General features: G+C 73.0%; 52 protein-coding genes and 3 pseudogenes (2 of these 55 only partly in view). 19 read left to right on the plus strand and 36 right to left on the minus strand.

Features of this window, described 5'->3' with window-relative positions:
* Positions 1 to 705, minus strand: the 5' portion of a protein-coding gene (locus ABD981_RS33455; protein WP_046911566.1) for an MFS transporter. 633 nt of this gene lie to the left of the window's left edge; the window shows 705 of its 1,338 coding nt (coding positions 1–705); its start codon is at positions 703 to 705; the stop codon falls past the left edge of the window.
* The gene (locus tag ABD981_RS33460) at positions 702 to 1,796 is read right to left on the minus strand and encodes a DUF8017 domain-containing protein (protein ID WP_046911567.1); all 1,095 of its coding nucleotides are present in this window, start codon (positions 1,794 to 1,796) and stop codon (positions 702 to 704) included. The genes ABD981_RS33455 and ABD981_RS33460 overlap by 4 nt, the downstream gene beginning before the upstream one ends.
* Before the next feature lie 109 nt (positions 1,797 to 1,905).
* Between ABD981_RS33460 and ABD981_RS33465 the strand changes: the two genes are divergently transcribed.
* On the plus strand, positions 1,906 to 2,352 hold the full coding sequence (locus ABD981_RS33465) for a DUF4442 domain-containing protein (RefSeq protein WP_046911568.1): 447 nt from the start codon (positions 1,906 to 1,908) through the stop codon (positions 2,350 to 2,352).
* A 42-nt stretch (positions 2,353 to 2,394) separates the two neighbouring features.
* On the opposite strand, the gene ABD981_RS33470 is transcribed toward ABD981_RS33465, so the two are convergent.
* The 3 genes from ABD981_RS33470 to ABD981_RS38965 are packed head-to-tail and all read right to left on the minus strand — an operon-like array spanning position 2,395 to position 3,927.
* Positions 2,395 to 2,982 carry a site-specific integrase gene (locus ABD981_RS33470; RefSeq protein WP_123955150.1) on the minus strand — a complete coding sequence of 196 codons (588 nt, stop codon included), beginning with the start codon at positions 2,980 to 2,982 and terminating at the stop codon, positions 2,395 to 2,397.
* Position 2,983: 1 nt separating this feature from the next.
* Positions 2,984 to 3,697: a tyrosine-type recombinase/integrase gene (locus ABD981_RS33475; RefSeq protein ID WP_123955151.1), complete on the minus strand. Its 714-nt coding sequence runs from the start codon at positions 3,695 to 3,697 to the stop codon at positions 2,984 to 2,986.
* The gene (locus ABD981_RS38965; protein WP_123955152.1) at positions 3,697 to 3,927 is read right to left on the minus strand and encodes a helix-turn-helix domain-containing protein; all 231 of its coding nucleotides are present in this window, start codon (positions 3,925 to 3,927) and stop codon (positions 3,697 to 3,699) included. Before ABD981_RS38965 ends, ABD981_RS33475 begins: the two co-directional genes overlap by 1 nt.
* A gap of 562 nt (positions 3,928 to 4,489) precedes the next feature.
* Here ABD981_RS38965 and ABD981_RS33480 point away from each other — a divergent pair.
* Positions 4,490 to 5,647, plus strand: a complete 1,158-nt coding sequence (locus tag ABD981_RS33480; protein ID WP_046911569.1) for a hypothetical protein — start codon at positions 4,490 to 4,492, stop codon at positions 5,645 to 5,647.
* Between the two features lie 350 nt (positions 5,648 to 5,997).
* Here ABD981_RS33480 and ABD981_RS33485 read toward each other — a convergent pair whose 3' ends face one another.
* Positions 5,998 to 6,414, minus strand: a complete 417-nt coding sequence (locus tag ABD981_RS33485) for a hypothetical protein (protein WP_046911570.1) — start codon at positions 6,412 to 6,414, stop codon at positions 5,998 to 6,000.
* 139 nt (positions 6,415 to 6,553) lie between these two features.
* Positions 6,554 to 6,859, minus strand: a complete 306-nt coding sequence (locus ABD981_RS33490; RefSeq protein ID WP_046911571.1) for a hypothetical protein — start codon at positions 6,857 to 6,859, stop codon at positions 6,554 to 6,556.
* Positions 6,860 to 6,973: 114 nt separating this feature from the next.
* On the opposite strand from ABD981_RS33490, the gene ABD981_RS33495 reads away from it, so the two are divergent.
* Positions 6,974 to 7,738 carry a DUF5677 domain-containing protein gene (locus ABD981_RS33495; protein WP_240495464.1) on the plus strand — a complete coding sequence of 255 codons (765 nt, stop codon included), beginning with the start codon at positions 6,974 to 6,976 and terminating at the stop codon, positions 7,736 to 7,738.
* 1 nt (position 7,739) lies between these two features.
* Here ABD981_RS33495 and ABD981_RS33500 read toward each other — a convergent pair whose 3' ends face one another.
* Genes ABD981_RS33500 through ABD981_RS33510 form a run of 3 tightly spaced genes read right to left on the minus strand, consistent with a single transcriptional unit; the run spans position 7,740 to position 8,937 of the window.
* Positions 7,740 to 8,069, minus strand: coding sequence for a hypothetical protein (locus tag ABD981_RS33500; protein ID WP_131723939.1), 330 nt, complete (start codon positions 8,067 to 8,069; stop codon positions 7,740 to 7,742).
* 44 nt (positions 8,070 to 8,113) lie between these two features.
* Positions 8,114 to 8,500: an HNH endonuclease family protein gene (locus ABD981_RS33505; protein WP_240495465.1), complete on the minus strand. Its 387-nt coding sequence runs from the start codon at positions 8,498 to 8,500 to the stop codon at positions 8,114 to 8,116.
* Positions 8,501 to 8,511: 11 nt separating this feature from the next.
* Positions 8,512 to 8,937 carry a hypothetical protein gene (locus ABD981_RS33510; RefSeq protein ID WP_046911575.1) on the minus strand — a complete coding sequence of 142 codons (426 nt, stop codon included), beginning with the start codon at positions 8,935 to 8,937 and terminating at the stop codon, positions 8,512 to 8,514.
* 163 nt (positions 8,938 to 9,100) lie between these two features.
* On the opposite strand from ABD981_RS33510, the gene ABD981_RS33515 reads away from it, so the two are divergent.
* Positions 9,101 to 9,937, plus strand: a complete 837-nt coding sequence (locus ABD981_RS33515; protein ID WP_046911576.1) for a hypothetical protein — start codon at positions 9,101 to 9,103, stop codon at positions 9,935 to 9,937.
* Between the two features lie 42 nt (positions 9,938 to 9,979).
* Here ABD981_RS33515 and ABD981_RS33520 read toward each other — a convergent pair whose 3' ends face one another.
* The 6 genes and pseudogenes from ABD981_RS33520 to ABD981_RS38970 all read right to left on the minus strand — a co-directional run.
* Positions 9,980 to 10,213, minus strand: coding sequence for a hypothetical protein (locus ABD981_RS33520; RefSeq protein ID WP_131723940.1), 234 nt, complete (start codon positions 10,211 to 10,213; stop codon positions 9,980 to 9,982).
* A gap of 247 nt (positions 10,214 to 10,460) precedes the next feature.
* On the minus strand, positions 10,461 to 11,711 hold the full coding sequence (locus tag ABD981_RS33525) for a DNA sulfur modification protein DndB (RefSeq protein WP_046911578.1): 1,251 nt from the start codon (positions 11,709 to 11,711) through the stop codon (positions 10,461 to 10,463).
* Between the two features lie 269 nt (positions 11,712 to 11,980).
* Entirely contained in the window at positions 11,981 to 13,183 is a 1,203-nt protein-coding gene (locus tag ABD981_RS33530; protein WP_131723941.1) for a hypothetical protein, read from the minus strand.
* Between the two features lie 44 nt (positions 13,184 to 13,227).
* Positions 13,228 to 14,322 carry a restriction endonuclease gene (locus ABD981_RS33535; RefSeq protein ID WP_165591029.1) on the minus strand — a complete coding sequence of 365 codons (1,095 nt, stop codon included), beginning with the start codon at positions 14,320 to 14,322 and terminating at the stop codon, positions 13,228 to 13,230.
* A gap of 272 nt (positions 14,323 to 14,594) precedes the next feature.
* Positions 14,595 to 14,798, minus strand: coding sequence for a hypothetical protein (locus ABD981_RS33540; protein ID WP_046911579.1), 204 nt, complete (start codon positions 14,796 to 14,798; stop codon positions 14,595 to 14,597).
* Between the two features lie 114 nt (positions 14,799 to 14,912).
* Positions 14,913 to 15,188 (minus strand): annotated as a pseudogene (locus ABD981_RS38970) (hypothetical protein); the annotation flags it as partial.
* A gap of 61 nt (positions 15,189 to 15,249) precedes the next feature.
* On the opposite strand from ABD981_RS38970, the gene ABD981_RS33550 reads away from it, so the two are divergent.
* Positions 15,250 to 15,453 carry a hypothetical protein gene (locus ABD981_RS33550; RefSeq protein ID WP_046911580.1) on the plus strand — a complete coding sequence of 68 codons (204 nt, stop codon included), beginning with the start codon at positions 15,250 to 15,252 and terminating at the stop codon, positions 15,451 to 15,453.
* 379 nt (positions 15,454 to 15,832) lie between these two features.
* Here the strand turns inward: ABD981_RS33550 and ABD981_RS33555 are convergent, their stop codons facing one another.
* Together ABD981_RS33555 and ABD981_RS33560 are read right to left on the minus strand one after the other, a co-directional pair.
* Positions 15,833 to 16,486 (minus strand): hypothetical protein, encoded by a 654-nt coding sequence (locus ABD981_RS33555; RefSeq protein WP_046911581.1) that lies wholly within the window; start codon positions 16,484 to 16,486, stop codon positions 15,833 to 15,835.
* Positions 16,486 to 17,013: pseudogene (locus tag ABD981_RS33560) on the minus strand (IS5 family transposase); the annotation flags it as partial. The gene ABD981_RS33555 and the pseudogene ABD981_RS33560, both read right to left, overlap by 1 nt.
* A gap of 822 nt (positions 17,014 to 17,835) precedes the next feature.
* Here ABD981_RS33560 and ABD981_RS33565 point away from each other — a divergent pair.
* The 3 genes from ABD981_RS33565 (at position 17,836) to ABD981_RS33575 (ending at position 21,947) form a co-directional block, all read left to right on the plus strand.
* The gene (locus ABD981_RS33565) at positions 17,836 to 20,379 is read left to right on the plus strand and encodes a glycoside hydrolase family 3 C-terminal domain-containing protein (protein WP_046911582.1); all 2,544 of its coding nucleotides are present in this window, start codon (positions 17,836 to 17,838) and stop codon (positions 20,377 to 20,379) included.
* Between the two features lie 48 nt (positions 20,380 to 20,427).
* Entirely contained in the window at positions 20,428 to 21,093 is a 666-nt protein-coding gene (locus tag ABD981_RS33570; protein ID WP_046911583.1) for a DedA family protein, read from the plus strand.
* Positions 21,094 to 21,200: 107 nt separating this feature from the next.
* Entirely contained in the window at positions 21,201 to 21,947 is a 747-nt protein-coding gene (locus ABD981_RS33575; protein WP_046911584.1) for a hypothetical protein, read from the plus strand.
* Between the two features lie 234 nt (positions 21,948 to 22,181).
* Here the strand turns inward: ABD981_RS33575 and ABD981_RS33580 are convergent, their stop codons facing one another.
* Positions 22,182 to 22,709 carry a gamma carbonic anhydrase family protein gene (locus ABD981_RS33580; RefSeq protein ID WP_046911585.1) on the minus strand — a complete coding sequence of 176 codons (528 nt, stop codon included), beginning with the start codon at positions 22,707 to 22,709 and terminating at the stop codon, positions 22,182 to 22,184.
* Between the two features lie 122 nt (positions 22,710 to 22,831).
* Here ABD981_RS33580 and ABD981_RS33585 point away from each other — a divergent pair, with 122 nt between their 5' ends.
* On the plus strand, positions 22,832 to 23,599 hold the full coding sequence (locus tag ABD981_RS33585; protein WP_046911586.1) for an acyltransferase: 768 nt from the start codon (positions 22,832 to 22,834) through the stop codon (positions 23,597 to 23,599).
* A 106-nt stretch (positions 23,600 to 23,705) separates the two neighbouring features.
* On the opposite strand, the gene ABD981_RS33590 is transcribed toward ABD981_RS33585, so the two are convergent.
* Positions 23,706 to 24,575, minus strand: a complete 870-nt coding sequence (locus tag ABD981_RS33590) for a DMT family transporter (RefSeq protein ID WP_046911595.1) — start codon at positions 24,573 to 24,575, stop codon at positions 23,706 to 23,708.
* A 104-nt stretch (positions 24,576 to 24,679) separates the two neighbouring features.
* Here ABD981_RS33590 and ABD981_RS33595 point away from each other — a divergent pair, with 104 nt between their 5' ends.
* Positions 24,680 to 25,252, plus strand: a complete 573-nt coding sequence (locus tag ABD981_RS33595) for a helix-turn-helix domain-containing protein (protein WP_046911587.1) — start codon at positions 24,680 to 24,682, stop codon at positions 25,250 to 25,252.
* 44 nt (positions 25,253 to 25,296) lie between these two features.
* Complete coding sequence (locus ABD981_RS33600) at positions 25,297 to 25,860, plus strand: YbaK/EbsC family protein (RefSeq protein WP_046911596.1); 564 nt, start codon at positions 25,297 to 25,299, stop codon at positions 25,858 to 25,860.
* A 178-nt stretch (positions 25,861 to 26,038) separates the two neighbouring features.
* On the opposite strand, the gene ABD981_RS33605 is transcribed toward ABD981_RS33600, so the two are convergent.
* Complete coding sequence (locus ABD981_RS33605) at positions 26,039 to 26,446, minus strand: CoA-binding protein (RefSeq protein WP_046911588.1); 408 nt, start codon at positions 26,444 to 26,446, stop codon at positions 26,039 to 26,041.
* 103 nt (positions 26,447 to 26,549) lie between these two features.
* Here ABD981_RS33605 and ABD981_RS33610 point away from each other — a divergent pair, with 103 nt between their 5' ends.
* The 3 genes from ABD981_RS33610 (at position 26,550) to ABD981_RS33620 (ending at position 31,513) form a co-directional block, all read left to right on the plus strand.
* Positions 26,550 to 27,176 carry a YigZ family protein gene (locus ABD981_RS33610; RefSeq protein ID WP_046911589.1) on the plus strand — a complete coding sequence of 209 codons (627 nt, stop codon included), beginning with the start codon at positions 26,550 to 26,552 and terminating at the stop codon, positions 27,174 to 27,176.
* A gap of 102 nt (positions 27,177 to 27,278) precedes the next feature.
* Positions 27,279 to 28,451, plus strand: coding sequence for an exonuclease SbcCD subunit D (locus ABD981_RS33615; RefSeq protein WP_046911590.1), 1,173 nt, complete (start codon positions 27,279 to 27,281; stop codon positions 28,449 to 28,451).
* Positions 28,448 to 31,513 carry an AAA family ATPase gene (locus tag ABD981_RS33620; protein WP_345530482.1) on the plus strand — a complete coding sequence of 1,022 codons (3,066 nt, stop codon included), beginning with the start codon at positions 28,448 to 28,450 and terminating at the stop codon, positions 31,511 to 31,513. The genes ABD981_RS33615 and ABD981_RS33620 overlap by 4 nt, the downstream gene beginning before the upstream one ends.
* Here the strand turns inward: ABD981_RS33620 and ABD981_RS33625 are convergent.
* The 8 genes from ABD981_RS33625 to pdxR form a co-directional block, all read right to left on the minus strand.
* Positions 31,503 to 31,952: an Lrp/AsnC family transcriptional regulator gene (locus ABD981_RS33625; RefSeq protein WP_046912376.1), complete on the minus strand. Its 450-nt coding sequence runs from the start codon at positions 31,950 to 31,952 to the stop codon at positions 31,503 to 31,505. The two genes, ABD981_RS33620 and ABD981_RS33625, sit on opposite strands and share 11 nt — an antisense overlap.
* A gap of 89 nt (positions 31,953 to 32,041) precedes the next feature.
* Positions 32,042 to 33,760 carry a DUF885 domain-containing protein gene (locus tag ABD981_RS33630; protein ID WP_205628333.1) on the minus strand — a complete coding sequence of 573 codons (1,719 nt, stop codon included), beginning with the start codon at positions 33,758 to 33,760 and terminating at the stop codon, positions 32,042 to 32,044.
* A gap of 544 nt (positions 33,761 to 34,304) precedes the next feature.
* Complete coding sequence (locus ABD981_RS33635) at positions 34,305 to 35,711, minus strand: GNAT family N-acetyltransferase (protein ID WP_046912374.1); 1,407 nt, start codon at positions 35,709 to 35,711, stop codon at positions 34,305 to 34,307.
* Positions 35,712 to 35,817: 106 nt separating this feature from the next.
* The gene (locus ABD981_RS33640) at positions 35,818 to 38,571 is read right to left on the minus strand and encodes a DUF7824 domain-containing protein (protein ID WP_240495496.1); all 2,754 of its coding nucleotides are present in this window, start codon (positions 38,569 to 38,571) and stop codon (positions 35,818 to 35,820) included.
* Complete coding sequence (locus ABD981_RS33645; RefSeq protein ID WP_046912373.1) at positions 38,568 to 39,959, minus strand: SWIM zinc finger family protein; 1,392 nt, start codon at positions 39,957 to 39,959, stop codon at positions 38,568 to 38,570. Before ABD981_RS33645 ends, ABD981_RS33640 begins: the two co-directional genes overlap by 4 nt.
* A 69-nt stretch (positions 39,960 to 40,028) precedes the next feature.
* Positions 40,029 to 41,612: an alkaline phosphatase D family protein gene (locus ABD981_RS33650; protein ID WP_046912372.1), complete on the minus strand. Its 1,584-nt coding sequence runs from the start codon at positions 41,610 to 41,612 to the stop codon at positions 40,029 to 40,031.
* A gap of 115 nt (positions 41,613 to 41,727) precedes the next feature.
* Positions 41,728 to 41,865 carry a hypothetical protein gene (locus ABD981_RS33655; protein WP_345530483.1) on the minus strand — a complete coding sequence of 46 codons (138 nt, stop codon included), beginning with the start codon at positions 41,863 to 41,865 and terminating at the stop codon, positions 41,728 to 41,730.
* Between the two features lie 144 nt (positions 41,866 to 42,009).
* On the minus strand, positions 42,010 to 43,485 hold the full coding sequence (pdxR, locus tag ABD981_RS33660) for a MocR-like pyridoxine biosynthesis transcription factor PdxR (RefSeq protein WP_046907729.1): 1,476 nt from the start codon (positions 43,483 to 43,485) through the stop codon (positions 42,010 to 42,012).
* Positions 43,486 to 43,769: 284 nt separating this feature from the next.
* Here pdxR and ABD981_RS33665 point away from each other — a divergent pair.
* Positions 43,770 to 44,369, plus strand: a pseudogene (locus ABD981_RS33665) (EamA family transporter); the annotation flags it as partial.
* Between the two features lie 39 nt (positions 44,370 to 44,408).
* On the opposite strand, the gene ABD981_RS33670 reads toward ABD981_RS33665, so the two are convergent.
* The gene (locus ABD981_RS33670) at positions 44,409 to 45,248 is read right to left on the minus strand and encodes an alpha/beta fold hydrolase (protein ID WP_123954454.1); all 840 of its coding nucleotides are present in this window, start codon (positions 45,246 to 45,248) and stop codon (positions 44,409 to 44,411) included.
* Between the two features lie 116 nt (positions 45,249 to 45,364).
* Here ABD981_RS33670 and ABD981_RS33675 point away from each other — a divergent pair, with 116 nt between their 5' ends.
* Complete coding sequence (locus ABD981_RS33675; protein ID WP_382747817.1) at positions 45,365 to 46,276, plus strand: RNA polymerase sigma-70 factor; 912 nt, start codon at positions 45,365 to 45,367, stop codon at positions 46,274 to 46,276.
* A gap of 271 nt (positions 46,277 to 46,547) precedes the next feature.
* Positions 46,548 to 47,288 (plus strand): GntR family transcriptional regulator, encoded by a 741-nt coding sequence (locus tag ABD981_RS33680; RefSeq protein ID WP_046907727.1) that lies wholly within the window; start codon positions 46,548 to 46,550, stop codon positions 47,286 to 47,288.
* A gap of 130 nt (positions 47,289 to 47,418) precedes the next feature.
* Here ABD981_RS33680 and ABD981_RS33685 read toward each other — a convergent pair whose 3' ends face one another.
* Positions 47,419 to 48,576 (minus strand): ROK family transcriptional regulator, encoded by a 1,158-nt coding sequence (locus ABD981_RS33685; RefSeq protein ID WP_046907726.1) that lies wholly within the window; start codon positions 48,574 to 48,576, stop codon positions 47,419 to 47,421.
* 163 nt (positions 48,577 to 48,739) lie between these two features.
* Here ABD981_RS33685 and ABD981_RS33690 point away from each other — a divergent pair, with 163 nt between their 5' ends.
* Positions 48,740 to 49,123: a hypothetical protein gene (locus tag ABD981_RS33690; protein ID WP_046907725.1), complete on the plus strand. Its 384-nt coding sequence runs from the start codon at positions 48,740 to 48,742 to the stop codon at positions 49,121 to 49,123.
* 92 nt (positions 49,124 to 49,215) lie between these two features.
* Here the strand turns inward: ABD981_RS33690 and mug are convergent, their stop codons facing one another.
* From mug to ABD981_RS33705, 3 genes are all read right to left on the minus strand, one after another.
* Positions 49,216 to 49,788 (minus strand): G/U mismatch-specific DNA glycosylase, encoded by a 573-nt coding sequence (gene mug / locus ABD981_RS33695; protein WP_123954456.1) that lies wholly within the window; start codon positions 49,786 to 49,788, stop codon positions 49,216 to 49,218.
* Positions 49,785 to 51,227, minus strand: coding sequence for an adenylosuccinate lyase (purB, locus tag ABD981_RS33700; protein ID WP_046907724.1), 1,443 nt, complete (start codon positions 51,225 to 51,227; stop codon positions 49,785 to 49,787). The genes mug and purB overlap by 4 nt, the downstream gene beginning before the upstream one ends.
* Before the next feature lie 91 nt (positions 51,228 to 51,318).
* Positions 51,319 to 52,101 (minus strand): SGNH/GDSL hydrolase family protein, encoded by a 783-nt coding sequence (locus ABD981_RS33705; RefSeq protein ID WP_046907723.1) that lies wholly within the window; start codon positions 52,099 to 52,101, stop codon positions 51,319 to 51,321.
* Positions 52,102 to 52,165: 64 nt separating this feature from the next.
* Between ABD981_RS33705 and ABD981_RS33710 the strand changes: the two genes are divergently transcribed.
* Entirely contained in the window at positions 52,166 to 53,158 is a 993-nt protein-coding gene (locus tag ABD981_RS33710) for a maleylpyruvate isomerase N-terminal domain-containing protein (protein ID WP_123954453.1), read from the plus strand.
* Between the two features lie 282 nt (positions 53,159 to 53,440).
* Here the strand turns inward: ABD981_RS33710 and ABD981_RS33715 are convergent, their stop codons facing one another.
* Both ABD981_RS33715 and ABD981_RS33720 read right to left on the minus strand, forming a co-directional pair.
* On the minus strand, positions 53,441 to 54,460 hold the full coding sequence (locus ABD981_RS33715; RefSeq protein ID WP_046907722.1) for a hemolysin family protein: 1,020 nt from the start codon (positions 54,458 to 54,460) through the stop codon (positions 53,441 to 53,443).
* Positions 54,457 to 55,770, minus strand: the 3' portion of a protein-coding gene (locus ABD981_RS33720; RefSeq protein ID WP_046907721.1) for a hemolysin family protein. The gene runs 30 nt beyond the window's last position; only the last 1,314 of its 1,344 coding nucleotides appear in the window; its start codon lies beyond the right edge, outside the window — the gene reads right to left on this strand; it ends in the stop codon at positions 54,457 to 54,459. The genes ABD981_RS33715 and ABD981_RS33720 overlap by 4 nt, the downstream gene beginning before the upstream one ends.

Raw genomic sequence — 55,770 nt, forward strand, 5'->3', positions numbered from 1 at the left:
CAGGGCCACCACGATGGAGAACTGGGCGACGATCGCCCAGAGCCAGGGGCGGCTCGCGAACTCGTCCCAGCCCTCCCGTAGGTCGGACAGCAGGCCGCCGCCCTCCCCGCGCTCGGGGATGTGCCGTACGTCGAGGAAGGCGCGCAGCGCGCCCGCGAGGGCGAAGGCGACCGCGTCGACGGCGAGCACCCAGCCGGGGCCCACGGCGGCGATCAGCGCGCCGCCGAGCGCGGCCCCGCCGATGCCGGCGCCGTGCATCGCCATCCGGAAGAGGGCGAAGGCGCGGCTGACCTGCTCGCCGCTGACGCTGGACATCAGCATGCCCTCGGCGGCCGGGTTGAAGAAGGCCTGTCCGGTGCCGCACAGGGCGGTCAGCAGCATCATGTGCCAGAGCCGCGCCTCGCCGGTGAGGACGAGCACGGCGAACACGGCCTGGGAGACGCAGTTGAGGGCGTTGGCGGCGACCATCACCCGGTGCCGGGGGACCCGGTCGGCGACGGCGCCCCCGATGAGGAGGAAGAGGACCAGGGGGAGGGTGCGGGCCATCGCCACCAGGCCGACGTCGCCGCCGTCGCCACCGGACTGGATCACGGCGAACGCCGCCGCGATCAGGGCACCGTGGGTGCCCAGGTTGGTGATGATCGCGGCGGCGGTCAGCAGCAGGTAGTTCCGCCCGGCCCAGCCGGGTATGCGTGCGCGGTTCAGGACGACTCCGGGGACTCCGGGGCGAGGCGGACGGTGGTGAGGATCTGCTGCACGGTGGCGTCCGGCAGCTCCTCCTTCACGCCGGCGGCGGCGTACAGGACGAAGGAGGAGAAGTCACCCTTCGCGTTCTTGAAGGAGAAGGCGATCGACTTGCCGTCGGACTCGCACTTGTTGCGCTTCTTGATCCCGGGCGCGGTGGCCGTGGACATGCTGCCCTTGAGGCCGGACTTGGTGGTGTACGGCACGGCCTTGGTGATCTTGATGGTGCCCTTGGGCATGTGCTGGGCGTAGCCGGCCCAGACCCAGTTGCCGGCCTCGTTGTACGCGGCCTCGTCGGTGTTCTTGGCGCCCTGGCCGCCCTTGGTGCCGGCGGTGCTCAGGCCCCAGGTCTCCTGGGTGCCGTTCTTGTCGGTGTCGTAGGCGCACCAGTTGCTCTTGAAGTGCGCGGGCGAGGACATGGTGACGACGGGGGAGCCGTCGCCCTTCTTCTCGTCCTCGAAGTACGTGATCATGCCCTGCTTCGACACCTCCCACGAGGGGGGTACGTCGAAGAGCGTGCCGTACTTGGGGTTGTAGACGACCTTCCAGCCGGGGATCACCGGCTGGTGCCCGGCGCCGTCGCGCGGGTTGTCGAGCGGCGGGGCCGAGGAGGTGGCGGGCGCCGAGGTGACCTTGTCGCTCGGCTTCGGGTCGTCGGCCTGGTCCTTCTTCCCGTCGTCCTTGCCGAGCACGAGGTAGCCGGCCACTCCGGCCGCGGCGAGCACGGCCACGGCGGCGACGATCGCCACGAGGGTGGTCTGCTTCTTCTTGCCGCCGTCCCCGCCGGCCGGCTGCACCGGTCCCGGCACGGTGTACTGCGGCACGGTCGGCTGCTGGTACGGGTTGGCCTGCGGCGGCTGCCCGTACGGCGGGTTCTGCGGGCCGTAGCCGGGCTGTGCCGGCTGCTGCTGGTACGGGTTGGGCTGCTGGTACCCCGGCTGGGCGTAGGGGTTCGGCTGCCCGTAGCCGGGCTGGCCCGGCTGCGCGTACGGGTTCTGACTCTGGTCCTGCGGGTTCTGCTCGCCCCCGGGCGGCTGCTGTCCTGGCCACATGGCGAGTAACGATAGAGGTGTGGCGGTGGCCCGGCTACGGCCGCCCCCGTGCGGGGATGGCGAAGACTGCTACCCGTGGGTAACATAACCGGTCATGAGCGCAGACCAGATGACCGTCGGCGAGATGCTCGCCGCCACGGTGCCCATGGCCAGGACCCTCAAGCTGGAGTTCCTGGAGACCACCGCCGAGCGCGCCGTCGTGCGCCTGCCGGACCAGGCCGACTACCACAACCACGTGGGCGGCCCGCATGCCGGCGCCATGTTCACCCTGGCCGAGTCCGCCAGCGGCGCGATCGTCCTCGCCGCCTTCGGTGACCAGCTCGGCCGCGCCGTGCCGCTCGCCGTCAAGGCGGAGATCGGCTACAAGAAGCTCGCCATGGGCGTCGTCACCGCCACCGCCACCCTCGGCCGCCCGGCCGCCGAGGTCGTCGCCGAACTCGACGCCGGACAGCGCCCCGAGTTCCCCGTGCGCATCGACATCACCCGCGAGGACGGCGCCGTCACCGGCGAGATGACGGTTCTGTGGACGCTCCGGCCTAACGACCTGGGGAAATGAGCCGAACGGCGGGCGCAGGTCCCGCACCGGTCCCATCTCCTCTCAGTGACTCAACGTTGCTCTGCGCAGCGTAGCGGAGAGGAAGGCGTCCACGGCACGGGAACCGAGATCACCCGCTCCGTTCTGGCCGTGGACGTACCGCTCGAACGTGATGAGCGGGTTCTCGTGCCCCAGCCAGTCCGCCACGTCCACCGGTGATTCGCCCGACTTGATCCACCGCGTCGCGCCGATGTGCCGCAGCATCCTGACCCCGTTCTCCGGGGACGCCATGTACTTGGTGTCTCCGGGCCCCGGCGTGTCGGGGATCACCCCTGCCTCGACCAGCGCGGGCTTCCAGATGTCCGCATTGAAAACCTTCGAGCTGACCACCTTGAGCTGCGGCGTGTAGAACATCAACCGCACCACGCGGTCCTTGAACTCCTTGCCCGGCTTCGCGAACGGGTTGTAGAACGGCAGCATCACCTCGACCGGCGGGAACTGCCCCATGTGCAGCCGCAGGACGTCAGCCAGGACCCAAGACATCGGCGCACGGCGCACCTTCTGGTGCTTGGGGAGCTTGAAGCACCAGCCGTGCCCCGGCACCCACTGCACCTGCCGCACGACGTCGATCCAGCCGTTCTCGAAGTCCACGTCATCCGGGGAAAAACCGATCAGCTCCGTCGGCCGCAGTGCCGCCCCCCGCCCCCAACAGCCCCTTCGCCCGATACCGCTCGGGAAGCGCCCTGACCACCGCCGACGTCACCGGGTCCGCCCACACCTTCACGGGCCCCACCTTGGCCTTCCGCTGGCGGTTCCTGGGACGCAGTGGCGCGAGCGACTCCGCCTTGCAGGGATTCGCGGCAAGCAGCTTGTCGTCCACCGCGGCCGTGAGCAGCGTCGAGAAGATCGACTCCCCGTGCGAAGAACTCGCATCCAGACACTTCGCCCATTCACGAATATGCCGGGGTGTGAGCGACGAGACCACGTGGTCGCCCAGGATCGGATACGCGTGCAGCCGCAAATGCCGCCGGTAGACATCCAGCGTGCCGATATCGCCCTTGCGGCCGGTGAGCCACTGCGTGCCGTACTCCTCCAGCGTCAGCCCCTTCGACTCCGGCCGCAGATACGTCCCCGACCTGAGGCGATGCGCTACCGCGTCCCGGTGCTCGTCGGCTTCGCCCTTGGTCTCGAACGCGGGGCGTCGCTGCTCGCCGTCCGGATCGCGGTATCGGACCTGCCATCGCCGCCCCTTGCCGTGGTCGGCAGAGGGGACGAGCCGCCTGCCCTTCTCCTGGTGCGTGCACGTCGTCTCACCCGGCGCCGGCCGGGCCTTGTGCCATCGGTCGAAGACCGACACCGCCACCATCAGATCGTCCTCCTTGCGGCACTCAGCCGCGCCTCAGGGTCGATGACCCAGGTGTTGTCCTTCTGCCACCGCCGCACCACCGCCGGGCGGTAGAACACGCCCCTGCGCCCGGCGTGCCTCTCGTAGGCCGGCCCACGCCCCATGGATCGCCAATTCCGCAGCGTCTTGGGGGAGATCCGCAGGAAGGCGGCGGCCTCGGCGGTAGTCCACAGAAGATGAGTACGAGCCACCCATGGCTCCAAATCCAGCCAACTCAACCGAGGAGCGAGGGCACCTTGGGAGGCTCCGGGGCATCCGGGGCTGGATCAGTACGACGCAAGCTGCCAGGCCAGTTCAAGGATCGAACTTAGTTCGATATCAACTTGCCTGGGCTGCTGTTCCCCCACCCCGACGAGCCCTTTAAAAAGGACCTTGAAAGTCGTTGGTTGAAATCCACCAGACGGCTCAATCGGTCAGTGGGTCCAGCGCATCACGACAGAGTCTTACGCCTGGTCAGGCGCACTGCCTCCACCAGTAAGCATCACACTTTCGGCGTAGCGAAGGCTCCTTGCTCGGCGGTTACAGGGCTGCTCTTGCCGACTGCTTCGCCTATCCCGGTCGGGCGCTCGAAGGCTGCCTCCATGAGGCTGCCGGCAGGAGGACGGGACCCGGAAGCTGTTCGGGCGCGGCAGGCGGACCGGTGCTCGACGCTCTCGACGCAGGAAGCGCCGACGGCGTTCCCGGAGCCATGCGCGTCACAACCTTCGCCCGCACTCATCCCGGAGTGTCAGAGTCCCTCGGTAGCCTTGGGTCATGAAGGCCAATGACTTCTTCCGGCGCGTCACCACTGGTGTCCACGGGTGGGGAGGGCCGTTGGAGACCGCCGAGTTCGAGACTGAGCTCGTTGAGCGCCTGCGGAAAGGGCCGCTGGAGGGCACTCCGGACCGTGACGCGGCTGAGGGGCTCTCCACGCTGGTGCACTCGGAGCTGGAGCACTGCGGCACCGACAGCGGACAAAGGCTGGATGACGAGGAGATCGCCGCCGCGATCAGGTGCTTGAAAGCAATGCTCCGCCGACTCGGCATCCCGTTTAGCCCGCCTTTCCGGGACTTCCGAGGGTTTCACGGCTACTGGAGCGCCCAGGGCATGAGCGGAGGGGGCGGCTGGGCAGCACGTCGCGGCTACCTCAACACGCTGTTCTCGCCAGTGTGGCTCGCTCTGGACGAGCTCGACGTTGCCGAGGCAGAGGCGCACGGATTCCACGGAGTCAATGGGGAGCCGCGCAATATCATCTTCGCCTCCACCGGCCTCAAGCCCGAGATCGTGATGAGCCAGGTCATCGACGGCGCGATCGAAATTGTGGAGCACGAAGACACCTGTCTGATCTACGACCGGCCCCTGACGGAGGCCGGACTGACGTGGGGGCAACTCGTCGACTGGTGGCGCGAACGGAATCGCATGGGCGAGGCGGACGACCGCACGGTTGCACGGTCGCTGTACGAGCAACTGAAGGCGTCCTTGGCCTCGGACGCTGAGCGGTACGTCTTCCACGCCTTCGGCAGTCGCTACGCCGGGCCCAACGCCATGCAGGAGCCGGCTCTGCTGCCGCAGGTGTATCTCCACTTCGATCCGCTCACCGAGCGGCAGCGGCGGGCCCTCAACAAGCCTCGCCGGCTCGCCCGCGAGCGCATGGACTTCCTGCTTCTGCTGCCCGGCGGCGTACGCATCGTGATCGAGGTCGACGGCAAGCACCACTACGCCCGGGAGGTCCCCCCTGGATCAGGAGATTGGGAGGCGGCAGCGGACCTCTACTCCGAGATGGTCGCAGAGGACCGTGCGCTACGACTCAAGGGGTACGAGGTCTTCCGCTTCGGAGGAAGAGAAATACTGGAAGCGAAGAACGACCTCGCCTTCATCCGTCGCTTCTTCTCCGACCTCGAAGCACGGTTCTGGCCCCCGACGGCCGGTTGAGCGGCGGCGGTTCATCACCAGCTCCTCGATCGGCAGGAGTGTTCCGTGCCGTGCACGCGGCCGGCGAGGGTGTCGGTGCCGATGATGGACGGCTGGGGCTGGGGGCCTGCGGCGGGTTCGGTGTGGTCACCTGCCTCCTCCCGGATCAGGTGCTACGACACGGCGGTACGACCCGATAGGACCGTGATAGAAGTAGCGATCCGGGAGCTCGAAGGGTCGTCCGTCCTCCTCGGGCATCGGGTAGTGCTCCGGCGCCGTGCAGTTCCGCCGCGCAGACTCCTGGCGCTCGGCGAGCCGGTCGAGCTCGCGGTCCGCCGCGGCCTCACCCTCACGGCTCCCGTATCGCCCGGTCACCGACGGCCTCCCTGGGAGGAACGGACCTCGGCCTCGAACCCGTCATCGACACCCTGATGCTTCGGGATCGGAGCAACGTTCCGAGCTGGCCACGTGTCCGACGGAAATTCGGGCGCGGGGGCGTGCTGAAAGTCCGTGCCCAGACGGTAGCCCGGAACGAGCCCGTTGTCCTCGTCGTTGACCACACCGCCGTCTGGGCGGCACGGCTCATCCGGGGTCTTGCTCCAGTGCCGCATGGTCCGCATCCGCGCGTGGCCCACGGGCGCGGCCGGGGAGTCGCTATAAACGCGGCGCATCCCGTGCCCGAACTGATCTGCGTTGACGAGCCGGCCGGACGGGTTCGGACCGTCGAATCCGCCGGTCTCATGCAGGTCCGGATCAGGCGCGAGGGGAGAGTTCTCCGCGGGGTCCACCTGGACCTCCTCAGCCGTCGCTGCTGGGTCACGCGAGTGTGCAACAGGTCGGCGTCCGAGCAAGTCACGAGGCTGAGACAGTTGATCGTCCAAGAACAGCTTAGGCATGACCCCAGGTCAGGGCGATATTCGCCCGCGGTCAGATCACTCCCATCGCGGGCTGTTCGGTGGCGGAGTAACCGGACTGCCGGCCGCTGTAGTCGATGCGGGAGCCGGGGTAGATGGCGTCGAGGCGCACGATGTCGTCGATGCCGATGACGTACGGGGTGCCGCCGGGCTTGGTGGTGTTGCGGACGGCGGGGCGCCCGACGTTGGGGACCGGCGGGGGCAGGCGCCGGATGTAGTCGGCGGGCATGTCGGTCCACTCGCGCAGGTAGTCGGTGACCTGCTGCTCGCGGCTGTTGGACCAGGGGCGGCGGGCGTAGAAGGAGTCCTGTTCGAGCATGGTGTTCTCCCGAGAGTCGTACGATTCCCCCAGTCTCCGCAGTGCCAGATATCCCGCGATATTGCTGCGGAAACAGCATGTGCGATCCTCCTCCGCCCCGGGATCATGTGCGGCATGAACGAGGACGTCGAACAGGACAACCGGCTCGCGTACGCCGGACTCACCGCGCTCGCCGAGCTTATGGAGACCGTGGGGAGCAAGCTCAACCCCGACGAGGACAACCGCCCCTACTACGTCGCATGGGGCCTCCTCGCGGCCATGCACCGCCAAGCCGCTGCTGTCGTATTGCTGCACGGGAAGGGCTTCGGCCACGAGGCCGCCCCCAACCGCCGCGCGCTCATAGAACACATGGCACAGATCCGTTGGCTCGCCGAAGACGGCGCGGACGCGGTCGACACCATGAACCTGGCCCTGAAGCACAGCCAGAAAAAGCTCCGGGACGCCGCCGACCTCGCCGGCCTGCCGTACGACCCCACTATCCCCGACCTCGTCCAGGCCGCCGAGATCCCCTCCAACCCGGCCAACCAGTTCATCAACCGGAACCCGCTCCTCAAGCGGCTCGGCGCCCCGCTGCTCGCCGCGTGGACCGGCGAGACCCAGCTCGCCCACCCGACGCTCACCGCCGCGCAGTGCTTCTTCGACGACACCGCCGACGACAAGGTGGTGCTCCACGGCGAACCGACCCTCCGCCACGGCGCGGCCAATCCCGCCGACCGCTCGCCCTACATCGCCTTCGTCCTCATGTGGTCGGCGATGGACGCCTTCAACCACCTCATGAAGGGTCAGCCCTGGAGTGAGGAGCTCCGGCGCATCGCGACCGAGGGCGGGCTCGACGGGTCCCAGCCCCGGATCGACGCCGCCGAGGAAGCCACCGGGTAGGTCAACCCACCGGCTCGATCCACCCCGTCACCGTCGTGAACGGTGCCGAGGCCGGCAGCTCGATCACCTCACCGTGCAGAAAATCGGGGCGGATCGCGTCCGCCACCATGCGGCACAGCCCCAGGTCCGGCGACACGAGCGTCTTGCGGCCCTCGCCGCCCTTCTCCTGCATCAGCAGCAGTCCGTGGCTGCCGGGCACCGGCTCGACGCCGTACGCCGCGCACAACGCCGGGTAGCCCGGCCCCGGGTGTATCTCGCGCACGGACACGACCGCATACAGCACCATCACGCCGAATGCAACGAGCTCGCGCGGCGTCGGTTTCTTCGGCACGGGGCAGCCCCGCTCCGATCGAGCGGGGCGCGTTCTCCGACGTGTCAGGCAGCCGGCTCGTACGACAGCGTCACGTCGGGGCAGTCCGCGGCGTAGCGGAACAGGGCGGCCCGCTCAGCCTCGTCGACGCTGAGACCCCACCTCTTCTTCGTGACGACCCAACCGCCGAGGTACCGGCAGTGCACGGCCTCCATCGGCATACAGGTCGCGGGGTCCTGATCGGCCTTCTGGCGGTTCGAGCGTGCGCTGACTCCGACCAGCGTCACCTCGGATCCGAGGTCGTTGGCGTACCTGCGGCGGCGCTCGGTGCTCCAGCCGTAGCTGCCCGAGTCGTGCACCTCGGTCAGGGGCATCATGTGGTCGATGTCGACCCCGCTCGGGCCGTACACGAGGACGTCGTCGTAGTAGCTGTGCCACACGCCGCCGGTCACCGGGAAAACGATCAGCCCAATGGTAGCGGCCAGATGATGGCGCCGGTTTCGGCGTTCGTCACTCGTACCCATTCCGTGCTTGGAATCCGCCGCTCGACTACGTACCAGCGGTGGCTCTCCTGGTTCGTCTGCGTCAAGTACGCAGGATCCTCGGGTGTCCAGACGGGGATTCCCAGAGATCGGAACGACTCAGGGGGGAGACACCTGTTCCCCCACGTGTGCCACCGATGGGCTTGCTGCTCCGGAAGCAGTAGCTCGAACCGGATCGTTCGCCCCACTTCGTGGTGCTGGGGAAGCGTGGAGGGATCCGGGGAGTCGGTGGTGTGCACGATCGCTGGCACGGTCCCGCCGTAATCCCAGGACGGATCGAGGTGACCATCCTTGAGGATCTGCTCCCAGTGCTCGGGCTTCGTGAAGTGGTACAGGGTTATCGCCATGGTGGGACTCTACGGTTCGCTCGCGGGGATCGTGCGTGCTGCTGCTTGACGATCTGTTCCCTTGCAGGCTCGTGCAGACGTGGACGGCGTGAGCGGGCTGATGCCCCTCGACTGTCAGCACCCCTCGGTATGTTGATCCGAAGAGCAAGCGTTGGGAGGGGCAGTGGCGGAGCAGCCGATCAGGTCCGGCGCGTGGGTGCCAGCGGTACGCACGTATGACGAGATCATCAACGACAGCCAAGCGTCGGAGGAAGAGCGGCGGCGAGCAAAGGCGGATTCGCTGCTGGGGCACATGGCTGCTCTGCTCTTCCAGCGAGGGGAGCTGCCTCACGTCGAGCTGCTGCGGCAGGTCCGCAGTGCGGAGATCGAAGACGACTACGAGAACAGGAGCACCGATCTCTGGTTGGAGTTCGATCCGGGCGACTACGCCAGCCTTGCCGAGGATGCTCAGGAGGCGTTGCGCCAGGTGTTCGGCCGGGTCTCCGCGCGCCTTGATTACGGCGTGGACTGGATTGGCTTTCGCGAGACGATGCCACGTGTCGGGCCTGACTGGCGCGAGCGGTTGGAAGCGATGATGAGCGGCGATCGACCGACAAATCAGGCACGGCGGATGATGCCAGAGAAGCCTAAGTTCGTCGAGGATCGCCTGGCCTTCACGAACGCCGGCGAGCTGCGCGTGTACCGCGCGTTGAAGCGCATCCAGGAGAGCGAACTGCCTGCCGAGGAGACCATCTCCATCTTCCCATTGCCGTACGGAAGGATCTCCGGACACACGTGGGAGCCGGACCTGGTGGTCACGTACAGAGGCCGTGCAGGCGTTCTGGAGATTGATGGACCTCACCATCGCGTCCGCAGAGCTGTCGACACCTCGCGCGACCACCTTTTGAGGGACGCCGGCTTCGCCTTTGTAGACCGACTGCCGGTCGAGGTGGTCGATAACCCGAAGGAGCTGCTGGCGTCCCTCATGCGCTTCCTGAGGCGCCTGCGCGAATCAAGCTGACGGAGCGCGTTGATGACCGGTTCCGGCGATCCGAAGTGCCGGTCATCGGCTCCCGTCGGCTCGCAACCGGTCCCACAGATCGATCAACTGCTCCTGGCCCTCCGCGAGGAGTAGTGCCTCGCGGTCAAGGAGCTCCCTGGCCACCTCGATGTCGGTTGCCGCCCGCGCCACCACCATCCCGGCCGCCAGCAGCGCAAGTCCCTGCGTCAGGTGCTCCGGGTCCCCGGGCTCCTCCAGCGCCTCGACGAGGAGCTCGTCAGGGTCGCCTGCGTTCACGCATGTGTCGCAGAACTCGCCGTCGGCTCCGCACCGGCACAGCATCCGCCGAGTCCTCGCCCGCACCACCGCCAGCCCCCAGTGCTCACCGCGGAAACTCAGGTCCCGCTCATGCGCTGCTCGCCGAGCGATCATCGGCTTCGGCTACCGCGCGGTTACTATCCCCGCGCTTCACCGCCCCGCGCGGTCCTTGGAAAGCGCGAAGCCCCCTCTGGAGAGGGGGCTCGGTGAGACATAGGCGGGAAACTTAGGCGGTCTCCTCCTTGAGAATCGCGTCGTAGGCGGCGATGCGGTGCTGGCCGTCGGTGACGACGTGCTGGGCGGGGACCGTGGCGTCGCTGCCGATGACCTCCACGATCTTCGTCAGCAGCACGTCCGCGGCGCCCTCCCATGCGGTACGGCCAGCCTCCAGCTTCCCCGTCTTGGGACTGATGAGAGTGCCCGCGAAGACCGTGTCCTCGTTCTCGATGTCCGCCGTCTTCTGGGTGCGGTCGAAGCTGACGATGTCGACGGCGCGGACAGCATCGGCGATGGCGACCTTGTGTTTCCCGTGCGCCTGGTACACCGCGAAGGCGATCGCGTACAGGACACCCGCGGAGGTCAGGTAGGTCGCCTCGCGCAGCTCCGGCACCGTCACGTCCCCCGAGACCACGTCCGCGTACCGGGTCAGCTCGCCGAGCGCCGTCCAGAACTCGCGGAGCTCGCCCCGCGCGGCCTCGGCGCCGTCGCCCTCGAAGCGGCTGTTGACGGCCTTGTCCATCGTCGCCGGCGACCGGTAGCCGTTGCCGACCAGCAGCAGCCCGGAGACGTAGCGGATCGTCTTGAAGCTGAGCAGGTTCGGCGAGAGCTTGCCGGGGTTGTCCTTGGCGTACTCGACACGGCCGGTCAGCAGCGGGATCGTGTCGAAGAGGTCGGACAGTTCGCGGTTGATCGGCTGGCGCCGGTCCATCGACTGCCCCAGCGATGCCGTCGGGGCCTTGACGTTGCGCTGGAGGTCGGCGAAGTCCTGCGCGCGGCCCTTCGGGTCGTCCTCGATGACGATGATCATCGGCTGCCCGGAGTTCTTGAGGCGCTGGATCAGCGGGTGGTCGTCGTCGCCGTCGTGGTCGTTGATCGTCTTGTCGTAGGCGCCGATGCGGTGCTGGCCGTCGCCGACGTCGAACTTCGCGCCGATGTCCACGCTCAGCACGCCGATCCGGGCGGCGTCGTGCTCCCCGCTGACGCCCGGTACGTCGAGGGCCTTGAACTCCGCTTCCTTCGAGGTCAGGTACAGCACGACCGAGCCGAGGACGTACTTGTCGACCGTCTCCAGGTAGTGCGCGATCCCGTCGAGGTGCTTCTGGTCGCGCACGCGGTTGCCGTGCTCGGTGGTCGCCGCCGGGTTCCACGGCTTGGGCTTGGTCACCATCGACACGAGGTCCGGCGCGGACATCGCGGTCACCATCATCTGCCGGCCGCCCTGCTGGTACCCGATGACAGGGATCTGGATCTTGGGCATGGATGTTTCCTCCCCTAAGCACGCTGACGCTGACCCCCTTGCAGGAGTCGACAGGTCGTCAGGAGCTGAGAGGGACGGTACTACGCAAGGCTTGATGTCGCAATCGAGTAAGTGGGCGCCAAATGGTGCCAGTTCACGCGCAGCGTTCATCAAATCCTGCGTAGAAGAGTGGAGTTCTCGCGTTGCGACGCTTCGATCTCGCGTAGAGGTGCGCCGCGTGCTGCGTAGCGCCCGACTGCGCAGAAGGCCCCCGAAGGGGCCACTGCCGCCTACAGCTCGAACGTCAACTGCTCGGCCACCCGCGGGCTCTCGGTGTGAGCCGGCGGCCTCGGCGCCGGAATATCCGGCTGTTCGGCCTCCACGTCGTCGCGCGCGGCCTCCGCCTGCACCAGCTCCCACACCTCACTCGCCGAGATGAGCGACAGGGAGAACGTCTCGGTGGCCCCGTTCTGCGGAAGGTCGCCCTGAGCGAGGAACTGCGGCACGCTCCGATCCTCCCGCAGGATGTCCTCCACCCGCTGCTCGATCCGGTGCGCGTCGACCCCGGTGGGGAACGGCAGCGAGTACGCCATCGCCCAGCCCCGAGGGCGCATCACCGAGAACCGGCTCCGCTTCGCGCTCAGCGATGCGATCCCGTACTTCCCAGCCCCGAGCTTCTCGTTGACCATGACGTACACCATCGCCGGGCCCGACCAGTCGAAGCCCTGCTTGTCGCAGAACTTACAGCCGTGACCCCGCATGACAGCCTTGTACTGCCGTCTCGAATCCCGGCCGCACTTGTGACACCGCATCAGCCACTGCGATTTGCGGTCCTGGAAGTCCTCCAGCGGCGTCGCCCCGCGCTCCTCCATCCGCTGCACCGCCACCTCCGGCGTGATCCGGGCGAGACCGGAGCAGTACGGGCAGCCGTTCCGGTCCGGGCGCTGACGCAGGTTTACGAGGATCGGCGTCACGTTCTCGCCGCACCGCAGGCACGTGCACTCCCAGCTCATGCTTACCCGGGCCGGCGGGGGCGTGCGGGGCTCGAACCCGAACCGGCGGATCTCTTCGCAGAGCTCCTCCGGCGACCGCCGGCCCGAGCACCAGATGCAGCCTCCCCCTTTGGTGATGTTGTGGACCAGGACGTCGACCTCGTTGCCGCACGTGCCGCAGCGGCACCTCCACGGCGTCGCGGCGAGCCGGTGCGGCGGCTCCGTCGGCGTGAATCCTGCGTCCCGGACGATCTTCTCCCGCTTCACCGGATCAGCGAGGAAGAACGTGCACGACCAGCAGCCGTAGCCTTCAAGGACTCGCCTTAGGGGGCGCCTGCGGACCTGACCACACGTCATGCACCGCATCTTCCATAGCACGTTCTTGGCGCCGGGGAACTCCTCCTCGGGCTCCCATCGGTGCTCTCGCGCCGCGGCGACGGCTTGTTCTGCGGTGAAGAGTGGTCTGGGCATGGGCGCGAGGATAGGCGGCACCACTGACACTGCCGCGAGTCGATGCCGCCAGCACGGGTTCGAGTGACGCCCCGCTACGACACGTCGCGCAGGACCGCGCTCAGCGGCTCCCCGTCCTCACACCAGCGCTTGAGCGCCTCGCGGTCGATCAGCCGGGCTCTGTCGTCCTCCTTGGCCCACACCTTCGCCCCGCCGGTGATCCGGCCGTTGGTGACGACGACGGCCAGCGTTGAGCGGTGCATCGCCACTGCCCCGCCGTACACGTGCTGCACCACCGGCTGCCCCACGCTGCCGTTGCCGTTCTGGAAGTGCTTGCACTGCACGATCACGCGCCTGCCGAGCTCATCCTCGGCGACGACGTCCGCGCCCATGTCGCCGGAGCCCCCACCCGAGCGGACGATCCGATATCCGTCGCGGTCCAGGAGCTCGGCGACGAGCTGCTCGAACTCGGAGTGGTGGAGCGCGTCGACCTGGTGCATGAACATGGAGGCGACCGGGGCGAGGAATGCGCTCCCGCTAGCCGGGAGCAGTGCTCCCGTCTTCTCCAGAAGATCGGCGGCGTCGACCATCAGGCCGATGCAGAGGGAATTGAGTCGTTCGGCCTCCTTACGGTAGGCGTCCAGGAGCTTCTTCGTCGCCCCGAAGTAGCCGTTCGACTCGGTCAGCACAGGAGAGTTCGCATAGGTGAGCACCTTCCCCGCCTCGTCGAGCATGGCATGTACGGCTGAATGCCCGGTCCGGTCGTTCTCGAAGATCTCGTCCAGGCCCTCTATGGCCTCGCGGCGGCGGCGCGACCTCGGATCGACCGCGAGCACGGCATCGACGGTCTCACGGAGGGCGCTTACGCACCCGCGCAGATCGGTGTCAGCCTTGCGCAGCGCACCGACCGCGTCCAGGAAGGTACGGGCCTCGGTGAGGGGCGGCGAGATGGCGGGGGTGAACGGTGGAAAGCCAAGGGACACCTCTTCGAGATCCTCCTGAACGCACAGGACGGCGTACCGGACATCTCCGAGCGCGCCGACCAGCGTGGCCAGCCGATCTTCCCTCGCGGCGTCGGGCCGGGAGTCGATCCGCGTCTGCCCCGGGATGTGCCCTGCCGTGCGTACAGGACGCTCGAACCGTCGTCCCGGACGTCCGACGATCCGAGCCGGCGATTCGATGTCGAACATGCTTGGAGAAGGCTCGAATGCGCCCTCTGTCATGAATCCCTCCCGGGGTCGTGCCGCACCGGGACGAGCGTAGGCGATCACACGGACAGCGCGGCCACAAGGCGGAGTTGGTGACGTAGGGAGCCCGGAACCGGGGGAGCCCGAAGGTCTGACTGCCCCGGGTGCAGAGAAGGAGAGAGCCTCGCCGGCCCGCTGGTGCCGGTGGCAGGAAGAAGGCGCCCGCGGTCCTCTCCGAGGAGAGGCTGAACACCGCAAGCGCCTGTGGCGTGTACTCAGTGCGCGCAGGTGCCGCACTGCGTCAGGCCGTCAGCTAGAGCCTCGTCCTCGCTGCGGAACTCGACCTCGTCGCACGTCTCGGGCCGGCTGTGCAGCATCGGGCACTGGAGGTCGGTGTGGAGGCTGGTCCGGCGGGTGCCCACCCGGACGAGCGTCCAACGGGAGCGGGTGCTGGACTTCGGCAGGGCTATCGGCTTCATGTCCGTTCCTCTCGTGTCGAATTGAGGGATCAACCTACTCGCGCGTCGGTCAGTCGCAGGCGACGCCGTCCTTGTCGCGGTCCAGGCACCTCTGTATCCCGGCTCGCCCGCATAGAGCGGGGCGGCGCCGGCGGCGCGAGCAGAGGCGCAGTTCCTGTAATAGGCGCTGCCACCGCCGCCGGTCGACGAGTCGTCACTGTCCCAGGTGGGAAGCGGCTCGGGGGTCTTCTTCGGGTCGCCGATCTTCTTCGGGCACCGGTCGTTGTATCCGGCGTGATACAGGGTGACCTTCTGGCCGAGAGTGAGCTTCGTCCCCGCGGCGGGCTTCTGAAAGCAGATCTTCCTCACACCGATCACGATGACGTCGCCGAACGCGCTCTCCCCCTGCATGTCGTAGTAGTCGAATAATCCGTCGGGAATGTCGCTTTACCGCTTCTCGACGAGATCGGGCATGACGAGGACCGGCGTCGAGGACGGACTGGGCTCGGGGATCGGCGACGGGCTGTACGTGGACCAGGAGGGCGTCGTGGTCGAGGCGGCGACGCTCGGGGTGACCGAGGGCCTGGAGTCCGCGGGCTCCTTCTCGGGGCCGGTGCACGCTTTGAACAGCCAGAGGAACGGCAGGACGATCAACGCCAGTCAGAACAGCGGGTAGAAGATGGCCATGCCGCAGCCAGCCGCACAGCCGTCCTTGTCGGCGGCCTTCTCGACCTCCTTGACGTAGTCGTCCCAGATCCGTTCGGCCAACGGCCTTTGCTGCTTGCCCACGAGCCCCCCCCTGACGTCCGAAACGGGGGCCAGGGTAGCCCTGTTCAACATGCTGTTGAACGCGTGCCCGGGGAGTGGGCCGCGCCGGCGCCGGAAACCGCGGGGGCCCGAAGGGCTGAGCACTCCCGGTATGAGTACAGGCACCGCAGTCCTGCCGCAGGAGCGCCGGCAGCGGACATGAAAATGGCGCCCGTACACCTCTCCGAGGAGAGTTCGACACTACGGGCGCCAGGCGTCCAAGACGAGGACCTTGGAGTGGCCAGAGGTCAGCCCCGAGGGAATCGCTCGAACACGTCGTACTCGGCATCCCCGGGATGCCAGACGGCCTCGATCCGGTCCCCAGGGACATCCGCTTCGAAGTCGATCTGGCAGCCGACCCTCTCCAAGCCCAGGTAGCTGCCCACGAAGGGGTAGATCAGCTCGGTGGTCAGGACCGCGACCTTCGGGTCCGAGGCATCGAGCAGCGCCACGACGAGCGCCGGCTGCCCGAGTCTTTTGACGCGGTCGCTTCCCGAGTTCTTCCAGACCCCGCTGCTGTACTGGGCCTCGCCGCCCCAGAAGCTGAACTGATCACCGATCGGGCGGTCGTACAGAGGCTGACGGTTCCCGACAACGCACACCTTGCCCAGGCGGAGGGTCACATTCGGATCGGTCATGAAGGCGTCGGACTCACAGAGGGCGCGGTGCTCCTCCTCGGTGATCACCCCGGAGGCGAGAGCCTTGTCCCGGCGGCCCTGGAGGAGTTGCGGGGTAAGGCGAAGCAGACCCCTGCTTCTGATGTCGTCCACCTCGTAGTCGAGGAGGCGCGTCGCGTGGAAGGTGCGCAGCAGCCGGCCCGCGAGCAGTTCTCGCAGGCGGGGGACAGCGTCACCGAGATCGCCGTCTTGCCGCAGATTCTCGTACGTCTCGATTCCTCGCACTAGGACCTGTCTGACAAACGATCTTGGGTGGGTTCGCGGAGCCAGAGGACGAGTGAGGCGAGGTGGATCCCGGCTTTGTAGCGGGTGGCCAGTTTGTCGAAGCGGGTGGCGATCGCGCGGAACTGCTTGAGGCGGTTGAAGCAGCGTTCGACCACGTTGCGGGCTTTGTAGAGCTCGCGGTTGAAGGCCGGAGGTCTGGCGCCGGTCTGTCCGCGCCGCACACGGTTGGCCTTCTGGTCCGACCGCTCCGGGATGACCGCCCGGATGCCCCGCCGCCGCAGGGCCTGGCGGATCGCCCGGGACAAATATGCCTTGTCCGCGATGACCGCGTCGGGCTTGCGGCGGGGCCGTCCGGCCCCGGCCCGGGGCACCCTCAAGGCGTCCATGACCTCGTCGAAGACGGTGGAATCGTTGACGTTGCCGGGCGTGACGACGACGGCCAGGGGCAGGCCCCGGCCGTCGCAGGCGAGATGGACCTTGGTGGTCAGGCCGCCGCGGGACCGGCCGAGCGCCTGGCCAACCGCACCAGGTGCCGGATCTTGTTCGTTCTCACGCTCGGAGAGTTCGGGGCGCAGAAGGATGCGACCGCGCTGCACGAGAAAGCGGGTGCGGGAGTGCTCACGGGTGTCGGCCTCGACGGCGACGAGGGCGTCAGTGCGACGCGCCGCAGGTAGGTCGATTGGGTCACGAAGCGTCCCGGAGTATCCCGGCGTGTCCCCGCAGGTGGCGCCGGTGGTGCCGGTGGTGCCGCCCCGCGAGGGGGGCGAGGCGTGTGTGAGATCGGCTGGAAATTGACCCCTGGGCTGCGGTGGCGCAGCGGGGTGTGCAAAAATCGGCACTGGTTCGGGACCTGCAATCGGTTCGAAACCGATGCGTGCGACGGACTCGCCAAAATAGGCGCACGTATCGGAGCTTCGATTAGGGGGCCTGAAACAGGACCCGGTGCCGGACCAACCAGAGAGCCCCTGCGCTAAGGCGTGGGGGCTTTGTGGTGTCTGCGGTCGGACACGCGAGCCCTGGCTGGCTTTATCACGGAGGCATGGCATGGCCCCCCGAACGCCCGGGAGTCCTCAGGTCCCGTCGCCCCGGGATTCCCCGGGACGCATTGGGACGTCCGAGGACGCAAACTCGCAGGTCAGAAGCCGTGCGGCTGCTCAACTCCCCAGGTCCCGTATTCCCGGAGTCAGAACGACCGTGGTCTGGACGCTCCGGCCCAACGCCTGAGGTCCCCCGGGGAGCCGCTCGTCCGGTGGGTCCCCGGCACGGCGGCGCGGAATCGGACGAACCGTCACGCATAGTGCGATCAACGCATGATCGCAGGAATCGTGCCGGTCCGAAGGAGCGCCGCCGTGCCCCACGCCCCCCGTCGCGAACAGGACGAGACCGACCCCACCCCGGCGCCCCGCTCCCTGTCCCGGCGCCGGCTCCTGCTCTCCCTCGCCGGCGCCGCGGCCCTCTCCGCCGTCACCGCCGGCACGGCGCACGCCCTCGCCGCGCCGCCCCCGCCGGGCGGCCGCACCGGACGCCCGGTGCCCGCGCGGCCGAGCGAACGCGTCCGCACCCTCGTCGAACGGCTCACCCTCGACGAGAAGACCGCCCTGCTGCACGGCGCCACCGACCCCGCCGCACTCGGCCAGGCCGGATACGTGCCCGGCGTCCCCCGCCTCGGCATCCCGCCGCTCCGCCTCGCCGACGGCCCCGCCGGCGTCCGGGTCGCCCGCCGGGCCACCGCGCTGCCCGCGCCCGTGATGCTCGCCGCCGCCTTCGACCCCGCGCTCGCCCGCGCCTACGGGCAGGTCATCGGCCACGAGGGCCGCGCGCTCGGCCAGGACGTCCTCCTCTCGCCGATGGTCAACCTCATCCGCACCCCCTACGCGGGCCGCAACTTCGAGACCTTCTCCGAGGACCCGCTGCTCTCCGCCGACCTGGTCGCCGAGGAGATCCGCGGCATCCAGGCCGAGGGGCTCGTCGCCACCGTCAAGCACCTCGCCCTCAACAACCAGGAACGCGACCGGATGTCCGTCGACGTCCGGGCCGCCGAACAGACCCTCCACGAGACCGAACTCCGCGGCTTCGAGGCCGCCGTCGCCGCCGGGGCCGGCTCCGTCATGGCCGCGTACAACAAGGTCGACGGCGTCCACGCCACCGAGAGCAGCACCCTGCTCACCGAGATCCTGCGCGAGCTCTGGGGCTTCGACGGCTGGGTCATGAGCGACTGGGGAGCCGTCCACTCCACCGCCGCCGCCCTCACCGCCGGCTGCGACATGGAGATGCCCGGCGGCGCCTACTACGGCGCCGCGCTGAGCCGGGCCGTCGACGAGGGACGCGTCGGACAGGACGTCGTCGACACCGCCGTCGCCCGCATCCTCGCCGTACGCGAACGGTTCGGCCTCCTCGACGAGGACGCCGCCCGCCCCACCCGCGACGCCGCCGCCGGAGCCCGCCTCGCGCTCCGGGTCGCGACCGCCGGGGCCACCCTGCTGCGCAACGAGGCCGGGGCGCTGCCCCTGACCGGCCCGGCCGCCCGCTCGATCGCCGTCATCGGCCCCACCGGCGCCGTGCCCTTCGTGAGCGGCGGCGGCAGCGCCCACGTCGTCCCCGACGCCGCCGACAGCCCGCTCGACGCCCTGCGCGCCCGGGCCGGCGACCGCGCCACCGTCACGTACGCCCTCGGCGAGGACATCTCCGGCAAGCCGCTGCCCGCCACCGTGCCCGCCCGGGACCTGGACGCCGTCGGCCTCGCCGCCGGGGAGACCTGGAGCTACGAGGGGACCCTCACCACCACCGCGGACGACGACTGGAGCTTCTTCGTCCACTACGGCGGCCAGCGCCCCGTCGTCACCCTCGACGGCGCCGAGCTCTTCCCCGTGAAGGCGGGCGTCGCCGAGTTCTTCGCCGGCGGACTCGGCGGCCGGGCCGCCGACGGACTGAGCCTGCGCCGCGCCGACCGCCGCCTCGCCGCCGGCGCCCACACGCTCACCGTCACCGCCCGCGGCGGCGCCAAGGGCCAGCTGTTCCGGCTGCGCGCCACGAGCGGCGCCACCCGGGCCGCCGACGTCGCCGAGGCGGTCTCCGCCGCCCGGGCCGCGCACAGCGTCGTGCTCTTCGCCTACGAGGACGCCAGCGAGGGCCGCGACCGCACCGGGCTCGCCCTGCCCGGCCGCCAGGAGGACCTGATCACCGCGGTGACCGCGGTCAACCCCCGTACCACCGTGGTCCTCAACACCTCCTCCGCCGTCACCATGCCGTGGCTGGCGGACACGGCGGCCGTGCTCCAGATGTACTACCCGGGTCAGGAGGGCGCGGCCGCCACCGCCGCGGTGCTCTTCGGGGACGCCGACCCCGGCGGCCGGCTCACCCAGACCTTCCCGGCCGCCGAGGACCGCCACCCCACCGCGGGCGACCCCGTGAGCTACCCGGGGAAGGACGGGATCGAGGAGTACCGGGAGGGCGTCCACGTCGGCCACCGCTGGTACGACGCCCACGACGTCACCCCGCTCTTCCCCTTCGGCCACGGCCTGTCGTACACCCGCTTCGGCTACGCCGACCTGCGGGTCGTCCCCTTCGGTGAGGGCCTCGACGTCGGCTTCACCGTGATCAACACCGGCACCCGCACGGGCGTCGAGGTCGCCCAGGTCTACGTGGGCCCCTCCCCGGACCTCGCGTCCCTCGGCGTCGACCAGCCGCACCGCCTCCTCGCCGGATACCGGCGGCTCGAACTCGCGCCCGGCGAGCGCCGCCGCGTCACCGTCCGCGTCGCCGACCGCACCCTCTCCTCCTGGGACCCGGCCCGGCGCGACTGGGTCCTCGGCACCGGGCGGCGCGAGCTGCGGGTCGGATCGTCCTCCCGGACCTTCCGGCTGTGGACCGAGACCCGGGTCGGCACCCGGTGACCGGGTAGGCTGCCGGGGTTCGGTCGCCGATACGGGAGAGGTACCCGCGTGCACGTCCAGGAGTGGCTGGAGACGATCCCCGCGGTCGCCGTCTACGCGCTGGTCGGGGTGGTGATCGGCCTGGAGAGCCTGGGCATCCCGCTGCCCGGCGAGATCGTCCTCGTCAGCTCGGCCCTGCTCGCCTCGCAGCACGGCGAGATCAACCCGTACGTCCTCGGCGCCTGCGCCACCGGCGGCGCGATCATCGGCGACTCGATCGGCTACGCGATCGGCCGCAAGGGCGGCCGGCCGCTGCTCGCCAAGCTCGGCAGGAAGTTCCCCAAGCACTTCAGCGAGGCCAACATCGGCCTCGCGGAGCGCTCCTTCGAGAAGTGGGGCATGTGGGCGGTCTTCTTCGGCCGCTTCGTCGCCCTGCTGCGGATCTTCGCCGGACCGCTCGCGGGCGTCCTGCGCATGCCGTACTGGAAGTTCCTCATCGCCAACGTCTTCGGCGGCATCCTCTGGGCCGGCGGCACCACCGCCGTCATCTACTCGGTGGGCGTCGTCGCCGAGGCCTGGCTCAAGCGCTTCTCCTGGCTCGGCCTGGTCCTCGCGGTCCTCATCGGGATCGCCTCCATGCTCATCCTGAAGAACCGGGCCAAGAAGGCCGCGGCCGAGGCCACCGCCCGGGCCGAGGCCGGCGCCGCGGCCGAGGCCGCCGCCGTCGCCGACTAGCCGGCGGGGAGCGGTCGGCGGGGGAGGGCTTCCGGGAAAACCCCTGCCCGTACGTATCCGGGTCGTTACCCTTCGTCACGAAGGTCCGCCCGAAGGAAAGGAGCGTCGTGCTCGACAACCTCGGCAGGTACGACGGTGCCCACGGCGACTACTGCCGGACGCACCTGTGCTGCCGCTGCCAGCAGCGCTCCTGGTCCACCCGGATCGGCGACGAGCGCCTGTGCGGCATGTGCGCCGCGTGCTGCGTGGAGTGCGGCCGGGCGCCCGCGCCGCACCTCGACGGGCTCGACAACGGGCTGTGCGCCGACTGCCGCGGCCTGTGCGGCCGCTGCGGCGCCCCCGTCCCGGCGGAGGGCACCTGCCGCTGCCGGACCTGGAAGCGCGGCCCGGGCAACGACCCGATCGGCTTCGTCATGCAGGGCTTCCCCCAGCCGTTGCTCCAGGCGCTCGGCCACCGCCTGCCGCGGAACCTGCCCGACATCCTCTCCGACGAGCTCGCCCACCGAACCCCGGCCCAGCTCCTCGACCGGGTGGAGCGGCGCTGGCACGGCCGCTGGTCGCACGCCATCCACGAGCGCGACGAGGACAACCGGCGCCGCTGGGCCCCGCAGGAGATCGCCGAGTTCCTCGTCGGCCGCGGTCCGTGCGGGAACCCGGCCTGCGAGGACGGGCGGCTCATCCACGACGGCGGCCCCTGCCCGTACTGCAAGCAGCCGGAGCACCGCTTCGTCCCCGCCACCGCGGAGACCACCGCCACGAGCGACCACGCGCGGCGGACGGCCGCCGAGATCCGCCGGGCGCTCGTCGCCGGGCGGACCGACCGGAAGAAGAAGCCCGGCCGGCCGACGCGGTGAGCGACGGGGGCCGGGACCGGGTCCGCTCGGCTCTCCGGCTCCCGGACCCCGGACCCCGGACCCCGGACTCCGGCTCCCGGACTCCGGACCTCCGGCTCCCGGACTCCGGACCTCGGACCTCCGGCTCCCGGACCCCGGACCTCCGTCTCCCGGACTCCGTCCCCCGGACTCCGGCTCCCCGACTCCGGACCTCGGCCCGGCCGCGCCGGGCCGGGGCCCGTCAAGCCCGCCGGGTCAGTCCTGGAAGGCCTCGGCATGGCCCTTGGCGAGGTGCAGGTACATCTCGGCGTTGAGCCGGATGCCCGCCAGCTCCTCCTCGGTCAGCGGCCGCCGCACCTTCGCCGGGACGCCCGCCACGAGCGAGCCGGGCGGCACCTCCATGCCCTGCGGGACCAGCGCCTGCGCGGCGACCAGCGAACCGGCGCCGATCCGGGCGCCGTTGAGGATCGTGGCGCCCATCCCGACCAGCACGTCGTCCTCGATCACGCAGCCGTGGACGGTCGCGTTGTGCCCGATCGTCACCCGCGCGCCGACCGACACCGGGTAGCCCGGGTCGACGTGCACCGTGCAGTTGTCCTGCACGTTCGCGTCCTCGCCGATCTCGATGGGCCCGCAGTCCGCCCGCAGCACCGCGTGGTACCAGACGCTGGCCCGGGGCCCGAGGGTGACCTCGCCGAGGACCACCGAGGTCGGCGCGGTGAACGCCGTCGGGTCCACCTGCGGCTCCTTGCCGCCCACGGCCCTGATCAACGCCTCTGTCATGACTCGCTCCTGCTCGCTCGCTCCGTCGGTCGCGCCTTGCGGCGAAGCGTAGTCGCGGCCCATGACGGACATCACAGCGCACCGCACCGATCAGCCACGACGCCGCCGACTACGGTGTCCGGGTGCCCCGGAACAGAAACACGTTCTCCTCGCTCAGCGCCTGGCGGCGCCGGGTCGTCGCCCGCGCCCTGCAGGGCGGCTGGCGCCGGATCCAGCAGGCGGGCGCCGTCACCGCCGAGCACCCCGGACGGCTGCGCTTCCGCCGTATCGGCGAGGGCACCCGGCTCGCCTTCCCCCAGGGCACGGTCTTCGGCGAGCGCTGGATCGAGATCGGGGCCTGCTGCATCATCGCCGAGCAGGTCACGCTGACCGCCGGCATGCTGCCGGACCTGGACCTCGGTGAGGACACCGTGCTGACCCTCGGCGACGGCGTCGTCCTCGGCCGCGGCAGCCACGTGATCGCCGACGCGCCGATCACCATCGGCTCCGACACCTACTGCGGCCCGTACGTCTACATCACGTCCACGAACCACAGTTACGACGACCCGGACGTGCCCGTCGGGCGCCAGTGGCCCCGTTCCGAGCCGGTCGTCATAGGGTCCGGCTGCTGGCTGGGCACGGGCGCGGTGATCCTGCCCGGCGCGCGGATCGGCCGCAACGTCGTGGTGGCCGCCGGAGCGGTCGTACGGGGCGAGGTGCCCGACCACGCGGTGGTGGCGGGGGCGCCCGCGAAGGTCGTCCGCTCCTACGACCCGGAGAAGGGCTGGCAGCCGCCGCTGCGCACGCCCGCCCCGCGCGCGATACCGGCCGGCATGACGGCGGACCAGCTCGCGGCCCTCGCGGCGCTCGACCCCGACCAGCTGAACGACCTGGCGGACCTGGAGAGCTGACGGGGCCGGGGCGGGCCGAACACGGACCTCCGGGCCCGGACGGTTCGGGCGCCGCCTCCGGACGTACCCCGGGCGGCCCAGGCCGTGTCTTTCGGACCAGGCCGGATCAGCCCGTCGCGAGCAGGACCGTGCCCACCAGGGCGAGGCCCGCGCCCGCGGCCTGCACCGCCCGCAGCCGCTCCTTGAGCACCCCGCGCGCCGCCACGGCCGTCACCACCGGGTAGAGGCTGGCGAGGACCGCGGCCACCGTCACCGGGCCGCGCTGCGCCGCCAGCGCGTACGTGCCGTTGGCGGCGACGTCGGCGAGGCCCACGAAGGCCAGCGCCGGGAGCACCGCGAGGACCGCGCGCAGCCCGCCGCCGCCCTCCGGCAGCGCCCGCCCGCCGCGCCGGACGGAGAGCCACAGGGCGCCGCCCCCGACCGCCACGTTGGTGACGCGCTGGACGAACAGGGCGAGGAACAGGCCGGTCAGGGTGGTGGACGCCTCGGCGATCAGGGCCATCACCGCGCCGAAGCCGAAGGCGGCGACGAGGGTGAGCAGCACCGCCTGCCGCTGGACCGGCGCCCCGCGCAGCTCGGGGCCGCCCGCGAGGACCACGCCGAACACGGCCACCCCGATCCCGGCGAACTGCGCGAGTCCCGGCCGGTCGCCGAGGAGCAGGCCGACGGAGACGGGGACGACGACGCCGAGCGAGCCGAGCGGCGAGACCACGCCCATCGGGCCGAGGGCGAGGGCCTTGTAGAAGGCGAGCATGGCGGCGGGGCCGACCACGCCGGCGGCGACCGCGTACCAGAGCAGGGGGCCGGCCTCGTGCCAGGCGCCGGTGGCGAGGACGACCGTGCCGAGCACCAGGACGGCGAGGGCCTGGGAGACCACCACGACCGTCAGCGCGGGGAAGCGCCGGGTGAGCAGTCCGCCGCCGAAGTCGGCGAGACCCCAGAGCAGGCTGGTGGCCAGGGCGAACAGCGCCGTCAGGGCGGTCATGCGGGGTTCCTCGCAGTACAGTGCAGTGAACAATCGGGTGCACCACACGGTAGTACAGCGAATTGAACTCTGTCATTCAAAATATTGGACGGAATGTGTCGGACCTCGATCAGCTCACGCAGTCGCTCGCCCGGAACCTGAAGCGCTGGCGCAACGAACGCGGCTTCACCCTGGACGCGCTCGCCGCCCGGGCGGGGGTCAGCAGGGGCATGATCATCCAGATCGAGCAGGCCCGCACCAACCCCAGCGTCGGCACCACCGTGAAGCTGGCCGACGCCCTCGGCGTCTCCATCACGACGCTCCTGGACTACGAGCAGGGGCCCCAGGTCCGGCTCGTCCCGCCCGGCCAGGCCGTCCGCATGTGGTCGACCTCCACCGGCAGCCAGACCACCCTGCTGGTCGGCACCGAGGCCCGCGGGCCCCTGGAGCTGTGGTCCTACACCCTGATGCCGGGCGACGGCACCGCCTCCGACCCGCACCCCGACGGCACCACCGAACTCCTCCACGTGACGGCCGGGACGCTCACCCTGGTCGTCGAGGGCGAGGAGCACGCCCTCCCGGCCGGCACCTCCGCCGTCTTCGAGGGCAACGTGCCGCACGCCTACCGCAACGACGGCGAGCAGACGGTCGAGATGACGCTGGCGGTGTCCATCCCGCCCGTACGCTGAGACGAACGGCCGCCGGGACGCGCCGACTTGTTAGCGTGACCGGCATGCGCGCACCCCTCGGAGACTTCGACGACGTCCGGCCCGCCCCCGACTGCCTGGAGCTGCTGACCGAACCGGTCGCCGCCGCCGTCCGCGCCTGGCGGGGCGGCGTCCCCGCGGGCGAGATCCTCTACGTCGACACCGACCCGGCCATCGCCGACACCGCGGTCTTCGTCGAGCACCACGGACCGGAGCTCCTCGACGCCTCCGCCAACTGCGTGATCGTCGCCGGCAAGCGCGGCGAGACCACGACCCTGGCCGCGTGCGTCGTGCGCTCGGCGACCCGGGTCGACGTCAACGGCGTCGTCCGCAGGGAGCTCGGCTCCCGCAAGGTGCGCTTCGCGCCGATGGACACCGCGACCGGCGACACCGGCATGGAGTACGGCGGGATCACCCCGCTCGGCCTGCCCGACGGCTGGCCGGTCCTGGTGGACGCCACCGTCGTCGACCTCCCCTGGGTGCTGGTCGGCAGCGGACGGCGGCGCGGCAAGCTCCTCGTGCCGGGCAAGGCCTTCGCGGAGCTGCCGGGCGCGGTCGTCCTGGAGGGGCTGGGTCTGGAGGCCGGCTGAGGCCTCCCGGGTCAGGCCCGGCCTTCCGGGTGCCTTGCGGCCTTCCGGGTCCCTTGCGGCCGGGCGGGGGCCGGCCGGGTCGCCCGAGTCCGGCCGGGCCGCCCGAGTCCGGCCGGATCGCCCGGGTCCGGCCCGGCGCCCGGGTCCGGCCCGGCGTCCGGGTCCGGCCCGGCCGAGGTCAGCCGAGGCGCGGGATCTCGATGGCGGGGCAGCGGTCCATGACCATCTCCAGGCCCGCCTCGCGGGTCCGGGCGTACGCCTCCACGTCGACCACGTCGAGCTGGAACCACACCGCCTTGGCGCCGACCGCGACCGCCTGGTCCGCGACGGCGCCCGCCAGCTCGCTGTTCACGAAGACGTCGACCACGTCCACCGGGAACGGGATGTCGGCCAGCGACGCGTACCCCTGCTCCCCGTGCACCGTCTCCGCCTTGGGGTGGACCGGCACGACCCGCTTCCCGAAGCGCTGCAGCACGGCCGCCACCCCGTAGGCGGCCCGCCGCTCGTTGTTGGACAGGCCGACGACCGCCCAGGTGTCGCCGCTCTCGGTGAGGATCCTGCGGATGGTCTCCGGGCTGCCGTACATGCTCCGCCTCCTGGGGGGCCGTGACGCTGTCATGGGGTCTTCCGGAGCGTGCAACCGTCACGGCCGGGACGGTGTTCCCGAGCCGGGCGCTTAGGCTGGCGGGATGCAGGAGCAGTACCGCACGCTCGCCGGCGAGGGCGTCCACGAGTCCGAGATCAACCGATCGCGCTTCATCTGCGCGCTCGCGCCCGTCGCCACCGAGGAGGAGGCGCAGGAGTTCGTCGCGCGCATCCGCCGCGAGCACCCCACCGCCACCCACAACTGCTTCGCGTACGTCGTCGGCGCCGACGCCTCCGTCCAGAAGGCGTCCGACGACGGCGAACCCGGCGGCACCGCGGGCGTCCCCATGCTGCAGATGCTGCTGCGCCGCGAGATGCGGTACGTCGCCGCCGTCGTCACCCGCTACTACGGGGGCGTGAAACTCGGCGCGGGCGGCCTCATCCGCGCGTACGGAGGGGTCGTCGGCGAGGCCCTCGACGCGCTCGGCACCGTCACCCGGCACCGCTACCGGATCGCCACCGTCACCGTCGACCACCAGCGCGCGGGCAAGCTCCAGAACGATCTCCGCGCCACCGGGCGCTCCGTCCGCGAGGTGAGCTACGGGGCCGCCGTCAGCATCGAGATCGGGCTGCCGGACGCCGACGTGACGCAGTTCACGGCCTGGCTCGCCGACGTGACGGCGGGCACCGCCGGCCTCGAACTCGGGGGAGAGGCGTACGGCGATGCGTGACCCCTCAGGCCGCCGCCCCGGGCCGCCCGCCCGCCCGGGCCCCCGCAGCGGCCCGCGCGAAGCGGCCGCCGCTGTCGTACCCCACCGATACGCTCAGGGATCATGAGGCTTCTGCACACGTCGGACTGGCACCTGGGCCGCTCGTTCCACCGGGTCGCCCTGCTCGACGCCCAGGCCGCGTTCCTCGACCACCTGGTGGCCACGGTGCGCGAGCACGCCGTGGACGCCGTCCTCGTCGCGGGCGACGTGTACGACCGGGCCGTGCCGCCGCTCGCCGCCGTCGAGCTCTTCGACACCGCCCTGCACCGGCTCGCCGACGCCGGCGTGCCGACGGTCATGATCTCCGGCAACCACGACTCGGCCCGCCGCCTCGGCGTCGCGGCCGGGCTCATCGAGCGCGCGGGCATCCACCTGCGCACCGACCCGGCCGGGGCCGGCACCCCCGTCGTCCTGGCCGACGCCCACGGAGACGTCGCCCTCTACGGCCTGCCCTACCTCGAACCGGCCCTGGTCCGCGAGCAGTTCGGCGCCGAGAAGGCCGGCCACGAGGCGGTGCTCTCCGCCGCCATGGACCGGGTCCGGGCCGACCTCGCGACCCGCCCCGAGGGCACCCGCTCGGTCGTCCTCGCCCACGCCTTCGTCGCCGGCGGCGAGGCCAGCGACAGCGAGCGCGACATCACCGTCGGCGGTGTCGACTCCGTCCCCGCCGGCGTCTTCGACGGCGTGGACTACGTGGCGCTCGGGCACCTCCACGGCAGCCAGACCCTCACCCCCCGGATCCGCTACTCCGGCTCGCCGCTCGCCTACTCCTTCTCCGAGACCGACCACCGCAAGACCATGTGGCTGATCGACCTCGGCGCCGACGGCACCGTCGCGGCCGCCGAGCGCGTGGACTGCCCCGTACCCCGGCCGCTCGCCCGGATCCGGGGCCGCCTCGACGACCTGCTCGCCGACCCCGGACTCGCCCGCCACGAGGAGTCCTGGGTCGAGGCGACCCTCACCGACCCGGTGCGCCCCGCCGAGCCCATGGCCCGGCTCGCCGAGCGCTTCCCGCACACCCTCAACCTGGTCTTCGACCCCGAGCGCACCGAGGGCGACCCGCTGGTCTCCTACGCCCGGCGGCTCCAGGGCCGCGACGACCGTCAGATCGCGGAGGACTTCGTGGCCCACGTGCGCGGCGGCACCGGCCCCGACGGCGCCGAACGGGCGGTCCTGTACGGCGCCTTCGACGACGTCCGGGTGGACGCGGCCGAGCGGGAGGTGAGCGGCCGGTGAGACTGCACCGCCTCGCGATCACCGCCTTCGGCCCCTTCGGCACCACCCAGGAGATCGACTTCGACGCCCTGTCGACGGCCGGGCTCTTCCTGCTCCACGGACCCACCGGCGCGGGCAAGACCTCCGTCCTCGACGCCGTCTGCTTCGCCCTGTACGGGGCCGTCCCCGGCGCCCGCCAGGCCCCCGGCACCAGCCTGCGCAGCGACCACGCCCCCCTCGGCACGTCCACCGAGGTCGTCCTCGAACTCACCGTGGGCGAGCGGCGCCTGGAGATCACCCGCAGCCCCGCCCAGCAGCGCCCCAAGAAGCGCGGCGGCGGCTTCACCACCGAGAAGGCCCAGAGCCGGCTGCGCCACTACGACCCCGAGACCGGCGAGTGGCAGGGCCTCAGCAAGTCCCACCAGGAGATCGGCGAGGAGATCACCCAGCTCCTCGGCATGAGCCGGGAGCAGTTCTGCCAGGTCGTGCTCCTGCCCCAGGGGGACTTCGCCCGCTTCCTGCGCTCCGACGCCGAGGCCCGCGGCCGGCTCCTCGGGCGGCTCTTCGACACCCGCCGCTTCGCGGCCGTCGAGGACCGTCTCGCCGAGCTCCGCCGCTCCGCCGAGCACCAGGTGCGCGAAGGCGACGAGCGGCTGCTCGCCCTCTCCCACCGGATGGCCCAGGCCGCCGGCGACGGGGGCGCGGCCGTCGCGGAGCGCCCCGGCGAGCCGGGCCTCGCCGAGGCCGTCCGGACCCGGGCCGCCCTCGCCCGCAGCGAGGCCCGCGAGCAGCTGGACATCGCGAGCCTGCGCCTGACCGCCGCCGAGCGGCGGGAGTCCGCCGCCCGCGCGGCCCTCGACGCCGCCCGCGAGCTCGCCGAGCGCCAGAGCCGGTACGCCGACGCGGTCCGCCGCCGCGAGGAGCTGGCCGCCCACCGCCCCCGGCGCGACGAGGGGCAGCGGGCCCTGGACCGCTCCCTCAAGGCGGACCGGGTCGCCCCCGCCCTCGATCTGCGCGAGGAGGCCGAGCGCGCGCACCGCGCGGCGAGCGCCGCCCTCGGCCGCGCCCGCTCCGGCCTCCCGGCGGAGCTCGCCGACGCCGGCACCGAGCAGCTCTCCGCCCTGGAGCGGCGGCTCCGCGAGGAGCTCGGCGGCCTGGAGTCCGCCCGCCGGGCCGAGCGGCGCAGTGCCGAACTGGCCGCCGAGCGCGCCACCCTGGACCGGGAGGCCCGCGCCGACGAGGAGTTCCTCCAGGACGCCGCCGCCTGGCTGGCCGGCTGGGAGCCGCACCGCGCCGGGCTCCAGCGGCGCGTGGAGGCCGCCCAGGACGCCACGGCGCGCGCCGAACACCTCGCGGGCCGCCTCGACCCCGCCCGCCGCCGGCTCGCCGCGGCCCGCCGCCGCGACGAGCTGACCCGCGAGCTCGCCGCCGCCCGGGACCGGCTCACCACCGCCCGGGAGCGGCGCAACGAGGCCCACGAGAGCTGGCTGGACGTCAAGTCCCGCCGCCTGCGCGGCATCGCGGCCGAGCTCGCCGCCGCCCTGGAACCGGGCGCCCCCTGCCAGGTCTGCGGCTCCGCCGCCCACCCGGCCCCCGCCCGCACCACCGCCGACCACGTGGACCGCGCCGCCGAGGACGCGGCCTACGCCGTCTACACCCGGGCCGACGAGGCCCGCACCGCCGCCGAGACCGCCGTCGCCGGCACCGAGCGGGCCCTGGAAGCGGCGGCCGGGGAGGCCCTCGCGACGGACCCCGGCGCGGACGCCGAGACCGGGGCCGGGACCGGGGCCGGGACCGGGGCCGGGCCGAGCGTCGCCGAACTCGCCCACCGGGTCGAGGAGCTGACCCGCGAGCACGCCGAGGCGCACGCGCTCGCCGCACGGACCCACGCCGCCCGGGAGGCGCTGGACCGCGCCGAGCGGGAGTACGAGGAGCGGCTCGCCGCCCAGCGCGAAGCCGAGCGGAGGGTCGCCGGACGGACCTCGCGCCGCGAGGCGCTCGACCAGGAGCACGGCCTGCTGGAGGCCGAACTCGACCGCACCCGCGGCGAGTCCGGCAGCATCGCCGCCTACGCCACGGTCCTGGAGCGGCGCATCGCCCTGCTGACCGGGGCCGTCGAGACCGTGCGGGCCGCGGAGCAGACCGCGAGGGCGTTGAAGCAGGCCGACGACCGGCTCGCCGACGCCGCCTTCCGCAACGGCTTCGACACCCCGGCCGAGGCCGCCGCCGCCCTCCTCGACGAGACCGCCCGCCGTGGCCTCCAGCAGCGCGTCGACGCCTGGGACGCCGAGGCCGCCGCCGTCGCGGACCGGCTGGCCGAGCCCGCCACCGCGGCCGCCGCCGGGCTCCCGCCCGCCGACCCGCGGACCGCCGGGACCGCCCACGCCGCCGCCGAACGCGCCCTGCGCGAAGCGGCCGCCGCCCTCTCCGCCGTACGCGAGCGGAGCACCGAACTGGCCAGGCTGTCCCGCCAGGCCGACACCGAGGCCCGCCGCCTCGGGCCGCTGCGCGAGGAGTACGAGCGGGTGGCCGGGCTCGCCGCCCTCACCGCCGGCACCTCCGCCGACAACGAGCGCAAGATGCGCCTGGAGTCGTACGTGCTGGCCGCCCGCCTCGAACAGGTCGCCGCCGCGGCCACCGCGCGCCTCCAGCGGATGTCCTCGGGCCGGTACACCCTGGTCCACTCCGACGCCCGCAGCGGCGGCCGGCGCGCCGGGCTCGGGCTGCACGTCGTCGACGCCTGGACGGGCAACGAGCGGGACACCGCCACCCTCTCCGGCGGCGAGACCTTCTTCGCCTCCCTCGCCCTGGCCCTCGGCCTGGCCGACGTGGTCACCGACGAGGCGGGCGGCGTCCGGCTCGACACCCTCTTCATCGACGAGGGCTTCGGCAGCCTCGACGACCAGACCCTCGACGAGGTCCTGGACGTCCTGGACTCGCTGCGCGAACGGGACCGCAGCGTCGGCATCGTCAGCCACGTCGGCGACCTGCGCCGCCGCATCCCGGCCCAGCTGGAGGTCGTCAAGGACCGGCACGGCTCCGCGGTGCGGCTCCGTACCGGAGGGGAAGCGCTCAGCGGCTGATCGCGCGGCGGGGGAGCGGCGAGGAGTAGACGACGCTGGTGGTCACCGAGCCGAGCGCGCCCACCTTCCCGGAGATCTCCTCCAGGTGCTTCATGGACCGGGTGGCGACCTTGAGGACGAAACAGTCGTCGCCGGTCACGTGGTGCGCCTCCAGGATCTCGGGCGTCGCCGCGACGAGGTCGTGGAAGGGCTTGTAGTTGCCGTGGGGGTAGCGCAGCCGCACGAAGGCGAGGATCGGCAGGCCGAGCCGTTCCTGGTCGACGACCGCCGTGTACCCGGTGATCACCCCGGCCTCCTCCAGGCGCCGTACCCGCTCGGTCACCGCCGAGGCCGACATGGACACCGCGCGGGCCAGTTCGGCGAAGCTGGCCCGGCCCTGCTCCTGGAGCGCGTCGAGAATCCGCCAGTCCGTGGCGTCCGGGATGTATCCGCTGGTCATGGGCGTGACCTTGCAGGGAAATCCCCGGGAGCGCAAGCCGCCCCCGGGGACCGCCCCCCGCTGCGGACCGCCCGGCCGGCGCACGCCGGTCAGAGCCGCGACAGCTCGTCCACCAGGTCGTCCAGGCCGAGCGGGCCCTGCGACAGGGCGGCCATGTGCCAGGCCTTGGCGTCGAAGGCCTCGCCGTGCGCCGCCTGCGCGTTGGCCCGGCCGAGCAGCCAGGCGCGCTCGCCCAGCTTGTAGCCGATGGCCTGGCCCGGCATCGACAGATAGCGGGTCATCTCGCTCTCCACGAAGGCCGGCGGGCGGCTGCTGTGCCGCTGGAAGAACTCCTGCGCCAGCTCCGGCGTCCAGCGCTCGCCCGGGTGGAACGGCGAGTCCGCCGGGATCTCCAGCTCCAGGTGCATGCCGATGTCGACGATCACCCGGCAGGCCCGCATCATCTGGCCGTCCAGGTAGCCGAGCCGCCGCTCGGCGTCGCCGAGGAAGCCGAGCTCGTCCATGAGCCGCTCCGCGTAGAGCGCCCAGCCCTCGGTGTTGGCGCTCACCTTGCCGATGGTCGCCTGGTAGCGCGACAGCCGGTCGGCCACGTGCGCCCACTGCGCGATCTGCAGGTGGTGCCCGGGCACGCCCTCGTGGTACCAGGTCGACACCAGGTCGTACACGGGGAAGCGGGTCTGCCCGTCGACCGGCAGCCAGGTGCGGCCGGGGCGCGAGAAGTCCTCGGACGGGCCGGTGTAGTACGGGGCGGCGGCGCCGCCGGGCGGGGCGATCCGGGACTCCACCCGGCGGACCCGGTCGGCGAGTTCGAAGTGGGTGCCGTCCAGGGACTTGATCGCCTCGTCCATCAGCTGCTGCAGCCAGGCCTGGACCTCGTCGACGCCCTCGATGTGGGTGCCGTGCTCGTCGAGGTGGGCGAGCGCCTCCCAGGGGCCCGCGCCGGGCAGGATGCGCTCGGCCTCGCCCCGCATCTCGCCGAGCAGCCGGTGGTACTCGGACCAGCCGTACGCGTACGCCTGGTCCAGGTCCAGGTCGGTGCCGTTGAAGAAGCGCGACCAGCGGCGGTAGCGCTCGCGGCCCACGGTGTCCGGGGCGCCGGCCACGGCGGGGGCGTACACGTCGCGCATCCAGTCCCGCAGTCCGGCGACGGCCCGGTCGGCGACGGCGCCCGCCGCCGCCAGCTCGGCCCGCAGCTCCTTGGCGACCGGCTCGTCCGCGCCCGAGGCGAACTCCTCGAACCAGCCGCGGGGTTCGCCGTCCTCGCCGGTGCCGCCCGCGCCCGCCCACTCGGTGAGCTGGCCGACGAAGGTGGCGGTGGCCCGGGGGCCGCCGAGCATCCCGCGCTCCAGACCGAGGGCGAGGGAGGCGCGGTAGCCCTCCAGGGCCGCGGGGACCGCGCGCAGCCGCTGGGCGACCGCCGTCCAGTCCTCCTCGGTCTCGGTGGGGAGCACCGTGAACGAGATGCGCACGCTGTGCGCGGGCGAGCGGAGGTTGCTCACCGCGCACAGGCCCTCGCCCGCGTCGTGCACGATCAGCTGGGCGTCCAGCCGCTCCCGCAGCAGCCGGGCGCAGCGCCGCTCCGCCTCGTCCTCGGCGCCGGGCCGCCGCTCGGCCTCGTCGAGGAGGCCGAGGGTGCGGCGGGCGAGGTCGGCCATGGCCTCCTGGCCGGCGGGGGAGAAGTCGGGCAGGAGACCCGAACTCTCCTTGACTCCCAGGTAGGTACCGGTGATCGGGTCGAGTTCGATGAGTGCGTCGACGTATGCGTCGGCGACCTGGCGGGGAAGCACGGTGCTGGAAGTCTCTGGCATGAGGCTCATCCTCGCCCGTGCACGCTCCCCGCGTCACCCTCAATCGATCTCAGTCGGCTGACAAAGGAGCGCCGGGGACGGTCGGCGGCGGCGGTGTGCCGGACCCCCGCCGGACGTCCGGCCGACTCGCGGCCCGGGCCGCCGAACGCCGCGGGCCGCACGCGTCGGGGACGGGACGCCGCAGGTCGGCGGGGCAGGGGACGGCCGCGCACCGCGCGGGGGCGGCCGTTCCGGCGGGTGGGTACGGGATCCCCGGATCCGGTCGCGGACCGCCGCGCGCGAGGGACGGACCGACGGGTTCAGGCCGCTGCGGGGGGACCCGGACGAGCGGTGGTCCTTCGAGATCCGGGCCGAGTTTGGCCGGATCCAGCCGTAGTCGGCGCCCCGGGATCAGGCCGGTGCGACCCGCCCGGGCCCACCCCGCCGGGACGGACGGGGCAGGTGGGGAACGAGCGCGTCCGGGGCCGCGGAATCGGCCACGGGCCGGACCTGGCACGGTGATTTTTCGCTACGGACCGGTAACCCCTCACCGTGCCGCCGGGGCTCAGTGCTCGGCGGACTGGTGAACGGGGTGCTCGGCCGCTCCCCGCAGCTCCGCGGGGCGTCCGCCGAGCCGGGCGGTGATGACGAGGGTGCCCTCCTCGATCTGGTAGTCCAGCGGCAGGTTGAGGCCGCGCATGGCGGCGACCATCCCGGTGTTGGAGGACTGGGTCACCGCGTAGACGCTGTCGCAGCCGGCCTCCTCCGCCATCGCCACCAGGCGGCCGAGGAGTTCGGCGCCGATGCCGCGGCGCTGCCAGTCGTCCTCGACCATGAGGGCGACCTCGGTCTCGTCGCCGTCCCAGAGCAGGTGGCCCAGGGCGACGACCCGCCCGGAGGCGGTCTGCACCGCGAGGGTGCGGCCGAAGCGCGGGCTCAGCAGGTGGTCGAGGTAGCGGTCGGCGTCGCCGACGGGGCCGTGGTAGCGCAGCCGCAGGGTCCGCTCGGAGCAGCGGTCGTGCATGGCGCGCGCGGCGCCGAGGTCGCGCTGGTCGGCGCGGCGCACGGTGATCTCGTTGCCCTCGGGCAGGGTGAGCACGTCCTGGCTGCGCGGGACGCGCGGGCCGAGCCGGGCGTCCAGCTCGACGAGGGCGCGGGCCCGGGCGAACTCGGTCGGCGTGAACGGCAGATAGGGCCGCTCGATGACGAGCGAGCCGCCGTTCGGGTCGCGCAGCCGCATGGTCGTCTCCTCCAGGACGCCCTCCACCGGGGCGGTCTCGCCGTTGGGGCGGCCGCTGAGGGAGACGGCGGGCACGGAGTGGAGGGTGCACCGGCCGAGCAGCTGGCGCAGGGCCAGCGGGAGTTCGGCCGAGTCGAGGGCGGTGCGGGTGGCGAGGCCCAGTACCCGGGTCGGGGTGTCCACGAGGTCGTGGGCGTCGGCCCGCTCGGTCCAGGTGTCGCTGCCGCCGGCCGTGGCGACGGCCCGGGTGAGCACGTTCGTCTGGAGCTCGGCGGGCGCCCGCAGCAGGAACTCGTCGACGGTCCCGTCGGCGAGCGGATGGGTCTGCAGGGTCAGGATGTCGACGCCGTGCCGGGCCAGCACCGCGCACAGCGCGGCGAGGCTGCCCGGGGCGTCCCGGACCGTGGTCCGCATCCGCCACAGGACCGTGCCCGCGGACTCCTCCACGGGACCGGTCCCGGTGACGGCGGCCGGTGGCAGCGGGGCTTCCCCGCTGCCACCGGGATCGTCGGCGGGAGGCGCATGACTGTGCCGGCGCGCCCACCAGGTGTGGAAGGCGGCGGTGGCGACCAGCGCGATCGCCGAGAACACCAGCAGGTAGGGGCCGTCGGGGCCCTTGGCGATGGTCTTGGCGATCGAGTCGGCCACCACCACGGCGGTGAACATCGCGGCCAGCTCGATCACGTCGTGCCGCCAGCGGTGGGTGGGGCGGGCGTTCTTCCTGGGGGTCATAGCGTCCATGACCTCACTGTGACCCAGCGGTGTTGCGTGATCACGAACGCTTTGTGACCGACGGGTTAAGTGCCTATCTGCTGGCTTTGTGGCTGATTTCGACTGATTAAGACGCGGCCTGATCGCCCCCGTGTCCGAGCGCGCTCAGCAGCCGCCGCGCCTGCGTCACCGCCTGTGAGGAACCCGACCGCGCCGCCGCCTCCGCGAGACCCGGCACCACGCCCGCGGCCCCGCACCGCTCGACGCACTCGGCGGCCACCGCGAGCAGGTCCCCGGCACCGCGCACCGGCTTCGGCGCGGCGAGCACCCCCGGCAGCAGCTCCGCGAGCACCGCCCACACCGTGCCGTACGCCCCGGTCGCCGCCGCCGTGCGGGCCGCGTCCGCGAGCCGGTTCGGCTTCACCGTCCCCTCGGCCATCAGCGTCGCGAGCCGCTCGCCGAGCGCCGCCGCGTCCAGCTCGCCGCGGGCCGCGAGCACCAGGAGGGCGTCGACGGCCGTCAGCCGGTCCTCCGCGTGCCGGCTACCGAGCCCCACGGCGATCGCCGCCCGCACCGCCGGACCCACCGGCCCGTCGCCCTCGGCGAGCGCGGTCAGCCCCCAGGCCGTGCCGCGGTAGTCCCATTCGGCCCCGTCGGTCACGAGCGGCAGCAGCCAGACCGCCAGGGTCTCCCGGTCGTCGGGCAGCACGGCCGGCCACTGCGGGCGCTGCTGCTCCGACCAGTGGCGGCAGCGGTGGGCGGACTCGGCGGTCTCGCCGCCCAGCCACTGGAACACGGGCGGGAACTCCTCCCGTATCGCCCGCCGCTCCCGCACCGCCACCACGATCCGGTCCGCGAGCCACCACCGCCGCGAGCGGACGTCGGGCCCCCTGCTCACGAACCGCACCGCGGGTGTGAGGGACACGTCCGCCGTCAGCCAGTCCGCGAGCCGCTCGCCCGCCCGGGTGCCGAGCGCCGCCGCCTCCCCGGCGGCCGCCCGCGCCATCGGACCGGCCTTCCGCACCCGCAGCAGCGCCTGGGCCAGGTCGACGGGAGCGGGATCGACGCCCGCGTCCCGGTACGCCCGCAACCGCTCGACCAGCACCTTCGGATCCAGCGCACCCGTGTGCACGGTCGGCGTCGCGAGCAGGAACGGCACCGGCGACTCCGTGACGACCAGCCAGGCGGCCTCCCACAGCCGGGCCTCGACCACCCCGCCCAGCCCCGCGTGACCGCAGGACGCGGTCGTCATCCGGCGCCCGTCGTGGATCCGCGACGGTGACACGGCGCCCGCCACGGCGGCGATCACCACCGGGAGCCCGATCAGGCCCTGGGTGACGTGGCGCGAGTCGTTCATCCAGTACGTGTCGCCGAACGTCTCCCGCACCGCCGCCGTCAGCCCCGCCCGGTCCCCGCGCGCGTGCCGTACGAGACCGTCCAGGGCGCGCTCGAACTCCTCCGGCTCGCCGGGACGCCGCACCAGGGCGACCAGCTCCTCGACCAGCTCGGCTACCGTCCCGGCCGCCGCGGCCACCGGACGCGGCTCCGGCACCGGCGGCAGCACCTCCTCGTACGGGAGGGCCTCGCCGCAGGCCTCCGCGCCGAACACCCCGGCCGCCGCCGCCCGGTGCACCGGGCTCAGCAGCGCCGCCGCCCCGGCCAGCTCCTCGCGCACCCGCTCGTCCACGTCGCCCAGATGGCGCCCCACCAGCTTCAGGGCCCGCTCCTGGATCGCCGTGTCCTCGTGCCCGAACGCGTCCGTCACCACCGGCAGCAGCTCGGCCGCCGCTCCCGGCTCCCGGCGCAGCACCTTGGCGAGGAGGGTCAACTGGGCCCGCACCAGCTTCTTCTCGGTGCGGAAGAGCACCGAGCCCGACAGCTCCGCCAGCTCGCGCACCGGGAGCCCGCCCTCCAGCGCGAGTCCCGCCAGGACCTCCTGCGCGTACGCGGCCACGGGCGATGGACCGTCGGCCGCCATGCCGAGCCAGTCCGGGATCCGGGCCCGCCGCTCCTCCTCCGTCGCCCCGAGGAGCTGGAGCAGGGCGAGCGGCAGCCGCAGATCGCGCGGCCGGCCGCCCCGCAGCAGCCGGGCCGCACAGGTGTCCAGCAGCGCCGCCCGGTCGAGCAGCCCCTCGCCCGCGAGGGCCGCGAGCGCGGAGGGCCAGTGCCCGTCCTGGCCGGCGGCGGTCTGCCAGGTGACCGGCTCCGGGGCCTCGGTCAGGTCGAGGAGCCGGGGGACGAGGACCGGCGTCTGCGGATCGCGCCGCAGCCTCGCCAGCAGGTCCCGGCCGGTCACTTCCCCGGTCCAGCCGCGGACGTAGGCGTCCGTGGCGGGCGCGGGACAGCCGGTCAGCAGCACGAGTCCGTGGACCAGCGCGTACTCCTCCTCCGCCACCGTCGGCCGCTCGGCCAGCCGCCGGGTCACCTCCGTCAGCCACGCGCGGTCGCGCCCGGAGAGCACGCCCAGCACCGCGCGACCCCCGTCGCCCGACTCCTGGAAGTCGCGCCCGCCGATCCAGTCCGCGGCGGCGGCCGCCCCCGTGATGCAGCCGGCGCCCGCGATCCGCAGCGCGCCCCGCACCCGCTGCTGTGCCCGCCACCGCCCCCAGTCCCAGCCGCGGACCTCCTTGCGCAGCCGCTTCAGCTCCGGCACCGCCGCCTTGCGCCCGGCCGCGTCCAGCGCCGTGAGCAGCCCGGGCACGTCCCCGCCGCGCCCCTGCCGCACCGCGTCGAGCAGCTGGGCGACCGCGGCTCCGGTCCCCGTGCCGGCCCCCTCGCCGACGCCCGTGCCGCTGTCCGTGCCGCTGTCCCGCTCCATGACCGTGCCCTGTCCCGTGCCCGTGGTGATGTCCGTACCGCCCCTCGTGCCGACCTCCGTCATCGCGCGCCTCCCGCGGTGGCGACCGGCGTGCCGACGGCCGCGCCCCGCCGGGCCATCCGCACCGCGAGCGCGTGCTTGCACGGCCCCCGCCGCCCCCGGTACTCGGCCCACCACGCGCAGGTGCAGCTCAGCCGCCCGTCGGCCGACTCCCGCACCCGGTAGCGCCGGTCCGCCGAGACCACCGTGGCGAGCTCGCCGTCCAGGGTGACCGCGCCGTGCGCCAGCAGGCCCCGAGCGTCTACCAGCCGAGGGTTGTGCCGCTCGGCGCGGTCCGCGTCGTACGGCAGCTCCCGGTGGAAGTAGGCCGCGTCGGCCACGTCGTAGCCCACGCGCCCGGCCGTGCCCAGCCGGGTCAGCGCGGCCCGGACCCGCTCCACGGAGAGCCCCGCCTGCTCGGCCAGATCGGCCGGGTCGATCCGCGGCTCCCAGGCCAGCAGCACCGACACCAGCTCCGCGTCCCCCGCCGCCTCCTCGGTGGCCAGCGCCTCCAGGACACCGCCCTCGCCGGAGAAGCCGCGCGCCGGGTCGGGCGACAGGGTCAGGGTGAGCCGCATCCCGGGCAGCTCCACCTCCCAGGCGCTCGGCACGGGACCGCCGTCCGGCACCGGCCCGTACACCCGCAGCGCCGTCGCGTGCCGCAGCACCCGCTCCAGGGCCACCAGCCGGTCGGGCCCGGCCAGGCAGACGGCGCCCGGGACCGGCCGCGTGGTGGGCCGCAGCGTCCGGCCGGACGGCACCACCCACATCGGGGCGGCGCCCCGGGCCTGCGAGCGCGGCAGCGAGCGGAGGAAGCGGACCGCCTCCGCGCCGGACAGCTCGGCGCGCAGGTCGAATCCGGCGGAGGCGACCTGCGCCTCCGCGAAGCCCCGCAGCCAGCGGTCCGGCAGCGGCACCTTCTTCTCCACCACCGGGCCGTCGAGCGTGGTCACCGCCAACTCCTCGGGGCCGACCCGCAGATGCAGCGGGTCGTCGCCGGTGAGCCGGGAGAGCGCCTCGCGCAGCGGGTTGTTCACGTCCACGTTGGTCGTGCCGTGGCCCGTCTCCGCGCCGTCCAGGCCCGCGCTCAGCACGTCCAGGCGCGCGTACACCCCGCCGCAGCCCGAGAAGGACTCGAAACGCAGCCGGTCGCCGTTGCCGGTCACCACCGGGTCCAGCGAACCCGGCCGTATCCGCTGGTAGTACCGGGCCGCGGCCACGTCCGCGACCGCCAGCAGGCCGCGCGCGGCGATCTGCGGCGAGCTGAGGAAGCCGGTGAAGAACCGGGGACGTGCCTCGGCGCCGTGCGGCGTGAGGCCCCCGGAGGTCTCCAGTCCGAGCAGCCGGCCGGAGCCCAGGGACTCCAGCGCGGAAGGGCGTGCGTAGGCGAGCGCCTGTACGGATCGCGTCATGGGGAAGACGGTAGGACCCGCCACTGACAATCCGCCGGGACCGCCTCCGACCGGCCGCTCTCCCCGGAACTACTGTCCGACGCGGCCCGGCTGGAGCACCTTGGAGAACAGCACCGTGCCGCCCTCGGCGCGCAACCGGACCGTCAGTTCCCCGCTGCCGCCGTCGATGTCGACCTCGCCGAAGTACTGCGGGCTCTCCATCGGCGACAGGTTGGCCCGTTCCGGCGCCCGCACGAAGACCCGCTCGGGGCCGAACGTGCCGTCCAGCCTGTTGGCCGGGAAGCCGCCCGCCGCCAGCGGTCCGGAGACGAACTCCCAGAAGGGGGCGAAGTCCTGGAAGGCTGCGCGCTCCGGCGCGTAGTGCTGCGCGGAGGTGTAGTGGACGTCCGCCGTCAGCCACAGCGTGCCGGTGATCCGCCGGTGCTTGATGAAGCGGAGCAGCTCGGCGATCTGCAGCTCGCGCCCGAGCGGGGCACCCGGATCGCCCTGCGCGACCGCCTCGAAGTCGGTGGCGCCGTCCGTGACCACCAGGCCCAGCGGCATGTCCGCGGCGATCACCTTCCACACCGCGCGCGAGCGGCTCAGCTCCCTCTTCAGCCACTCCAGTTGCTCCGCGCCGAGGATGCCGGTGGTGTCGTCGGCCTGCCGGCCCGGCGAGTTGGCGTTGCGGTACGAGCGCATGTCGAGCACGAACACGTCCAGCAGCGGGCCGTACCGCACCACCCGGTGCATCCGGCGCTCGGCGCCGCGCGCGTGGAGCGTGGAGACCGGGAAGTACTCGCCGAACGCGCGCGAGGCGCGGGCCGCGAGGACGTCGACGTCCTTCTCCGTGTAGCGCGGGTCGTCCAGGATCTGGCCGGGGTACCAGTTGTTGCGGACCTCGTGGTCGTCCCACTGCACGATCGACGGCACCTGGGCGTTGAAGGCGCGCACGTTGTGGTCGAGGAGGTTGTAGCGGAAGTTGCCGCGGTACTCGTCCAGGGTCTCGGCGACCTTGGACTTCTCGGGGGTGGTGACGTTCCGCCAGATCCGGCCGTCGGGGAGCGTGACGCTGGGCTGGATGACCCCGTCCGCGTAGATCGTGTCGCCGCTGCACAGGAAGAAGTCGGGGTCGAGCCGGCGCATCTCCTCGTACGCGCGGAAGCCGCCGATGTCCGGGTTGATGCCCCAGCCCTGCCCGGCGATGTCGCCCGACCAGAGGAACCGCACCCCGTCGCGGCGCCGTTCCGGGGCCGTGCGGAAGGTGCCGGTCACCGGTTCCCCGGTACGGCGCGGGTCGTCCGGGTCCGCCAGGGTGACCCGGTAGTGGACCTGCTCGCCCGCCGGCAGGCCCCGCAGCGCGGTGGTGCCGGTGAAGTCGGTGCCGGGACCCAGGAGCGGACCGTAGTGGCGGCGGACGCGGCGGAACGATTCGCCGGACGAGGTCTCGACGATCATGCGGGCCGGCCGGTCCGAGCGGACCCAGACCAGGCCCGAGTGGGCGGTCACGTCGCCGGTCTGCACGCCCCACGCGGCCGACGGGCGCCCGGAGAGCGCGAGCGCCGGACTCGCGAACGCGCCCCCGCCGACGGTGAGGGCGGCGGTCGAAGCGGCGAGCGATCCGCGCAGGACCGTACGGCGGGCGGGGGAAGGGGCGGGCGTGCGGTCGGACATCGAAGCGCCTCCGGGGATTCGGCGGGATGGGCCGCCCCCATGCCTAGCGCCCGGGAGAGGCGAGGAGCCGAACCCCGTGTGAACAACGCTCCGGGGGAGGTGTCCTGGGGCGGCGTCACCGTGCGGCGGGCGAGCGGGCGAGCGGGCGGCGGGCGAGCGGGCGGCGGGCGAGCGGGCGGCGGGCGGCCGACCGGGCCCCGGCCTCCCCGGTCGGGCGTCCCCTGCCGGGCCGGGCCCGGAGGACCGTGCCCATCGGACCGTTCGACAAGGACCGTGCCGCTCGGACCGTTCCGACAAGGACCGTGCCGCTCGGACCATCCCACTAGGACCGTGCCGCTCGGACCGTTCCCCATAGGACCGTGCCCATCGGGCCGTTCCCCTAGGGCCCCGCCCTCCGTCAGCCCACCCCCTGCCCCTCCGCCATCAGCTCCACCCCCCGGGCGATCTCCCCCGGCGTCAGGTGCGCGTAGCCGAGGACGAGCCGGACCGTGCCGTCGGTCGGGCGGGCCGTGCCGTAGTCCGCCAAGGGGCGCAGGGCCACCCCCGCCGCCCGGGCGCGCTCCAGGAAGCGCGGGGTCGGGCCGTGTTCCGGAGGCAGGTGGGCGATGACGTGGAGGCCCGCCGCGATGCCGCTCACGCCGCTCCCCGGGAAGTGCCGTTCCAGGGCGGCCACCAGGGCGTCCCTGCGCTCGCGGTAGGCGCGCTGGCAGCGGCGCAGCTGGCGGTCGTAGCCGCCCTCGGTCACGAAGCGGGTGAGGACCGCCTGGTCGAGGGCCGGGTTGCCGAGGTCCATGGTGCGCTTGCGCTCGACCACCTCGTCCAGCAGCGCCTCCGGCACCAGCATCCAGCCCAGGCGGAGCCCGGGCGCGAGCGACTTGCTCACCGAGCCCGCGTAGGCGACGCGCTCCGGGTCGAGGCCCTGGAGCGCGCCCACCGGGGCCCGGTCGTAGCGGAAGTCCCCGTCGTAGTCGTCCTCCAGGACGAAGCCGTCCACGGACCGCGCCCAGTCGAGGAGCGCGGCCCGCCGCCGCGCCGAGTAGGCGATCCCGGACGGGAACTGGTGCGAGGGCGTCACCACCACCGCCCGCACCCCGGACGCGGCGAGCGGTCCCGGCTCCAGGCCCTCGCCGTCGACCGGCAGCCACACCGTGTCCACGCCCGTGGCGGCGAACAGCCGGGCGTGCTCCGGGCTTCCGGGATCCTCGACGCCCACCGTGTCCAGCCCGCGCGCCCGCAGGACGAAGCCCAGCAGCGTCGTCGCCTGCGCCACCCCCGAGCACACCACCAGGCGCTCGGGACCGGCCGCCACCCCGCGCCTGCGCGCCAGGAGCGCGGCGAGCGCGGTGCGCAGCTCGGGCAGCCCGCGCGGATCGGGATAGCCGAGCTGCCGGTGGGCCAGTTCGGAGAGCACCGCCCGCTGGGCGGCGCCCCACGCGGCCCGCGGGAAGAGCGCCAGGTCGGGCGTGCCGGACCGGAAGTCCACCCGCACTCCCGGCGCGCGCGGCGCCAGGTCCCGTGCGCCCGGCGCGGCCGAACGCGCGGCGCCGCCCACCCAGGTGCCCGAGCCCCGGTCGCTGCGCAGATAGCCCTCGGCCGTGAGCTGCTCGTACACCTCGGTCACCAGGCCCCGCGAGACCCCGAGGTCGGCGGCGAGGGCCCGGCTGGACGGCAGCCGGGTGCCGGGGCCGAGCCGGCCGGCGCGCACCGCCTCCCGCAGCGCCTCCTGGAGGGCCCGCCCGCGCCCGCGCGCGGGGGCACCCGCCGCGGGGAGGAGCAACTCCCAGGCGGGCTGCGGGGGAGCGGGCGCCGGAGCGGTGCCGGCCGCGGCCCCCCGGCCCTCGCCCGCGCTCCAAGTGGTCCCCGATGACGTCATGGAAGTGGACCTTAATGCGGAGAGCGCCGCTTCCTAGCGTCGGGACCATGAACGCGAACTCCCTGCGCGGCGCCCTCCTGGTGACCGTCGCCTATGCCCTCGTGGGCGCCTCCTTCACCGCCAACAGCCTGCTCGGCGCCTATCCGTACGCGGGCGGGCAGGCGCTGCGCTACGCCGCCGCCTGCCTGCTCCTGCTGCCCTTCGTCGGCCGGGGCGCCCTCGCCCCGCTGCGTGCCCTGACCGTGCGGCACTGGCTGCGGCTGGCCCTGATCTCGGCCGTCGGCATGGTCGGCTTCAACCTGGCCGTCCTCGCCGCCGAGCGGACCGCGGAGCCCGCGGTGCCGGGCGTCCTGGTCGGCTGCGCGCCGGTCGTCGTCGCCGTCCTGGTCCCGCTGACGGAGGGCCGCAGGCCCGCCCGGCCGGTGCTGTACGGCGCGCTGCTCGTCGCGGCGGGCGCCTTCACCGTCCAGGGCTGGGGCCGCACCGACCTCGCCGGCCTCGGCTGGTCGGTGGCGGCCCTGGCGGGCGAGGTGGGCTTCACGGTCCTGGCGGTGCCGGTGCTGCGCCCGCTGGGGCCGAAGCTCCTGACGGCGGTGGTGTGCGGGGTGGCCGCGGTGGAGTCGGCGCTGCTCGGCCTGGTCGTGGACGGGACCGACGCGCTGCGCGTGCCGACGGGCGTGGAGGCGGGCGCCCTGGTGTGGCAGGCGGCGCTCGCGACGGTCGTCGGCTTCGTCCTCTTCTACATGGGCGTCCAGCGCATCGGTATGGAGAGGGCCACTCTCTACACGGGAGCGATCCCGGTGGCCGCCGCGCTGACCGCCGTCGCGGTCGCGCACGGCTCCTTCGGGCCGCCCCAGGCCGCCGGAAGCCTCCTCGTGGGGGCCGGGGCGGCCCTGGGCACGGGCCTGTTCTCCCGCAAGGGGTCAGGCGGCGGGGCGGCTGCCGTCGAGGATCACCCGGGAGACGAGGGCCGGGTCGTCGTTCATGGGGACGTGACCGCAGCCCGGCAGCCGGACCAGGCGCGCGCCGGGGACGACCCGCTTGGCCCGGACGCCCTGGCGGCGCAGCAGGAGCCGGTCGCGGCTGCCCCAGGCGACGGTGACGGGCACGGCGGGGACGTCGTCGGTGAAGAGCACGCTCCCGCCGGACGCCAGGGTCTGGTGGAAGCCGGTCGCCTCCCTCAGGGCGAGCGTCTCGGCGACGGCCGCCTCGGGTGAACGGCGCCCGGGGCGCGCGTAGATGGTGCTGGTGAGCGCGGTCCGGCCGGCCGCGCTGCGGGAGAGGCGCTCGATCAGCGGGACGGGCATCGCGAGTGCGGCGGCCCGCATGGCGCGCAAGGTCGCGAACGCGTACCGCCGTTCGGCCTCCGACCAGAAGCCGGCCGGGGAGAGCGCCGTCACCGAGCGCACGAGCTTCTCGCGGCCGAGCTCCAGGGCGAGCAGGCCGCCGAGCGAGTTGCCGGCCACGTGCGGCCGTTCGACGCCGAGCGCCGCGCAGAAGGCGCCGAGCACCGGCGCCACGGTGCCGAGGTCGTACCGGTACCCCTCGGGCAGGCCGGGGGAGGCGCCGAAGCCCGGCAGGTCGACCGCGATGACGTCCCGCTCGGTCGCGAGGACGTCGAGCACCGGCTCCCAGGCCTGCCAGTGGTGGCCGATCCCGTGGAGCAGCAGCAGGGGCTCGCCCCGGCCCCGGCGCTCGTAGGCGAGGGTCACCGTGCGCGGTCCGCCGGGGGACTCCACGGGGAAAGAGATCTGTGCGGACATCGGTCGCTCCTGTCGTGGGATACCCCGTAGACACTGTAGACACCCTGTCAGCAACAATTACCGGTGGGTAGAGTCGAGTTCAAGAGCAGAGCCGGAAACTGGACAGGGGCCGTGGCGTGAGCTGGGATGGCACCGTGCCGACCGACATCCTCACCGACCCGACCGATCTGTTCGAAGAACACCGCCCGATGCTCACCGGTGTCGCCTACCGGATGCTCGGCCGCGCCGCCGACGCCGAGGACGTGGTGCAGGAGGCGTGGCTGCGCTGGTCCGCCGACGACCGCTCCGAGGTCCGCGAGCCCCGCGCCTTCCTCGTCCGGATCACCACCCGGCTCGCCATCGACCGGCTCCGCCAGGTGCAGTCCCGCCGCGAGTCCTACGTGGGCCCCTGGCTGCCCGAGCCGATCGTGACCGACTTCGGGCCGTCCGTGCCCGACACCGCCGAGCGCGCCCTGCTCTCCGACTCCGTCTCCCTGGCGCTCCTCGTCGTCCTGGAGTCCCTCTCCCCGCTCGAACGCGCCGTCTTCGTCCTGCGGGAGGCCTTCGGCTTCCCCTTCGCGGAGATCGCCGCCACCCTCGACCGCAGCGAGGCAGCCGTCCGCCAGCTCGCCGGACGGGCCCGCCGGCACGTCGACGAGGGCCGGCCGCGCTACGACGTGGACCCGGTCCAACGGCGCGATCTCACCGAGCGGTTCCTCGCCGCCGCGTCGAGCGGCGACCTCGAGGGGCTGCTCACCCTGCTCGCCCCGGACGTCAGGCTGGTCGGCGACAGCGGCGGCAAGTCCAAGGCCCCGCTGCGGGTCATGGAGACCGCCGACAAGATCGGCCGCTTCCTGGTCGCCATCTCCCAGGGAACGGACGACTCCTTCGGGGTCCGCTTCGCGGAGGTCAACGGCGGGCCGGCGCTGGTCGCCCTGGTCGACGGCAAGGTCGACTCCGTCTTCCAGATCGACATCCGCGACGGACGGATCGCCTGCGTCTACATCCTGCGCAATCCCGACAAGCTCCAGGGCCTCGCCCTCGACTGACCTCGGCCCGCCCCGCGCCGGCCCCCGACCCGCCCCGCCCCGGACCCGTTCGCGGTCCGGGGCGGGGCGTTTTGCTGCGAGGGGTTCTCCACGACACGAACGTCCTGTGAACGATCTAGGTCAGAGGGTCACATTCGGGGTCGTTCGGCGGAGGATTGGTCTTGACCAAGGGTGTGCGGCGCCTTATGGTCGCAGAGTTAGTGCAGGAACCTTTAATAAACAAGGGCGCGGAAAAACGCCGCGGGACACGGCGAATGTGCGGAGGATCAGGGTGGGGACCACGCAGCTGGAATCAGTACCGGAGCCGAAGTACTGGCACCTCAAGACCGTGATCGGCGAAGCCCTCGACTCGGACTTCGCGGTCGGGGAGATCCTGCCCAACGAGCGCGAACTCGCGGCCCGTTTCGGCGTCGCGCGCGCCACGCTCCGCCAGGCCCTGGAGCAGCTGGAGCTGGAGGGCCGCCTGCAGCGCCGCCGCGGCGTCGGCACCACCGTCGCCCCGCCCCGGGTCGGCGTCGACGTCTCCACCACCCAGCACACCTGGCCCGGTGTCGGCGAGGACACCTGGCAGTCGGTGGACTCCGCCGCCGGCACGGCGCCCGCCGCCGTCGCCCGCCTCCTGGAGATCACCGCGGACGAGCCCGTCCACGTGGTGCGCCGCCTGCGCGTCACCGAGGGCCAGCCGGTCGCCGCCGAACTGCTCTACGTGCCCTCCGGCTCGGTCCCCGGCCTCGGCGCCGTCGAGGTGCCCGGCGGCGTCGACCGCGCCCGCTCCGTCCTGCGCGAGCTCCAGCGCCTCGCCCTCGACGGGCAGGACCGCTCCGTCGAACTCGGCTCCGCGCGCGCGGACGACGCCCGGGAGCTGGACCGCCTGCCCGGCGCGCCCGTCCTCGTCGTCACCACCCGCTACCTCTCGGAGGGCGGCACCGCGGCCGTCTCCGTGGCCACGTACCGCGCCGACACCTGCAAGCTCACCTTCGGCGACTCCGGGGAAATGGTCATGGCCTCCTGACCCCTCGCGCACCTCACCGCGCACCCCCCTCGCACCACGCATCGGGCCCGTGTCCGGAAGCCGTGACCACGGCTGCCGGACACGGGCCCGACGGCATTGCGCGAGGGGCACCCGCGCGGTGCGGACCGCCTCAGCGGCGGGCCGACACCGTGCCGTCCACCGCGAACAGCTGCTCCTCGACGTGGTCGAGCGCCAGCCGCAGCGCGCCCGTGCCCACCGCCGCCTCGCCCAGCATCGACAGGACCACCCGCGGCGGCCGCAGGCAGAAGCGCGCCAGCTCCTCGCGGAGCGGCTGCAGCACCCCGTCCAGACCGGCCGCCCAGCCGCCGATCACCACCAGCTCCGGGTCGAGCGCGAGCACCAGCGCCGCCACGTCGTGCACGAGGCGCTGGATGAACCGCTCCACGGCCGCCCCGGCCCGCGCGTCGCCCTGCTTGGCCAGCGCGAACACCTCGGCCACCGCCTGCTCGTCCAGCGGGTGCAGCGGCTCGTCCGTGGTCGAGAGCAGATGCTCGGGGGTGACGCCCCGGCCGAGCAGGTGCAGCGCCCCGATCTCCCCGGCCGCCCCGCCGTAGCCGCGGTGCAGCCGGCCGCCGATCAGCGAACCCGCGCCGGGGCTGAGCCCGGCGAGGACGAAGACGATGTCGTCGGAATCGCTCGCGGCCCCCTTCCAGTGCTCGGCGACCGCCGCCGCGTTCGCGTCGTTCTCCACGATGACCGGGCAGCGGAACGAACGCCGCAGCCGCTCGCCGAGCGCGAGACCGGTCCAGCCGGGCAGCGCGGTGCCGAGGCGGACCGTGCCGTCCGCCTCCACGATCCCGGGCGTGCCCACGCCGACGGCCCGCAGGTTCGACCGGGGCACCCCGGTCCTGCGCAGCACGTCGGCCACCACCGTCCGCACCCGGTCGAGGCGCTCGTCCTCGGGGGCCGTCTCCGACACCTCGCGGGAGCCGGCGCCGATGATCCGCCCGTCCAGACCGGAGATCAGCGCCGCCACGCGGTGCGGTCCGATCTCGACGCCCAGCAGATGCCCCGCCTCCGCCCGGAAGCGGAACCTCCGGGCCGGCCGCCCCTGGCGCCGGGCCTCGCCCTCCTCGGGCGCCGCCTCGACGACCAGGCCACCCTCGATGAGCCCCTCGGTCACCCCCTCGACCGTGGGCCGGGACAGACCCGTGACCCGGGTCAGGTCCGTGAGCGTGAGCGCGTCGGAGCCCCGCAGCGCATGGAGTACCACCGCGGAGTTGATCCGCCGCAGCAGCGACGGATCCCCGCCGGTCAGCCGCCCCACCGTGTGTCCTCCCAGCTTGTGCGTTCTTTGCCCGGATGTTACTCAATGGGCGCAGGTGCGGCGAGTGCCGCCCGGTACGGAAGCGGACGCCGCGCGGCCGGGCCGCTGCCTCCGGCCGCCTGACGGACCACCAGGTGTCAGTGCCCGCCGCTTTACTGGACCCATGACCCTGGACCGGCACCTCGCCGCTCTCGACCTGTTGCGCGACCGCCCCTTCGGCGACCGCGCCCACCACCTGGCCGAGTTAGCCATCGGCGACACCCCCGGCGGCGCCGTGGACGCGGAGGGGGCGGACGCGGAGCGGACCGCGCTCGCCGGGCTGCTCGCCGCCCGCTGGGGCCCGCCCGACCGCCTCGGCCTCGGCTCGCTGCTCCTGCGCGCGGAGCGGGGAGAGCGGATGGCGGAGCCCTGGGGCCTGCTCAGCACCTCGGTGCCCGACGTCGAGCTGTGGCGGGCGGAGGGGCGGTGGATCGCCCTCGGCCTGGTGGGGGCGGCGGAGGACGCGTACCGCCTGCTCGTCTGCGTGACGGAGGTCGACCCGCCCTGAGCCGAACTCCCTGGTGGGGCCGGACCACCCGCCTTGAGCCGGACTCCCTCGGGGGGCCGGCCCACCCGTCCCGAGCCCGCCCCCGTCCCGGGTCAGACCGCCCGCAGGTCCGGCAGCCCGGCCGCCTCGCGCAGCCGGGCGAACTCCTCCGCCATCGACGCGGCGGTCCAGTGCGCGTTCAGTCCGCTCGGGTTGGGCAGCGCCCAGATCCGGGTCGTGCCGATCGTCCGGTCCTGCGGTCCGACCACCGCCTTCTTCTCGCCGAAGGCGGTGCGGTACGCGGTGACCCCGACGACCGCCAGCCAGCGCGGCGCCAGCCGCTCCACCTTCTCGGTGAGGATCCGGCCGCCCTCCCGGTACTCCTCGGCGCTCAGCTCGTCGGCCCGCGCGGTCGCCCGTGCCACCACGTTGGTGATGCCGAGGCCGTACGAGAGGAGTTCCTCCTGCTCGGCCGGCGCGAGCTGCCGCGGGGTGAGACCGGACAGGTGCAGCACGGGCCAGAACCGGTTGCCGGGGCGGGCGAAGTGGTGGCCCGTCGCGGCGGTCATCAGCCCCGGGTTGATCCCGCAGAGGAGGACCGAAAGGCCGCCCGCGGCCACGTCGGGGACGACGCGGTCGCGGGCGGCCTGGAGCTCCTCGGCGGAGAACCGGGGGGTTCCGGTCAGAGGATCGACCCGGGGGTGTAGCCGGCGGCCTCCGGGTGCTGCTTGACGATCTCCTCGATGCGGGAGACCACGACGGCGACCTGGTCGGCGGCGGCACCGGTGAAGGACAGCTTGTCGGCCATCAGGGCGTCGAGCTGCGCGCGGTCCAGCGGGATCCGCTCGTCGGCGGCCAGCTTGTCCAGGAGCTCGTTGCGCTCGGCGCCCTGCTCGCGCATGGCGAGGGCGGAGGCGACGGCGTTCTCCTTGATGGCCTCGTGGGCGACCTCGCGGCCCACGCCGGCGCGGACGGCGCCCATGAGGACCTTGGTGGTGGCCAGGAAGGGCAGGTAGCGGTCCAGCTCGCGGGCGATGACCGCGGGGAAGGCGCCGAACTCGTCGAGGACGGTGAGGAAGGTCTCCAGGAGGCCGTCGAAGGCGAAGAACGCGTCCGGCAGGGCCACCCGGCGCACCACCGAGCAGGAGACGTCGCCCTCGTTCCACTGGTCGCCCGCCAGCTCGCCGGTCATCGACGCGTAGCCGCGCAGGATGACCATCAGGCCGTTGACGCGCTCGCAGGAGCGGGTGTTCATCTTGTGCGGCATCGCCGAGGAGCCGACCTGGCCGGGCTTGAAGCCCTCGGTCACGAGCTCGTGGCCCGCCATCAGGCGGATCGTCTTGGCGATCGACGACGGGGCGGCGGCCAGCTGCACGAGGGTGGTGACCACGTCGTAGTCGAGCGAGCGCGGGTAGACCTGGCCGACCGAGGTGAAGGCGTGCGCGAAGCCGAGGTGCCCGGCGATCCGCTGCTCCAGGTCGGCCAGCTTCGAGGCGTCGCCGCCGAGCAGGTCGAGCATGTCCTGGGCGGTGCCGACCGGGCCCTTGATGCCGCGCAGCGGGTAGCGGCCGAGGAGGTCCTCCAGGCGCGCGTAGGCGGCGAGCAGCTCGTCGGCGGCGGTCGCGAAACGCTTGCCGAGGGTGGTGGCCTGGGCGGCGACGTTGTGCGAGCGGCCCGCCATGACCAGCTCCGCGTACTCGGCGGAGAGCTTGCCGAGCCGGGCGAGGACGGAGACCGTGCGGTCGCGCATCAGCTCGAGGGAGAGCCGGATCTGGAGCTGCTCGACGTTCTCCGTGAGGTCACGCGAGGTCATGCCCTTGTGGACGTGCTCGTGGCCGGCGAGGGCGTTGAACTCCTCGATGCGGGCCTTCACGTCGTGCCGGGTGACCTTCTCGCGCTCGGCGATGGAGCCGAGGTCGACCTGGTCGAGCACGCGCTCGTAGTCGGACAGGGCCGCGTCCGGAACCTCGATCCCGAGGTCCTTCTGGGCACGCAGCACGGCCAGCCACAGCTGGCGCTCCAGCTTCACCTTCTGCTCGGGGGACCAGAGGACGGCGAGCTCCGCGGAGGCGTAGCGGCCGGCCAGGACGTTGGGGATGCGGGGCTTCGCAGTCACAGCAGTCACGTGGACCGATTCTACTGGCGGTTCGTGCAGGCCAGCGCCACGGGCCGGGCTGGAGCTTGCTACGAGACGGGGGTCACGCCGGCGGGACCCGTCAGCCGCCCGCGGGGGCCTCGTACGGCAGCAGTTCCGGGCGCTTGGGGGCGCGGCCGTCGCCGGAGGAGCGGCCGGTGAGGCGACGGCCGATCCAGGGGGCCAGGTGCTCCTTGGCGAAGCGGGCGTCGGCGGCCCTGCGGGCGGCCCAGCCCGGCGGGACGGCCGCCGGGAGCGGGGCGCGCCAGTCCTCCTCGGGCGCCAGGCCCAGGGTCTGCCAGACCGCCTCCGCCACCCGGCGGTGCCCGTCGGCGGTGAGGTGGAGCCGGTCCACGTCCCACAGGCGGGGGTCGCCGAGGGCCGGGGCCCCGTAGAGGTCGACCACCAGCGCGCCGTGCCGGGCGGCGAGCTCGTCCACGTACGCGAAGAGCTCCTCCATGCGCGGCCGGAAGCGCTCCATCACCGGGCCGTTGCGGCCCGGGCTGCGCATCAGGACCAGCCGGCCGCAGGACGGGGCGAGCCGCTCCACGGCCTCGCCGAGCAGGCCGCGCACCCGGCCCATGTCGCACTTGGGGCGCAGGGTGTCGTTGAGCCCGCCGACCAGGGTCACGACATCGGCCTTCATCGCGGCCGCCGCGTCGATCTGCTCGTCGACGATCTGGCCGATGAGCTTGCCGCGCACGGCCAGGTTGGCGTAGCGGAAGCCGGGCGTGCGGGCGGCCAGCCGGCCGGCCAGGACGTCGGCCCAGCCCCGGTAGGAACCGTCGGGCTTCCGGTCCGACATACCCTCGGTGAAGCTGTCGCCCACGGCGACAAGACTGGTGTAGGTGGCATTGATCTCCATGGCCCAGCGATCGTACCGCGCGGTATGGCCGTCGTGGCCGGGAGGAGCTGGGAGGGGAAACCCCATGAGTGAGGCGCTGCTCGACGCGCTGGCCGAGGCCGTGGCCGAACTGGCCGCGGCGCAGGAACCCGAGGTGTCCGCGGAGCGGCTGGAGGGCACCGCGCGCCTCCTGGACGGACTGCCCGCCGCCGACCGGCGGACCCTGGACCGGCTGTTCCGCGAAGCCGCCCTGCGGCAGCCTCCCGGACCCCGCCGCGAGCGGCTGCTGAAGGTCCCGGCGGGCCTCGGCCTGCCGGGGGACGTCCAGGCCGCCCGCTGCGATCTGGTGGCCTCGTACGTCGAGAGCTTCGTCACGCTGGTGCGCGGCGCCGACCCCGCCACGCCCGTTCCGGGCCGCCCCGGCCTGACCCTCGCCGACCTCGTACGGCTCCACGGGACGGGCCACCGCTGGACCGAGCACCTGGTGCGCACCCGGGCGACCGCCCGCGTCCGGCCCGGGGACGTGCCGCTGGACCTGCCGGCGGACCCGGCCGAGTACCCCGACTGGCTCGCGGCGAGCGCGGCGACCGCCCTGCGGACCCTGCGGGAGGCCGAACCGGACGCCCCGGTGTGGTCGCACGGCGGCGACCCGCACGTGCGGTTCTTCCCGCGCCGGCTGCTCTTCGAGGCGGTGGTCCACCTGGCCGACGCCGAGCTGGCCCTGGGCCGGCAGCCCGCGCCGGTCGATCCCGGGACGGCCGCCGACGGCATCGAGGAGTTCCTGGAGAACCTCCCGTACTTCTCCGTGGCCGCCGAGCGCGTCGCCCAGCTCGGCCGGGACGGCGCCGGCCTCCGGCTCACCGCGACCGACACCGGCGCCGCGTGGACGATCACCTTCGGCGGAGGCGGCTTCGGCTGGCGGCGCCGGGCCGGGGGCGAGCCCACCGCGGGCGTCGAGGGCACCGCGGCCGACCTGCTGCTGCTCGTGTACGGGCGGTACGCGGCCGACGACCCGCGCTTCTCCCGCTCCGGCGACACCGCGCTCCTCGACGCCTGGATCACGGCGACCGCGGTCTAGGGACCGCCCGGGGGCCCGGGGGCCCGGGGGACCCGCGGTCTTGCGGTCCTGCGGCCTCGCGGTCCTGCGGTCCCGGAGTCCTGCGGTCTCGCGGTCCTGCGGTCCCGGGGTCCTGCGGTCCCGGGGGCGCGCCCGCGGTCCCGGGTCCCGGGGCCCGCGGTCCCGGCATCCCCGTGTCGGGACGTCCCGGCGCCGTGACGTCCGTACGCCGGAAGGGCCCGGGACGGCGTGCGTCCCGAGCCCTTCCCCGTCGTCCCTCGTGTGCGACGGCGTGCCTGCGCGTCAGGGCGCCGAGGGGCGGCCCACCAGTTCGCGCAGCACGTCCTCCATCGTCACCAGACCGGCCGGCCGGCCGTCCTCGTCGAGGACGGCCGCCAGGTGCGTCCGGCTGCGCCGCATCGCGGTCAGGACGTCGTCCAGCGGGGTCTCCGCCCGCACCCGGGCGATCGGCCGCAGGGCCGACACCGGGAACGGCAGGTCGCGCGGGGTGACGTCCAGGGCGTCCTTCACGTGCAGGTAGCCGAGGATCCGGCGCTCCGGGTCGACGACGGGGAAGCGGGAGAACCCGGACCGCGCCGACAGCGCCTCCAGCTCCTCCGGAGTCGTGCCCGCCCGCGCGTACACGACCTTCTCCACCGGCATGACGACGTCCCGCACCGGGCGCCGGCCCAGTTCGAGGGCGTCGTGCAGGCGCTCGGCGGCGCGGTCGTCGAGCAGTCCGGCGTCACCGGCGTCGGTGACCATCCGGGCCAGCTCGTCGTCCGAGAACGTGGCCGAGACCTCGTCCTTCGTCTCCACCCGCAGCAGCCGCAGGATCGCGTTGGCGAAGGCGTTGATGGTGAAGATCACCGGGCGCAGCGCCCGCGCCAGCGTCACCAGCGGCGGCCCGAGGGCGAGCGCCGAGCGGGTCGGTTCGGCCAGGGCGATGTTCTTCGGGACCATCTCGCCCAGCAGCATGTGCAGGTACGTGGCGACCGTCAGCGCGATCACGAACGAGATGGGGTGCACGAGGCCGTGCGGCACGCCGACGGCGTCGAACACCGGCTCCAGGAGGTGGGCGATGGCCGGTTCGGCCACGATGCCCAGCACCAGGGTGCACAGCGTGATGCCGAGCTGGGCCGCCGCGAGCAGCGCCGAGACGTGTTCGAGGCCCCAGATGACGCTGCGGGCCCGGCGGTTCCCGGCCTCCGCGAGCGGCTCGATCTGACTGCGGCGCACGGAGATCAGGGCGAACTCGGCGCCGACGAAGAAGGCGTTGACGACCAGGGTCGCGAAGCCGATCAGCAGCTGGATCGCGATCATCGGCCGGCCTCCTCGTGCGCGTCCTCGGCGGTGCCGGGGAGCGGGGCGTGCATCAGCACGCGGGCCGCGCGCCGCCCGGAGGCGTCCACCACGTCGAGCCGCCAGCCGGCGAGCTCCACGCTGTCCCCGACGGCCGGGATCCGGCCGAGCTCGGTGGCCAGCACGCCCGCGAGGGTCTCGTACGGGCCCTCCGGCAGCTTCAGGCCGATGGCCTCCAGCTGGTCGGTGCGGGCCGCGCCGTCCGCGGACCACAGCGCGCGGCCGTCGGTGTCCTCGCCGGCCGGGGCCAGGTCGGGCGTCTCGTGCGGGTCGTGCTCGTCGCGCACCTCGCCGACGACCTCCTCGACGATGTCCTCCAGGGTCGCGACGCCGGCCGTGCCGCCGTACTCGTCGATGACGACGGCCATCGTCTGCTTGCCGGACAGCCGGTCGAGCAGCCGGTCCACGGTCAGGCTCTCGGGCACCAGGAGCGGTTCGCGCAGCATCTCGCCGATGCGGCGGCGCGGCCGCTCGTCGGCGGGTATGGCGAGGACGTCCTTGATGTGGGCGATGCCGACGACCGTGTCGAGGCTGCCCCGGTAGACGGGGAAGCGGCTGAGCCCGGTCGCCCGGGTCGCGTTGGCGACGTCCTCGGCCGTGGCCTGCACCTCCAGGGCGGTGACCTGGACGCGGGGGGTCATCACGTTCTCCGCGGTCAGCTCGGCCAGGTTGAGCGTGCGGACGAAGAGCTCGGCGGTGTCCGCCTCCAGGGCGCCCTCCTTCGCGGAGTGGCGCGCCAGGGCCACCAGCTCCTGCGGGGAGCGGGCGGAGGCCAGCTCCTCGGTGGGCTCCATGCCGAGCCGGCGCAGGATGCGGTTGGCGGTGTTGTTGAGGTGGCTGATCAGCGGCTTGAACGCGGCGGTGAAGATCCGCTGCGGGGTGGCCACCGCCTTGGCGATCGCGAGCGGCGAGGAGATCGCCCAGTTCTTGGGGACCAGCTCGCCGACGACCATCAGGACGACGGTCGACAGGGCGGTGCCGAGGACCAGGGCCACCGAGGAGGCGACCGAGGGGGAGAGGCCGAGGGCTTCGACCGGGCCTTGGAGCAGCTTGGCGATCGACGGCTCGGAGAGCATGCCGACGACCAGGTTGGTCACGGTGATGCCGAGCTGCGCGCCGGAGAGCTGGAAGGTCAGCGACTTCACGGCCTTGAGGGCGCTGGCGGCGCCCCGCTCGCCGCGCTCGACGGCGGCTTCGAGCTCGCTCCGCTGGACGGTGGTCAGCGAGAACTCGGCCGCGACGAAGGCACCGCAGGCCAGGGCGAGCAGCAG

This window comes from Streptomyces showdoensis (assembly GCF_039535475.1).
GTDB lineage: Bacteria > Actinomycetota > Actinomycetes > Streptomycetales > Streptomycetaceae > Streptomyces > Streptomyces showdoensis.

What these genes read in the sequence shown, in the direction of transcription:
- ABD981_RS33460 (WP_046911567.1), bottom strand. Translation starts at nt 1,796, where the DNA reads ATGTGGCCAGGACAGCAGCCGCCCGGGGGCGAGCAGAACCCGCAGGAC.
- ABD981_RS33465 (WP_046911568.1), top strand. Translation starts at nt 1,906, where the DNA reads ATGACCGTCGGCGAGATGCTCGCCGCCACGGTGCCCATGGCCAGGACC.
- ABD981_RS33475 (WP_123955151.1), bottom strand. Translation starts at nt 3,697, where the DNA reads ATGGTGGCGGTGTCGGTCTTCGACCGATGGCACAAGGCCCGGCCGGCG.
- ABD981_RS33480 (WP_046911569.1), top strand. Translation starts at nt 4,490, where the DNA reads ATGAAGGCCAATGACTTCTTCCGGCGCGTCACCACTGGTGTCCACGGG.
- ABD981_RS33490 (WP_046911571.1), bottom strand. Translation starts at nt 6,859, where the DNA reads ATGCTCGAACAGGACTCCTTCTACGCCCGCCGCCCCTGGTCCAACAGC.
- ABD981_RS33495 (WP_240495464.1), top strand. Translation starts at nt 6,974, where the DNA reads ATGAACGAGGACGTCGAACAGGACAACCGGCTCGCGTACGCCGGACTC.
- ABD981_RS33510 (WP_046911575.1), bottom strand. Translation starts at nt 8,937, where the DNA reads ATGGCGATAACCCTGTACCACTTCACGAAGCCCGAGCACTGGGAGCAG.
- ABD981_RS33525 (WP_046911578.1), bottom strand. Translation starts at nt 11,711, where the DNA reads ATGCCCAAGATCCAGATCCCTGTCATCGGGTACCAGCAGGGCGGCCGG.
- ABD981_RS33535 (WP_165591029.1), bottom strand. Translation starts at nt 14,322, where the DNA reads ATGTTCGACATCGAATCGCCGGCTCGGATCGTCGGACGTCCGGGACGA.
- ABD981_RS33540 (WP_046911579.1), bottom strand. Translation starts at nt 14,798, where the DNA reads ATGAAGCCGATAGCCCTGCCGAAGTCCAGCACCCGCTCCCGTTGGACG.
- ABD981_RS33550 (WP_046911580.1), top strand. Translation starts at nt 15,250, where the DNA reads ATGACGAGGACCGGCGTCGAGGACGGACTGGGCTCGGGGATCGGCGAC.
- ABD981_RS33580 (WP_046911585.1), bottom strand. Translation starts at nt 22,709, where the DNA reads ATGACAGAGGCGTTGATCAGGGCCGTGGGCGGCAAGGAGCCGCAGGTG.
- ABD981_RS33600 (WP_046911596.1), top strand. Translation starts at nt 25,297, where the DNA reads ATGCGCGCACCCCTCGGAGACTTCGACGACGTCCGGCCCGCCCCCGAC.
- ABD981_RS33605 (WP_046911588.1), bottom strand. Translation starts at nt 26,446, where the DNA reads ATGTACGGCAGCCCGGAGACCATCCGCAGGATCCTCACCGAGAGCGGC.
- ABD981_RS33610 (WP_046911589.1), top strand. Translation starts at nt 26,550, where the DNA reads ATGCAGGAGCAGTACCGCACGCTCGCCGGCGAGGGCGTCCACGAGTCC.
- ABD981_RS33615 (WP_046911590.1), top strand. Translation starts at nt 27,279, where the DNA reads ATGAGGCTTCTGCACACGTCGGACTGGCACCTGGGCCGCTCGTTCCAC.
- ABD981_RS33625 (WP_046912376.1), bottom strand. Translation starts at nt 31,952, where the DNA reads ATGACCAGCGGATACATCCCGGACGCCACGGACTGGCGGATTCTCGAC.
- ABD981_RS33630 (WP_205628333.1), bottom strand. Translation starts at nt 33,760, where the DNA reads ATGCCAGAGACTTCCAGCACCGTGCTTCCCCGCCAGGTCGCCGACGCA.
- ABD981_RS33635 (WP_046912374.1), bottom strand. Translation starts at nt 35,711, where the DNA reads ATGACCCCCAGGAAGAACGCCCGCCCCACCCACCGCTGGCGGCACGAC.
- ABD981_RS33640 (WP_240495496.1), bottom strand. Translation starts at nt 38,571, where the DNA reads ATGACGGAGGTCGGCACGAGGGGCGGTACGGACATCACCACGGGCACG.
- ABD981_RS33645 (WP_046912373.1), bottom strand. Translation starts at nt 39,959, where the DNA reads ATGACGCGATCCGTACAGGCGCTCGCCTACGCACGCCCTTCCGCGCTG.
- ABD981_RS33650 (WP_046912372.1), bottom strand. Translation starts at nt 41,612, where the DNA reads ATGTCCGACCGCACGCCCGCCCCTTCCCCCGCCCGCCGTACGGTCCTG.
- ABD981_RS33655 (WP_345530483.1), bottom strand. Translation starts at nt 41,865, where the DNA reads ATGGGCACGGTCCTCCGGGCCCGGCCCGGCAGGGGACGCCCGACCGGG.
- pdxR (WP_046907729.1), bottom strand. Translation starts at nt 43,485, where the DNA reads ATGACGTCATCGGGGACCACTTGGAGCGCGGGCGAGGGCCGGGGGGCC.
- ABD981_RS33670 (WP_123954454.1), bottom strand. Translation starts at nt 45,248, where the DNA reads ATGTCCGCACAGATCTCTTTCCCCGTGGAGTCCCCCGGCGGACCGCGC.
- ABD981_RS33690 (WP_046907725.1), top strand. Translation starts at nt 48,740, where the DNA reads ATGACCCTGGACCGGCACCTCGCCGCTCTCGACCTGTTGCGCGACCGC.
- ABD981_RS33705 (WP_046907723.1), bottom strand. Translation starts at nt 52,101, where the DNA reads ATGGAGATCAATGCCACCTACACCAGTCTTGTCGCCGTGGGCGACAGC.
- ABD981_RS33710 (WP_123954453.1), top strand. Translation starts at nt 52,166, where the DNA reads ATGAGTGAGGCGCTGCTCGACGCGCTGGCCGAGGCCGTGGCCGAACTG.
- ABD981_RS33715 (WP_046907722.1), bottom strand. Translation starts at nt 54,460, where the DNA reads ATGATCGCGATCCAGCTGCTGATCGGCTTCGCGACCCTGGTCGTCAAC.